General features: G+C 67.7%; 44 protein-coding genes and 1 tRNA gene (2 of these 45 running past the window's edge). 22 read left to right on the top strand and 23 right to left on the bottom strand.

Features of this window, described 5'->3' with window-relative positions:
* Nucleotides 1–457 carry the start of a FecR domain-containing protein gene (locus tag DB354_RS14405; protein WP_107836331.1) on the bottom strand. The gene continues 578 nt to the left of window position 1, outside the view, so the window shows 457 of its 1035 coding nt (coding positions 1–457); the start codon lies at nucleotides 455–457; its stop codon lies beyond the left edge, outside the window.
* A gap of 3 nt (nucleotides 458–460) precedes the next feature.
* The gene (locus DB354_RS14400) at nucleotides 461–988 is read right to left on the bottom strand and encodes a sigma-70 family RNA polymerase sigma factor (protein WP_158277542.1); all 528 of its coding nucleotides are present in this window, start codon (nucleotides 986–988) and stop codon (nucleotides 461–463) included.
* 238 nt (nucleotides 989–1226) lie between these two features.
* Here DB354_RS14400 and DB354_RS14395 point away from each other — a divergent pair.
* Nucleotides 1227–1300: transfer RNA gene (locus DB354_RS14395), tRNA-Gln, on the top strand.
* A 329-nt stretch (nucleotides 1301–1629) separates the two neighbouring features.
* Here DB354_RS14395 and DB354_RS14390 read toward each other — a convergent pair.
* Nucleotides 1630–2745, bottom strand: a complete 1116-nt coding sequence (locus tag DB354_RS14390) for a two-component regulator propeller domain-containing protein (RefSeq protein WP_158277541.1) — start codon at nucleotides 2743–2745, stop codon at nucleotides 1630–1632.
* Nucleotides 2746–3340: 595 nt separating this feature from the next.
* Between DB354_RS14390 and DB354_RS14380 the strand changes: the two genes are divergently transcribed.
* Entirely contained in the window at nucleotides 3341–4294 is a 954-nt protein-coding gene (locus DB354_RS14380) for a serine hydrolase (protein WP_107836327.1), read from the top strand.
* Nucleotides 4295–4482: 188 nt separating this feature from the next.
* On the opposite strand, the gene DB354_RS14375 is transcribed toward DB354_RS14380, so the two are convergent.
* Nucleotides 4483–5670, bottom strand: a complete 1188-nt coding sequence (locus DB354_RS14375; protein WP_107836326.1) for a glycerate kinase — start codon at nucleotides 5668–5670, stop codon at nucleotides 4483–4485.
* 470 nt (nucleotides 5671–6140) lie between these two features.
* Nucleotides 6141–7361, bottom strand: coding sequence for a sulfatase-like hydrolase/transferase (locus DB354_RS14370; RefSeq protein WP_107836325.1), 1221 nt, complete (start codon nucleotides 7359–7361; stop codon nucleotides 6141–6143).
* Nucleotides 7362–7660: 299 nt separating this feature from the next.
* Between DB354_RS14370 and DB354_RS14360 the strand changes: the two genes are divergently transcribed.
* Nucleotides 7661–9352 carry a glycosyl hydrolase family 65 protein gene (locus tag DB354_RS14360; RefSeq protein ID WP_107836324.1) on the top strand — a complete coding sequence of 564 codons (1692 nt, stop codon included), beginning with the start codon at nucleotides 7661–7663 and terminating at the stop codon, nucleotides 9350–9352.
* A gap of 62 nt (nucleotides 9353–9414) precedes the next feature.
* Complete coding sequence (locus tag DB354_RS14355) at nucleotides 9415–13323, top strand: LamG-like jellyroll fold domain-containing protein (RefSeq protein ID WP_107836323.1); 3909 nt, start codon at nucleotides 9415–9417, stop codon at nucleotides 13321–13323.
* A 39-nt stretch (nucleotides 13324–13362) separates the two neighbouring features.
* On the opposite strand, the gene DB354_RS14350 is transcribed toward DB354_RS14355, so the two are convergent.
* On the bottom strand, nucleotides 13363–14079 hold the full coding sequence (locus DB354_RS14350) for a LamG-like jellyroll fold domain-containing protein (protein WP_107836322.1): 717 nt from the start codon (nucleotides 14077–14079) through the stop codon (nucleotides 13363–13365).
* A gap of 26 nt (nucleotides 14080–14105) precedes the next feature.
* Here DB354_RS14350 and DB354_RS14345 point away from each other — a divergent pair, with 26 nt between their 5' ends.
* Entirely contained in the window at nucleotides 14106–14999 is an 894-nt protein-coding gene (locus DB354_RS14345; RefSeq protein ID WP_146180262.1) for a hypothetical protein, read from the top strand.
* A gap of 29 nt (nucleotides 15000–15028) precedes the next feature.
* Entirely contained in the window at nucleotides 15029–15670 is a 642-nt protein-coding gene (locus DB354_RS14340; RefSeq protein ID WP_107836320.1) for a class I SAM-dependent methyltransferase, read from the top strand.
* Nucleotides 15671–15721: 51 nt separating this feature from the next.
* Here the strand turns inward: DB354_RS14340 and DB354_RS14335 are convergent, their stop codons facing one another.
* Both DB354_RS14335 and DB354_RS14330 read right to left on the bottom strand, forming a co-directional pair.
* Nucleotides 15722–17134: a hypothetical protein gene (locus tag DB354_RS14335; protein ID WP_107836319.1), complete on the bottom strand. Its 1413-nt coding sequence runs from the start codon at nucleotides 17132–17134 to the stop codon at nucleotides 15722–15724.
* Nucleotides 17131–18840, bottom strand: coding sequence for a hypothetical protein (locus DB354_RS14330; RefSeq protein ID WP_107836318.1), 1710 nt, complete (start codon nucleotides 18838–18840; stop codon nucleotides 17131–17133). Before DB354_RS14330 ends, DB354_RS14335 begins: the two co-directional genes overlap by 4 nt.
* Before the next feature lie 66 nt (nucleotides 18841–18906).
* Between DB354_RS14330 and def the strand changes: the two genes are divergently transcribed.
* The 3 genes from def (at nucleotide 18907) to DB354_RS14315 (ending at nucleotide 21183) form a co-directional block, all read left to right on the top strand.
* Entirely contained in the window at nucleotides 18907–19482 is a 576-nt protein-coding gene (gene def, locus DB354_RS14325; protein ID WP_107836317.1) for a peptide deformylase, read from the top strand.
* A 70-nt stretch (nucleotides 19483–19552) separates the two neighbouring features.
* A complete protein-coding gene (locus tag DB354_RS14320) occupies nucleotides 19553–20650 on the top strand; it encodes a Gfo/Idh/MocA family oxidoreductase (RefSeq protein WP_107836316.1) in 1098 nt (365 codons plus the stop codon).
* A complete protein-coding gene (locus tag DB354_RS14315) occupies nucleotides 20647–21183 on the top strand; it encodes a cob(I)yrinic acid a,c-diamide adenosyltransferase (protein ID WP_107836315.1) in 537 nt (178 codons plus the stop codon). The genes DB354_RS14320 and DB354_RS14315 overlap by 4 nt, the downstream gene beginning before the upstream one ends.
* Nucleotides 21184–21310: 127 nt before the next feature.
* On the opposite strand, the gene DB354_RS14310 is transcribed toward DB354_RS14315, so the two are convergent.
* Complete coding sequence (locus tag DB354_RS14310) at nucleotides 21311–22867, bottom strand: PhoH family protein (protein ID WP_107836314.1); 1557 nt, start codon at nucleotides 22865–22867, stop codon at nucleotides 21311–21313.
* A gap of 212 nt (nucleotides 22868–23079) precedes the next feature.
* Here DB354_RS14310 and DB354_RS14305 point away from each other — a divergent pair, with 212 nt between their 5' ends.
* Entirely contained in the window at nucleotides 23080–24015 is a 936-nt protein-coding gene (locus DB354_RS14305; protein WP_107836313.1) for a serine O-acetyltransferase, read from the top strand.
* Between the two features lie 16 nt (nucleotides 24016–24031).
* On the opposite strand, the gene DB354_RS14300 is transcribed toward DB354_RS14305, so the two are convergent.
* A complete protein-coding gene (locus DB354_RS14300) occupies nucleotides 24032–24988 on the bottom strand; it encodes a LysR family transcriptional regulator (protein WP_233256646.1) in 957 nt (318 codons plus the stop codon).
* Between the two features lie 92 nt (nucleotides 24989–25080).
* Here DB354_RS14300 and DB354_RS14295 point away from each other — a divergent pair, with 92 nt between their 5' ends.
* The 4 genes from DB354_RS14295 to DB354_RS14280 all read left to right on the top strand — a co-directional run bounded on the left by DB354_RS14295 (nucleotide 25081) and on the right by DB354_RS14280 (nucleotide 30828).
* Complete coding sequence (locus DB354_RS14295; protein WP_107836312.1) at nucleotides 25081–26160, top strand: CmpA/NrtA family ABC transporter substrate-binding protein; 1080 nt, start codon at nucleotides 25081–25083, stop codon at nucleotides 26158–26160.
* Nucleotides 26161–26292: 132 nt separating this feature from the next.
* Nucleotides 26293–27153, top strand: a complete 861-nt coding sequence (locus DB354_RS14290; RefSeq protein WP_107836311.1) for a formate/nitrite transporter family protein — start codon at nucleotides 26293–26295, stop codon at nucleotides 27151–27153.
* A 12-nt stretch (nucleotides 27154–27165) separates the two neighbouring features.
* On the top strand, nucleotides 27166–28965 hold the full coding sequence (locus DB354_RS14285) for a NirA family protein (protein ID WP_107836310.1): 1800 nt from the start codon (nucleotides 27166–27168) through the stop codon (nucleotides 28963–28965).
* Nucleotides 28966–29043: 78 nt separating this feature from the next.
* Nucleotides 29044–30828 (top strand): sulfite reductase subunit alpha, encoded by a 1785-nt coding sequence (locus DB354_RS14280; protein WP_107836309.1) that lies wholly within the window; start codon nucleotides 29044–29046, stop codon nucleotides 30826–30828.
* A 47-nt stretch (nucleotides 30829–30875) separates the two neighbouring features.
* On the opposite strand, the gene DB354_RS14275 is transcribed toward DB354_RS14280, so the two are convergent.
* The 4 genes from DB354_RS14275 to DB354_RS14260 form a co-directional block, all read right to left on the bottom strand.
* Nucleotides 30876–31289 carry an Rrf2 family transcriptional regulator gene (locus tag DB354_RS14275; protein ID WP_107836308.1) on the bottom strand — a complete coding sequence of 138 codons (414 nt, stop codon included), beginning with the start codon at nucleotides 31287–31289 and terminating at the stop codon, nucleotides 30876–30878.
* Nucleotides 31290–31355: 66 nt separating this feature from the next.
* On the bottom strand, nucleotides 31356–32690 hold the full coding sequence (locus DB354_RS14270) for a GTP-binding protein (protein WP_107836307.1): 1335 nt from the start codon (nucleotides 32688–32690) through the stop codon (nucleotides 31356–31358).
* Between the two features lie 104 nt (nucleotides 32691–32794).
* A complete protein-coding gene (cysD, locus tag DB354_RS14265; protein WP_107836306.1) occupies nucleotides 32795–33697 on the bottom strand; it encodes a sulfate adenylyltransferase subunit CysD in 903 nt (300 codons plus the stop codon).
* Between the two features lie 24 nt (nucleotides 33698–33721).
* Nucleotides 33722–34378, bottom strand: coding sequence for a phosphoadenosine phosphosulfate reductase family protein (locus DB354_RS14260; RefSeq protein ID WP_107836305.1), 657 nt, complete (start codon nucleotides 34376–34378; stop codon nucleotides 33722–33724).
* Nucleotides 34379–34692: 314 nt separating this feature from the next.
* Between DB354_RS14260 and cobA the strand changes: the two genes are divergently transcribed.
* Genes cobA through DB354_RS14245 form a run of 3 tightly spaced genes read left to right on the top strand, consistent with a single transcriptional unit; the run spans nucleotide 34693 to nucleotide 38074 of the window.
* Nucleotides 34693–35508, top strand: coding sequence for a uroporphyrinogen-III C-methyltransferase (cobA, locus tag DB354_RS14255; protein WP_107836304.1), 816 nt, complete (start codon nucleotides 34693–34695; stop codon nucleotides 35506–35508).
* A complete protein-coding gene (locus tag DB354_RS14250; protein ID WP_107836303.1) occupies nucleotides 35505–36323 on the top strand; it encodes a CbiX/SirB N-terminal domain-containing protein in 819 nt (272 codons plus the stop codon). Before cobA ends, DB354_RS14250 begins: the two co-directional genes overlap by 4 nt.
* Nucleotides 36320–38074 carry an NADPH-dependent assimilatory sulfite reductase hemoprotein subunit gene (locus tag DB354_RS14245; protein ID WP_107836302.1) on the top strand — a complete coding sequence of 585 codons (1755 nt, stop codon included), beginning with the start codon at nucleotides 36320–36322 and terminating at the stop codon, nucleotides 38072–38074. The genes DB354_RS14250 and DB354_RS14245 overlap by 4 nt, the downstream gene beginning before the upstream one ends.
* Nucleotides 38075–38533: 459 nt before the next feature.
* Here the strand turns inward: DB354_RS14245 and DB354_RS14240 are convergent, their stop codons facing one another.
* Entirely contained in the window at nucleotides 38534–38845 is a 312-nt protein-coding gene (locus DB354_RS14240; RefSeq protein WP_107836301.1) for a hypothetical protein, read from the bottom strand.
* Between the two features lie 114 nt (nucleotides 38846–38959).
* Between DB354_RS14240 and DB354_RS14235 the strand changes: the two genes are divergently transcribed.
* The gene (locus DB354_RS14235; RefSeq protein WP_107836300.1) at nucleotides 38960–39874 is read left to right on the top strand and encodes a hypothetical protein; all 915 of its coding nucleotides are present in this window, start codon (nucleotides 38960–38962) and stop codon (nucleotides 39872–39874) included.
* A 73-nt stretch (nucleotides 39875–39947) separates the two neighbouring features.
* Here DB354_RS14235 and DB354_RS14230 read toward each other — a convergent pair whose 3' ends face one another.
* The 3 genes from DB354_RS14230 to DB354_RS14220 are packed head-to-tail and all read right to left on the bottom strand — an operon-like array spanning nucleotide 39948 to nucleotide 41877.
* Nucleotides 39948–40145, bottom strand: a complete 198-nt coding sequence (locus tag DB354_RS14230; RefSeq protein ID WP_107836299.1) for a hypothetical protein — start codon at nucleotides 40143–40145, stop codon at nucleotides 39948–39950.
* Nucleotides 40142–41044: a prohibitin family protein gene (locus DB354_RS14225; protein WP_107836298.1), complete on the bottom strand. Its 903-nt coding sequence runs from the start codon at nucleotides 41042–41044 to the stop codon at nucleotides 40142–40144. The genes DB354_RS14230 and DB354_RS14225 overlap by 4 nt, the downstream gene beginning before the upstream one ends.
* On the bottom strand, nucleotides 41041–41877 hold the full coding sequence (locus DB354_RS14220; protein ID WP_158277540.1) for a prohibitin family protein: 837 nt from the start codon (nucleotides 41875–41877) through the stop codon (nucleotides 41041–41043). Before DB354_RS14220 ends, DB354_RS14225 begins: the two co-directional genes overlap by 4 nt.
* Nucleotides 41878–42040: 163 nt before the next feature.
* On the opposite strand from DB354_RS14220, the gene DB354_RS14215 reads away from it, so the two are divergent.
* Together DB354_RS14215 and DB354_RS14210 are read left to right on the top strand one after the other, a co-directional pair.
* The gene (locus DB354_RS14215; protein WP_158277539.1) at nucleotides 42041–45097 is read left to right on the top strand and encodes a DUF2339 domain-containing protein; all 3057 of its coding nucleotides are present in this window, start codon (nucleotides 42041–42043) and stop codon (nucleotides 45095–45097) included.
* Nucleotides 45069–47069 (top strand): DUF3999 family protein, encoded by a 2001-nt coding sequence (locus tag DB354_RS14210; RefSeq protein ID WP_146180261.1) that lies wholly within the window; start codon nucleotides 45069–45071, stop codon nucleotides 47067–47069. Before DB354_RS14215 ends, DB354_RS14210 begins: the two co-directional genes overlap by 29 nt.
* 21 nt (nucleotides 47070–47090) lie before the next feature.
* Here DB354_RS14210 and DB354_RS14205 read toward each other — a convergent pair whose 3' ends face one another.
* From DB354_RS14205 to DB354_RS14185, 4 genes are all read right to left on the bottom strand, one after another.
* Nucleotides 47091–49418: a DNA gyrase/topoisomerase IV subunit A gene (locus DB354_RS14205; protein WP_233256645.1), complete on the bottom strand. Its 2328-nt coding sequence runs from the start codon at nucleotides 49416–49418 to the stop codon at nucleotides 47091–47093.
* 637 nt (nucleotides 49419–50055) lie between these two features.
* Nucleotides 50056–51261: a metallophosphoesterase gene (locus tag DB354_RS14195; RefSeq protein ID WP_107836295.1), complete on the bottom strand. Its 1206-nt coding sequence runs from the start codon at nucleotides 51259–51261 to the stop codon at nucleotides 50056–50058.
* A 332-nt stretch (nucleotides 51262–51593) separates the two neighbouring features.
* Entirely contained in the window at nucleotides 51594–52820 is a 1227-nt protein-coding gene (locus DB354_RS14190) for a S41 family peptidase (RefSeq protein WP_107836294.1), read from the bottom strand.
* 180 nt (nucleotides 52821–53000) lie between these two features.
* Nucleotides 53001–54842 carry a DNA topoisomerase IV subunit B gene (locus tag DB354_RS14185; RefSeq protein WP_107836293.1) on the bottom strand — a complete coding sequence of 614 codons (1842 nt, stop codon included), beginning with the start codon at nucleotides 54840–54842 and terminating at the stop codon, nucleotides 53001–53003.
* A 229-nt stretch (nucleotides 54843–55071) separates the two neighbouring features.
* On the opposite strand from DB354_RS14185, the gene DB354_RS14180 reads away from it, so the two are divergent.
* Both DB354_RS14180 and DB354_RS14175 read left to right on the top strand, forming a co-directional pair.
* Entirely contained in the window at nucleotides 55072–55818 is a 747-nt protein-coding gene (locus DB354_RS14180) for a hypothetical protein (RefSeq protein WP_107836292.1), read from the top strand.
* Nucleotides 55819–56007: 189 nt separating this feature from the next.
* Nucleotides 56008–56661, top strand: a complete 654-nt coding sequence (locus tag DB354_RS14175; protein ID WP_107836291.1) for a disulfide bond formation protein DsbA — start codon at nucleotides 56008–56010, stop codon at nucleotides 56659–56661.
* Nucleotides 56662–56709: 48 nt separating this feature from the next.
* On the opposite strand, the gene DB354_RS14170 is transcribed toward DB354_RS14175, so the two are convergent.
* Nucleotides 56710–57671, bottom strand: the 3' portion of a protein-coding gene (locus tag DB354_RS14170; RefSeq protein WP_107836290.1) for a glycoside hydrolase. The gene runs 673 nt beyond the window's last position; the window shows 962 of its 1635 coding nt (coding positions 674–1635); its start codon lies off the right edge, out of view; it ends in the stop codon at nucleotides 56710–56712.

Raw genomic sequence — 57671 nt, 5'->3', positions numbered from 1 at the left:
GGCGCTCAGTCGCCGTGTACTCCACCTTGACCTGCGCCCCGGCGTTAAGCTTCACCGTCGACCCATCCTCGAGCACCAGGCACTCCGCCGCCGGATGCAGGATCGCCTGCTGCGGGGGGGACGCGGGGGTGGACGGTGCCGCGACGTAAAGATGAATGCCGAGCAGGATCGCGGCGGCCGCCGCCAGCGGTGAAAGCCAATACGGCCACCGGGCGCGCCGAGGCGCGAGCAGGTCGGGGTTCGGGTGGTGGCTGTCCGAAGGCCGCCACTCCTTCAGCCGGTCGAGCGCCGTCCAGCCGTTCTCAAGCTCGGCCACCGCCTCGCGGTGGCGCGGATCGCGCTGCAGCCACTCGAGGTAGCGGTCCTGCTCGGCGGCGGACAAACCGCGATCGCGGCGGGCCAGCCAGCGCGAGGCCTCGGCCGAGATCGGATCGGCGTTGTCAGGCTCGAAGTCCACGGCTCAGGCGACTCCCCGCTCGCGAAAGAAGGCGGCGCAACGCCGCATGCCGTTGGCGACCTGAGCCTCCACGGTGTGCTCGCTGATGCCGAGTTCGCGCGCGATCTCCTTCTGCGAAAGGCCGTAGATTTTCCGCAGCGTGAGCACCTGCCGGCAACGGTCAGGGAGGGACTGGATGGCTTGCGTCAAGAGGTCGAGTTCCTGGCTGCGCGCTGCTGCCTCCGCAGGCGTCGGCCGCTCTTCATAGACGTTCAGGCCGGACATTTCCGCTACGGGGTCGATCTGGGCGACGCGGTAGCGACGGGCCTGGTCGATCGCGAGATTCTGCGCCGTGGCGAAGAGGAAGGCCTTGGGTGACTTGACCTCGCCGTGGTTGCGGGCCCGCCACACGCGGGCGAACGCCTCGTGGATGATGTTCTCGACGTCGACGACGGCGGGAAACCGGCCCCGCAACCACGCGCGCAGGGCGCCGTGGTGGATCTGCACCTCGCTGGCAAACCATTGACCGTTCTCGGAGTGATCGGGCGGCACGACTTTCAGGGGCTGGGGTCGGCGGTCGAACGAACCGCCCGCGCCGGCGTAGTCGAGCCCAATCCCGGTGCACCGCAGATAATTACCGAACAGTCACTTTGCCCTTAGCGGAACCGCGTACGTTGTCCGTCTACTCCCGCCCATTCGCCGTGGGCTTGCAGCCCGCCCGCGAATCCGAGGGGAGTTTCCGGCCTTGACGGGGAAGTGGGGCGCCGCAGGGTTCTCCCCTCACCTTCATTGCCTGGTGGTGTAATGGCAGCACAGGCGACTTTGACTCGCCTAGTCCTGGTTCGAATCCAGGCCGGGCAGCCATTCGACGCGCGGTGCGAGGCACCGCTTGCTCATGGCCTGCGGCCAAGATTCGCGAATCACCTTTCCGGCCAAGCGGGTCGTACAACGCACTTGGATCCACCGGTTTCGTTCCTGAGGCTCGATGTCTACCCGACATTTTCTGACGCTCGGTCTCGCGAAGCTCATTGAAGCGCTGGTCGCGCGCAAAAGAGGAAGCGTTGATTCAAGGTGACCTGAAGCATCTTCATGCGCTCAGCCAATCCCGCGAGGCTGCGAATCGGCCTTCTTGGTCAGGATTCGACCGGCGAGAAACAATAGGAATGAAGACCAAATACTCGCGCCGCGGGTGATTAATAGACCTTGTCGAAGGACGTGCCGTTGAACCGGAAGACACTGCCGTCGCCCAGGCCGAACCAGAGCCGGTCTCGTCGGTCGCGATAGATGGTCCACACCATGGAGCCGGTCAGTCCGTCGCGTGGGGTGAAGTGAGTCAGCCGCTCACCGTCGTAGCGCCACACCCCGCTGTCGCGGGTGCCGAACCACAGGTGGCCGGCCGCGTCTTCGGCGATGGAGAACACCCGACTCAAGGACTCCGACGCACCCTTGTGCTTGAGATCGAGGCCCTGCTGTTGGGTGAAGTTGGACAGGGATCGACCATCATACCGCAGCACGCCGAGGCCGTTGTTGCCGATCCACAGCACTCCGCGGCTGTCTTCGAAAACACTGCGGACGTGAAACGGCTCCTCTTCCGCCGCGAGGCCCAAGGTTCGGCCGTCTAGGATCGTGAAGTTTCGGCCGTCATATCCAAACACCGCCGGATACGTCCCGAACCAGATCATCCCGTTGCGCCCGCGGCTGATGGCGGTGACGCGGTAGTCGCCACGGGTGGCGACCTCAGCCGACACTGGGAAGGGCAGAAACTCCAGCCTCCGGCCATCAAAGCGATACACCCCCTGGCCATCGAACTGGGCAGCTGGTTTTCCGCTGTCGCCGATAAACCAGAGATCACCGGCGTCCTGGCGCCAGGTATGTCCCAGGGCGGCGTTCCCCTCGTCCTGATTTCGTCCGACTTGGGTCGTGAACGATTTGCCATCGAAACGGCTGATCCCGTGTTCGGTCCCGAACCACAGGTTTCCGGCCGCATCCTCCTGGATCGTTCGAACCTGATTTCCGCTCAAGCCGTCGGCCACCGTGTAGTAGGCAAACGCGTGCCCATCCCAACGACTCACGCCCTCATTGTGGCTTCCGAACCAGAAGCGCCCCTGGCTATCCTCAAAAATCGAGCGAATCCCGGAGGTGAACCGGAGGGATACCCGCGAAGGTTTCGCCTCCACGACCGTTTCGGGCGATCGGTCAATTCGGGCCTCCCGCCCCTTTGCATCGGATGCGGCCTGACGCGGTTGCGAGCCTATCGTCAGCGCGAAGCTGCAGATAACAGAAATCTGCCGAGGGATGGACGTCTTCATCATCTTCCGTCGAACACTATACTTGGGCCGTCTCAGCCGCGAGTGCGGCGAGCTTTTCCTGCAACTCTTCCAAGCGCTGCTGACGTGACGGCGGCGCGGAGTCCATCAGTCTCGGGTGGCCCGGCGCTTCGTGGCGGGCGGTTCCGGCACGAGGCGTGCGGGCGCTTCGAGCAGGATGCTTATTTCCATCAAGTCTGAAAAATGGAAATATGGCCCGCCGGCCGGCACAGACCACAACGATCACGCCATGTATCTTTTCGAAACCCAGCGGCTCCGTGCCCGCCAGATGTCCGAGCGGCTACGCACTGTTGCCGAGCGCGCGACGCCAAGGGTACGCGCTTGAGGCCGCGCAGGGAATGGTCGGATATGCACGGGGCAAACTCGGCATCAAAGCCCTGAACGGTCTGGTCGAACCCTCAAACCTGGCTTCGGTGAGGATCCTCGAAGCACTCGGCATGCGACACCAAAGGACGTTCACCATGGCGGGCTACCCCGGACTGACAGCGATTTACTCCACCACATTCTAGTGGCTCGGTCTGCTCTGCGGCCGCCGCGAGCATTGCCGCCGGGCCGGTCGCGCGTTTGCCTTCCGGCCATGACTCACGTGCGTCTTCGGCTGGTGGCGGTGATCATTACCTCGGTTCTGCTCGCAATTCGGTCGTCAGCCGGGACGGCGCCAACGCCAGTCTCGCCCCCCGCCCCCGCCACCCAGGCGCTGGTTGATCGCGCGGCGGCGGACGCGCTCGCACAGTTCAAGGGCATCCAGCTCACGGCTGACCAACTCGCGATCACGCTGATCGATCTGCGCAATCCGGCGCATCCGGCGCGCGGGAGCTTTCACGGCGACGCGCCGATCTACCCGGCGAGCGTCGTCAAGTTGTTCTACCTCGCCGCCACCCACCGCTGGCTCGAGGACGGCAAACTCGAGGACACCCCTGAGCTGAGACGTGCCCTGCGCGACATGATCGTAGACTCCTCCAACGACGCCACCGGCTACATCGTCGACCTCCTCACCGGCACCACCAGCGGCCCCGAACTACCCGAGCCCGAACTCCGCGCCTGGTTCGACCGCCGCAACGCCGTCAACCGCCACTTCGCCGCCCTCGGATACACCGGCATCAACGTGAACAAGAAGCCGTGGGGCGACGGACCCTACGGCCGCGAGACGCAGGCCACGCGGCTCTTCGAGCCCAAGCGCAACGCGCTTACGACCGACGCCACCGCGCGCCTCCTCACCGAGATCGCCACCGGCGCGTGCGTCTCGCCCGCCCGCAGCGAACAGATGCGCCAGCTCCTCGCCCGCGACCTCAAGACGCCGGACGAACAAGCGCGCTTCAGCGCCGCCGCGCTCCCCGCCGGCTCGCAGCTTTGGTCGAAGGCCGGCTGGACGAGCCAGACGCGCCACGACGCCACCCTCGTCGAGTTGCCCAACGGCCACCGGTACGTCCTCGTGATCTTCACCGTCGGCCACGCCTCCGCCACCGAGATCATCCCCGCAATCACGCGCGTGATCGTTGCCGGGCTGCTGGCTCCCACGCCTGCCTCCTGAGCGACCGGCCCGCGCGGCACGGCGCCGCTCGCGCCAGGCGTCGGTTTCGTCGCCGCCGCCTCGGCTCGCGTCGGATCAGCCAGCGTGCATCGCATGCGTCCGCGCCGACCACGCGCACCCCGTCACCCGCGCCGCCGCGCCGCACGCGGCACCCGTCATCCGGCCGCGCGCGAGGCTTCAGCGGCCGGTCACCCGCGCCCACAGCCACTCACGAGCGCCGGCGCGAACGCCGCCTGCACCGCCGCGCCCAGGTTTTCCCGGCACGCCGCCAACGCTTCCGGCATGCGCTGCCCCGTTGGCGTGATCACGTGCAGCGTCACGCCCACGGGCGCCGCGATCGCCACCGCCCCCGCAAAGAAATGCACCGCCTTCCCGCGCGCCCGCGCCTGCGCCACCAGCGCGCCCGGCCCCTTGCCCTCGAGCGAACTCGCGTCAAAGCGCCCCTCGCCCGTCAGCACGATGTCCGCGGCGTCGATCCGCGCGTCCAGCGCCAGCCACGCCGAAACGAGTTCCGCCCCCGGCACCAGCAACGCCCCGGTCGCCGCAGCCAGCCCGTATGCCATGCCGCCCGCTGCGCCCATGCCGGGTCGCAACCAGAGATCGGTCGGCGCCTGCGCCGCCTCCGCCAGCATCTCCGCCATGCGCAGCGTCCCGGCCTCGAGCGCCGCGACGTCCTCCGCGCGACAGCCCTTCTGCGGCGCGTACACGCGCGCCGCCCCGCGCTCGCCGACGAGCGGGTTCTGGACGTCGCACGCGATCCGGATCGGCGGCAGCCGACCCCCGGTCGGCGGCACGATCGCCACGATCTGCGGCCACGTCGCCGGACTCGGCGCCGCCACCGTGTCGACCGCGTTGCGATAAAACTGCCACCCGAGCGCCGCCAGCGCGCCGAACCCGAGATCGTGCGTCGCACTGCCTCCCACCCCGAGCACGATCGCCTTCACCCCGGCGTCCGCCGCGCGGCGCAACAGTTCGCCCGTGCCGACCGACGCCGTCTGCCACGGATCGCGCAGGCCCGCTGGCAACAACGCGAGCCCGCTCGCCTCCGCCATGCCCACCACGCCGAGCAGGTCGTTTTCGCGCAGCGTCCCGAGCGCCAGCAACCGCCGCGCCGCGATCGGCACCTGCCGCCACGCCACGAAGCCCAGTTTCGCCTCAACGCGATGGCCCCGCGCATCCGCGACCGCCCGCACTTCGCAACGCCCGCCCGCCGCCGCCGTGAGAATCTCGGCAAAGCCTTCCCCACCGTCCGTCAGCGGACACACGTCGCGCGCGCCTCCCGGCTGCGCCGCGCCGAGCGCCTCGTCCACCACCGCACACGCCTCCCGCGCCGACAGCGCGTCCTTGAACTTGTCGAGGGCGATAAGCGCGCGCATGGGGTGGAGGTCTCGCACGAACGTTCGTGGCTGAAGCGGGTGCCACGAGCCTAGGCGGCGCCCGTGCCGAAACGAAAGGCTGAACACGCGCCCGTTGCGTCATCGTAACACAGGTCGCGATCGCGGCCCGCCCGCCACCGTTCGCCCCACCGCGCTGGCGGGCAGGGCGTCCGTTCCCACCGCGACGCCGCCCATACGGGGATGCCGTCCGGCCATCGGCCTCGGCCGAGATAACCCGCCAGATTTGGCGTGTTAACCGAGATAACACGCCAAATCTGGCGGGTTATCTCGGCTCCCGACCCTGAGTCTCCGACGCCTAACGCCTCCTGCCTGTGAGGCCCACTATCCGGACATTATCGCCGGAGTATCTGGACATTATCCCGTTTCCCGTTGCGGGTAGGGCTTTTATAATTGCAGCCCTCCTTCCCTCCTCGTCCTTGGCTCGCCGCGAGCCACCGACGAAGACCGGGTCAGGCGTTCGCGCCCGCCGCGGCAGCGTGGTTGTGCAGCTCCAGCGGGTCCCGCTCGAGGTCAAAGTCCAGCCACGGCCGCCCGGCGCTTCCCTGCCCCTCCGCCGCCGTCGTCATCCACACGCGCTTCCTTGAACCGGTTCGCACCGCCCGCCACGCGCGGTCGCACTGGTGCGGCAACGCGACGATGCTCGGCATCGAGATTTCCTGCGCGGCCGCGTGGTTCTCCGGCACCACTCCGTCGGCCCAGCTCTCCGCCCACCGCGGCAGATCGAGCAGCGAAACGAGTGCGTCGCTCGCGCCGCGCCAGCCTGCGCCCGCCAGCGCCGGCGGCACGCTCACCAGCAGCGGCACGCGCACGCTCTCCTCGTACGGCCAGCCTTTCCGGAAAAGCCCGTGCGCCCCGTGCATGTCGCCATGCACGCTGGTCACCACCACCACCGTCGTGCGCCGGTCGACTGACTCCAGCAACCGGCCGATCGCCGCGTCGGTCGCCTCGATGTGCGCGTAATAGCCGGCGAGTTCCCGCCGCGCCCTCCGCTCCACCTCGCCGTCGCGCGGCACATTTGGCGCCAGCACGATCTGCGCGGGATCGCGCGGCGCCACCGCGCCGGCCGGCGCCCCATACGGCGGATGCGGGGGCTCCACGCTGACGACGCAAAACCAGGGACGCTCCGCCGCCTCGTCCGCCCTGGCGATCCACGCCGCCGCGCGCGCCCCGACGACGTCGCTCTGGTAACCGGGCACGCGTCGCGGCTCCGGCAGCCCCGAGCCATGCAGCCAAGGGTCGTTCAGCAGGAACCCGCCTTCAAAGCCTTCCCACCACCCAAAGCCGCCGCGCCGCTCCGACGGCACCACCATCCGCGCGTGCGCCTCCCCGACCAGCGGCGCCTCACGATCGCGTTCCGCCAGGTGCCACTTGCCAAAATAGGCGGTCGCGTACCCGCGCGCCGCGAGCCGATGCGCGATCGTTTCCGCCCCGGCCGGCAGCGGATCGTAGTAATCTACGACGCCGTTCTCCGGCGAGCGTCGGCCCGTCAGCAGCGCCGCGCGCGCGAACGGCCCGAACGGATGCGGCGTCACCGCGTGCCGAAAATCAGCCCCTGCGCGCGCCAACGCGTCGAGCGTCGGCGTCCGCGCATTCAGATCGCCCGCGTAACCGCACGCCTGGGCACGCCATTGCGTGGTCACAACCCAGAGGATGTTCGGCGGCTTTGGCATTGCGCGCCACCATGGCCGCCCTCCCGCCCGGCCTCACGCCGAAAAACGGCCGAACGTTCGCCCACTTGTTTCTGGCCTCCGGCTTCTGACATCTGGCTTCCGGCCTCCAGCCTCCGCCTTCTGACATCTGACATCCGACCTCTGACATCTGGTGCCGGCCTCCGGCCTCCGGCTTCTGGCCTCCGGCTTCTGGCCTCCGTCCTCCGGCTTCTGGCTTCCGTTTTGGGGTCGCTGCTCCCGAGCCGCCCGGCCAGTTTCTGCGTCACCTTTTCCGCGCTCCGCCGTGGAGCATTCTGCTCATGCGTCCCCTCCGCTTCGCCCTCCCGTTCCTGGCCCTCTGTTCCTCCCTGCTGGCCGCCGCGCCGACACTGGCCCCGGACCCGGCCGCCCCGGCTCGCTCGCCGTTCCAGGTCCTGCGTCCCGCCGACTTCGCACCGCATATCCAGCGGCTCAACGCCATGACGGCCGAGACGGTCGTAAACGCCGTCCCCGATGCGCAGGCATGGGACTGGCTCGCCGCCAACATTCCACTGTTCTCGTGCCCCGACCAGAGCGTGGAGGAGATTTACTACTTCCGCTGGTGGTCGATGCGGAAGCACCTCATCCGCACGCCGTCAGGCTTCGCGTTCACCGAGTTTCTCCAGCGCAACGACCCGATCAGCAGCGCCGTCGGCCACCACGTGCGCGAGGGCCGGTGGCTGCGCGATCCGCAGTTCATCGACGACTACGCCCGCTACTGGCTGCGCGGCGGCCCCGACGGCGCCATCCACCCGCGGCTGCACAACTACAGCGAGTGGCTGGCCTACGCCCTCTACGAACGGTATCTGGTTAATGGCGACACGGCCTACCTCACGGGCTCGCTCGACGACCTGATCCGCGACTTCGAGCTCTGGGAAAAGGAGAAGGCCCTGCCGAGCGGCCTCTTCTGGCAGTACGACGTGCGCGACGCGATGGAGGAGTCCATCAGCGGCTCGCGTTGGCTGAAGCACGTCCGCCCGCCGCTCAACAGCTACATGTACGGCAACGCGCGCGCGATCGCCGCCATCGCCCGGCTCGCCGGCCGCGCCGACGTGGCCCGCGCCTACGACGCCAAGGCGACCCGGCTCCGCGAGCTGGTGCAGACCTCGCTGTGGGATCCGGAGGCGAAGTTCTTCAAGGTCCGCCTCGAGGTCCTGCCGGAGCACGCCGCGGCCGCGGAGCAGGCGGCTTCCACCCACGCCCGCGCCGCCAAGGCCGCCGCCGCCAAGGGCACCCCGGCGCCCGCCGCGCCGCCGCCTCCGCCCGGCCCGTACTACACCACGCTCGCCGACGTGCGCGAAGCGATCGGCTTCATCCCGTGGTATTTCAACCTGCCCGAGCCCGGCCGCGGCTTCGAAGCCGCCTGGCGCCAGTTCACCGATGACCAGGGCTTCCACGCTCCCTTCGGCCTCACCACCGCCGAGCGGCGTCACCCGCGGTTTCGCTCCCACGGCACCGGCACCTGCGAATGGGACGGCGCGATCTGGCCCTACGCCTCCGCCCAGACGCTCACCGCCGCACTCAACGTCCTGCGCGACTATCCCGACGCCCCGTTCACCGCCCGCGACTGGGCCGACGCGTTCTTCACTTATACGCGCGCCCACCGCGACGCCGAGGGCAAGCCGTACATCGGCGAGTACCAGGACGAAAAGACCGGCGCGTGGATCAAGGTGAAGCGCCCCGAGCGCAGCCGCTACTACCACCACTCCACCTACGCCGACCTCCTCATCAACGGCCTCGTCGGCCTGCGTCCCCGCGCCGATGATACGGTGGAGGTCGCGCCCACGCTGCCGGCCGACACCTGGGACTGGTTCTGCCTCGACGGCGTCGGCTATCACGGCCGCATCCTGACGATCGTCTGGGATCGCACCGGCCAGCGCTTCGGCCGCGGCGCCGGCCTCACGATCCTGGCGAACAACCTCGTCATCGCCCGTTCGCCCACGCTCCAACGCGTCACCGGCAAGCTGCCGTAGCCGCCCGCTTTTCCCGGCGGACGTGCCGGCTTCGCGTCCGCCGCCGTCCGCCCCTCCGCCCCATGAACCCCTTCCCCACCTTCCTGCTCGCGGCCGCCTGCGCGACGGTCGCCGCCGCCGCTCCGGTCGCCGAGGCCGACCTGCTCTTCCACGTTTCCGGTGACCAGGGGCCGAAGGCCGATTACTCCGCGGCCGGCCGGCCCGACCCGACGTACGTCGCGGACGTCACGACCATCCCCGACGGCGCGCAGAACGGCGCGCTGCAATGTGGCAACGAGCAGCTCCTCGCCTGGCGCGCCCCGGGCAACATCTTTGCCCAGCGCGGCACGCTCTCCTTCTACTGGCGTTCGCGCTACCCCGTCGGGCCGACCGCCTTCCCCATCTTCCGCGTCGGCTACTCCGACCACTCGAGCTGGGACATGGTGTTCCTGCGCGTCGACTACAACGGCGGCGGCTTCGATGCATTCGTCACCGACGCGAGCCTGAGCCGCACGCGCGTTTCGGTGCCGCTCTCCCCGTTCCCCGCGCCGCACGTGTGGACGCACCTGGCCGTGGCCTGGGACGAAAACGTCGGCCTGCGCCTTTACGTGAACGGCAAACTCGCCGGGAGCCTCGACCGCCGCGCGCGCTACGATGCCGGCCTCGATCAGTTCGGGCCGCACTCGCGCGTGATCAGCCCGTATCAGGTCCAGAGCGACTACAACTTCGTGCGCGGCGGCGACCTGGATGAACTGCGCATCTACGACCACATGCTCGACGCCGAGGACATCGCCGGGTTGAGCCGCGGCGCGCGCCGATCGCCGGCGCGCCTGCACGTCCCCGCGCGACCCGGTCCCGGCGACGATCCCTACGGCCGCACCCTGGCGCTGACCGCGCCGCCGCACGACGCCTGGACCGCCCGATACGGCTGGAACCACGAGGCGGTGCGCGCGGAATGGTATTTCCGCTACGGGTGGAACCGGGAGCCGCCGCCCGAGTTGCCACCCGGCCACGTCATCACCGTGCGCAAGGTCGAGATCCACAACGCCTACGACCTGCGGCGCTGGTGGTGGAAAGCCAACGACGGCATTCGCGAGACCACGTGGCCCGGTGTGTACAACCGCTCCCGCCTGCCTGGCCGCAACGACTATTTTCAGCTCCCGGACTGGGACTGCTATGTCGAGTCCGGCCGGGTCATCTCCTTTGCCCTGCCCGATGAACCGTGCAACCACGTCGAGATCTCCGGTGCCGCCCCGGGGCGCATGGACCTGCTGGCGCCCGGCGCCGACCTGCGCCGAGCCCGCAACGCGACCACGGCGGCTCAGCTCTTTGAGCGGCCAGCGGGCCAGGAACGCACCGTCCATCACCTTGCGACCCCGCTGCGACACGGACTGATCCGGTTCACCAGCTTCGAGGCGGAGCAGCCGATCGGCGAGCTGGGCGCGTACTACGTCGCCGCCGGCGCCGAGCCCCGGGGACGCACCACGCTCGCCTACTGGGTCGGACCGCAACCCGGAGTGCCCGGCGGTGCCGACCTGCCGCCGCTCGTCTCGTACATCATCGGCCGGCACCCGGCGGATGAGGCCGAGATGCTCACCGCCATGCCGTACCGGCGCGGTGATAAGCCCGCCCCGTGGTCGGTCCCGGCCAGCCCCCGGCTGCCCATCAAGCATATCGTGATCCCGGATACCTGGGACGACCTTGACCAGGCCCTCGACGGCATCGCCCTCGATATCCCCGCGATCCCCGGCGCACCGACGCACGGCACTCTCATCCCGCTCAACGTGCAGGTGCATGACCCGCTCTGGCCCGCACGCGTGATGCTCGACTTCTCGTTCAGCGTGAGGCCCGACAGTCCACGCACGCTCTGGCTCGACCTGCGCGACCGGCTCCTGCCCCGGGGGCGGCCGCTCTGGATCACGATCGCCTGCGCCAGCCCGGCCTTCCCGGCGCGTTTTCCACCTGGCCCGGCCGTGCGGCTGGTCTTCAAGCCCCGCGCGGAGGGTCAGGCCGAGCACGTGGCGGATCGCTTCACCCAGATGCGCGACGCCTACGCCATGCTGGTCGAGGAGCACCCGCACGATCCGCGCCTCGACCTGTGGAACCGCTTCAAGGGCGACCTCGAGGACTTGCTCCGCGTCGACCCCCACCATGCGCTCGGCCGGCAGTATGCCGCCGTCGCGCTGCCCGGCGCCCCACGCCCAAAATTCACCCTGCCGACCCCGCCGCCAGGCGTGCCGCTCTGGGCGTTTCGCCAGGTGAAGCTCCTCGAACGCGTGCAGGCGTTCGTCGATTGGTACATCGATCGCCGCCAGTCCACCTACGGCGATTTCGGCGGCGGCATCTCCGACGACACCGATCTGCTGAACACCTGGCCCGGGGTTGCCCTGATGGGCTGCCGGCCCGAAGCGGTGAAACAGTCCGTGCTCGCGCTCCTCGACGCCGCGTACCGCAACGGCATGTTCGCCCGCGGGCTCCCCGCGATCCAGACCGACGAACTGCACTGTTACGAGGAAGGCATCAACACGCTCGGCCAGGCTCTCATTCTCGCCCCCGGCAGCCCGCGCCTGCTTGAGCGCGCGATGGAGACCGCCCGGGGCATCGAGTTGATCACCGGCATCAATGCCGCCGGCCACCGGCACATCCGCTCGTCGTATTTCAGCGGCACGAAGGTCGCGACCGAGGACCCTTGGGGCTACGCGAAGCCCTACTCCTACCTGCTGCTGCAGGTGCCGCAGCTGCTCGTCGACTACAACGGCCAGCCGCATACGCGCCAGTACCTGCTCGAGCTCGCCGACGGCCTCCTCGCCCACCGCGACCCGGCCGCGAAGACCATCGGCGTGCCGTCGATCCACTTCACCTCGGACCGCACGGCCGAGGCCGGCCGAGGCTACTTCCCGGCGCACGTGTTCTGGGCCGCCTACCGCTTCACCCACGACGAACGTTACCTCGCCCCGTTCCGCGCCGATCCCGTCACCGCGCTGTCGTTCACGAATGCCAACCTCCTCGACCAGATCGGTCTGCGGGCCGAGTTCGAGCGCCGCTGGCGCGAGGGCGAACGCGCCGCCTCCATCGAGACCAAGCGCGACGCCACCCGCCGCAGTTCGCGCACCGGCCAGCTCAACTTCCGCATCTCGCAAGGCGGCCATTTCGCCTGGCAGGTCACCGGCGACAAAACCCTCCTGGAGGAGCTCTATGCGCAGCAGTGGGAACAGTGCACCCTGCTCGAATACATCAACACGGAGGGCAGTCTCTGGATCGACCGCGTGAACGTTCCCACCGTCGAGCTGCAGCGCGCCCGCCTCGGCGGCGTGGCGCTCGTGCGCAATGGCGTCTTCCCCGGCCATGCCGTGAGCTGGACGTTCGCCGCTCCCGCTACCGCGCAGAGCGTCGGCATCCTGATCCCGCGCGCCACCCCGACCGCCCTGCAGATCGTCGCGTACAATTTGGAGACGAGCGCGGTGCGCGCGACGCTCACCGGCTGGGACGTCGCCCCCGGCACGTGGGAGATCACCCAAGGGGTCGACACCAACAACGATGACCGCGCCGACGGCGAGGTCGCCGCTCGGTCCGTCCACTTTGGTCGCAGCGAAGCCATCGAGCTCACGCTGCCCCCGCGCGCCACCACGGTCCTCACCCTCGCCCTGCGGACGCCGGGCACGCCGTACTGGGAACGCCCCGACCTCGGCCTGGATCCGGAGGACGTGAGCATCCGCGACCGCACGCTCCAGGTGAGGGTTCACGGGCTCGGTTCGGTCCCCTCGCCCGCCACGACCCTCGCGCTGCGCGATGCGCGCGGCGCCGTTCTCGCCTCGGCCGCAGTCCCCGCGATTCCCGCGCCGCTGGATCTGCAGCCCAGGACCGTGACGGTGAGCCTGCCGCTCCCCACCAACGCGGCGCTCGCGGGCGCACAGGTCGAGATCGATCCCGATCAGCAGCTCGACGAAATCACCGAGTTGAACAACCGCGCGCCCTTGCCGGGCGACAACTGATGCGTCCCGCGGCGGGACCGTCGCCCCAGGGCGCCCGACTCAGCGGGCGCGTTGGAGCGCGCTGTCCGGGATCGCTTCGCGGTGGAAGCGCACCTCGCGGATCGAACCCTTGAACCACGAGACGAGCGTCTGGCGCACGCCGAGCGAGACCTTGCCCTGCCCGATCGGCCCGAAGACGTAGGCACCTTCGAGCTGCTTAACGCCGTCCACGAAACTGGTGAGCCGTTTCCCGTCGTAGCGCATCGCCACCCAGTACCAGCGGCCGAGCGGATGGGGCTGCTTCGGGTCGATCAATACGAGTCCGCGATCCGCCGCGTCGAGGGAGTGTCGCAGATAGGCATCGAGCCACCAGCCGCGCTCGTCGCTCCGCAGCTCCAGCAAGCCACGACGACCTTGCTCATCCTGCATGTGGAAGAAGCGTTGCTCGGGCTTTCCGTCTGCCGCGGGCAGGAACAGCATCTCCACCGTGAAGGCCGACGCCCCGGCGATCGGGATGCGGTCGAGAAAGATCCCGTCGTCGACGCCGTCGAAGACCAGCACCGTCGTGCCGCCATCGCCCGCCACCACCGGCGCGCCCACCACCTTGACCGGCTCGCCGCCCACCCGCTGCAGGTTATCGGTCCGCCAGATCTCCGCGGCGCCGGCGGCGCCACCCAGGAAGGCGGAGCCCAGTAACGCCGCCGCGGCCAGCCGCCAAAGCGCGGTCCAGTTGCGGAGGAGCCAAGAGGGGGTATTACTGCGGCGCTTCGTCACCATGAGGGATGTCTGCTAACCGCTCGCCATTGCGTCCGCGACACGATTCTCGCCCGCCCGCTGGATCGCCCGGCGCCGCCCTGCATCCCCGCTGGTGGCAATGGCCCACGGTGCTCTCGCTGGACGCGCCCGCCGTCGTGATGGCGTGGCAGGCCCTCCTGGGCGCATCGGCCGGCGTGGCGATCGGCTGGGCCGAGACTCTGGTGGTCGGCGCGTCGGTCTGGCTCGCCTACGCGGCCGACCGCTGGCTCGAGGCGGCGCGTCTGCCGCTCGCGCGACTGCGGACGCCACGGCACCGGTTTTACGCCGACCATCGCCGAGCCGTCGTCGTGGCGTGGGTGTTGGTGCTCGTCGCCGACGTCGCCCTCGCGCTGCGCGAGCTGGACCGGCGCGAACTCACGACCGGCCTCGTCCTGCTCGCCCCCGTCCTGCTGTACGTGCTGTCCCACCAGTTCCTGCATCGCGAGGCCCGCGGCCGCGTGCCCAAGGAGATCATCGTGGCCCTGTTGATCACGGGCGGCGCCGCGGTGTTCGTGCTCGCCGCACCCGGGATCGATTCGGCCGTGATTGGTCCCGCGCTCGGGCTCCTGGCCGCCGTGTGTTTCACCAACGTCGCGCTGATTTGCGTGTGGGAGGTGCCGGTCGACACCGCGCACGGGCAACTCTCGCTGGCGCGCCAGTTTCCCCGGTGCCGCCCGGCGCTGCGCGCGCTGCCGTGGTTGCTGGCCGCGCTCGCCTGGCTGATCGCGTCGCGCACACCGGGACCGCGTCCCGGCCCGGCTGACTGCGTGGCGCTCAGCAGCCTGCTGCTGGCACTGCTCGACCGCGCGGCTCCACGCCTTGGTTGGGAACGAGTGCGGGTGTGGGCGGATGTTGCCCTGCTGACGCCGCTGTGGCCGCTGCTCCTGCGCGCCGCGCGGTAAGGTCGGCCGCTCCGCATGCACCGCCGCCGATGAAACCCGATTTCGACCCGCTGGCCCGCAGCTACCGCACCCTCGAGTTCCTCGCCTTCGGCGCCGACCTGGAGCGAGTGCGTTTCTGCCAACTCCACCGGCTGGCGGGGGCGCGTCGCATCCTCGTGCTCGGTGAAGGCGACGGTCGCTGCCTCGCGCGGCTGCTGGAGATCGCGCCGGACGCGACGATCGACTGCGTCGACCTCAGCGCCGCGATGCTGCGCCGCGCGGAGGCACGCCTCTCGGCCGAGGCCCGGCGCCGGGTAACGTTCTCGTGCGCGGACGCGCGCACGGTCGCCCTGCGCCGGAGCGGCTACGACGGCGTGGTCACGTTCTTCTTCCTGGACTGCCTGCTCCCGGAGGAGATGTCGGCGCTCGTTAGCCGGCTCGCCCAACACCTCGCGCCCGGTGGTCTGTGGCTCTGGGGTGACTTCAACCTACCGGCGAGCGGCTGGAGACGCTGGCGCGCAACGGCGTGGCTCACACTGCTCTACGCCTTCTTTCGCTGGCAAACCGGGTTGCGCGTGCGGCAGTTGCCCGACGCCGAAGCCGCACTCACCGCAGCCGGGCTGCATGTCGAGGCCTCACGCTCCTTTCAGCACGGCCTGCTGCGCAGCGCCGTGTACCGCGCGCCGCGCTGAGCGATGGGCCGCGATCGGCGAACGTCTGCCGACGCGGCGTCTGGCGCACGCTCACTGCAGATTGAGCGGCAGGCCGCGCACGCGATTGCCGATCGCGTCGAGCGTGGCGCCGGTCGCCTGCGCCTTGATGTCGTCGCCCGGTGTGATCGTCCGGAACGGCGTGAAGTCCTTCACGAGGGCGCAGTAGTCGTTGTTGACCATGACGCCCAGGAACTCGCCCGTCTTGCTGAAGACGAGATCGCCGCGCTTCGGGGCGAAGTCGCCAAAGAGGCGCTTGAAGAAGCGATTGTCGACGCGGACGAAGCCGGCGTGGGTGGGATCGAGCTTGAACCCAACCTCGCCGTAGCCGCGTCCGCCGCCGTCGATGAGCACCGCTTCGGGAAATTTGAAGGGATCCGCCGCGAGCGGATAGACCTTCGCGCCCAGCGCCGCCGCCTCGGGCGCCGAAATCGGCAGCACGACGACCCGCGGGTCTTGCGCGAGGAAGATCATCGATGCGGCCCGGGCGCGGTTGCCGCCCTGATGGGACAGTTGAATGCCCAGCTTCTCCCAGTCGGCCCCGTTCTCGACCAGGGAGAACGGCGTGTCGGCCAGATGCATCAGCGCGTAAATTTGCTGCCCGTTGGTCACCAGGACCGTGTTCGCCTCCTTCTGCCGGTTCACCTGCCCAAGCAGGCCGCGCCGGCTGGCGGTCAGCGTCGTCGTGACGCGGTTCGATTGGAACTCGTTGAAGAGGACGTTGGCGTTGATGGGGCGGTTCTCGCGGATCTCCTTCGAAAGCTCGCCGGATTTCTCCGCCAACTGTCCCACGCCTTGGGCGAGCTGCGTCGTGGCCTCCTGCACCTTGATGCGTTCGGTGCGCTCCGCCTGGACCTGCGTCTTCAGGGCGTCCGCCGTCTCGCGCAGGTTCTTCTTCTCCTGCTCCGCGACGACGACCGCCATCGTGAGCCCCTCGATCTGTTTGCGCGCATCAGCGTGGGATTTGCTGAGCGCCTCGAGTTCGCGTCGCTGCCGCTCGGCCTCCGCCTGCTTTAGCGCCAGATCGCGCTGCAGCTCCGCCAACTGCTCCCGGGTGAGTGTCGCCTCCTGGCTCGCGGCCGCCACCTTTTGCTGGAGTTCCTCCGCCGTCTTCTGCGTGGCGGTGAGCGCGGTCGCGGCCGCCTCGCGTTCCTGCGCCAGGCGGGCGCGCTCGGTCTGAAGCTGCGTCAGGCTCTGTTCCCGCGCGGCGAGCGCCGCGTCGGCGGCGGACAGTTTCTGGGCGAGTTCGTCCCGCGCGGCCTGCTGGTCGGCGAGCGACAGCCGCATGGTTTCCACGAGGTCCTGGTCCTTCGTCACGGCGTTGGCCGCGAGCTCCGGCACCGGCGGCTGACGCGGCCGCGGCGGCTCCGCCTTCTCCCAGCGCGTGAGCGCGAGGAGATTCAGGAGCAGGAAGTCGCAGAGGATCAGCAGCAGCGTCTTGTTCATAGCGCGGCCGAGCTTCGACCCGAGGACAGCGAGGGCTCATTCGGCTCGCGCACCGGCGCGGCGCCGATCTGGCCTTCGAGGATCAGCTGCTGCTTGTAGGGGCGCACGTGCCGGATCTTCACGAGCGCCACGCACGTGATGCCGAAGAGGTTGGAGGAATAGGCGGCGAGGAGGTTGGGCTCGATCACGCCGAGCACCTGCAACACGAGGGCCGTGGCGGTGCCGCCGATGCCGACGTAGAGGCCGCCGTCGAAGAGGTTCTCCTCGTTCTCCATCAGCCGTAGTTTGACCAGCGGTGACAGCGGTTGGCGGGCCACCTCGCGAATCTTCAGGAGGCAGATGAAGTACATCGCAACCTGAAGGGCGGCGAAGAACCCGATCGAGAGCAGGGTGGAAGTATCCATGGTGGGTGGCGGTTGAGACGGTGGGGCGACGGGCGAGTTCGAGATGGCAACCAGGACCGGGAGCCGGAGCTGGAATTCCGAGGGCGGCGCGGCCTTCAAGAGAAAGGGCTCGGTGACCACGACCAGAAGCATGGCGAACAGCACCGCGAGCATGCCGGCCTTCATGTGGCCCATGGCCGCGGGCATGCCCGGCGCGCCGCCCGGCGCAACGAGCCACCGGTCGAGACCGCGCAGCACCAGCCAGACGCCGAGAAAGTAGCCGATGTACTTCAGCGCGAGCATCAGCTGCGGGTATTTCAGCGCGAGTTCCGCGGCGGAACCAAAGCTGCCGCCGGCGGTGCGATTGATCGGCACCTGATGAAGGAGCAACTGCTTCACGGCGCCCTGGCCGTAGCCGAGCGCCGCCTTCAGGTCATCGAGGCCGGCCTTGCCGAACGTGATCAGGTACAACGCGACGCGGTCCGAGGAATCGGAGAACAGCGCGGCCGCGTAGATGAGCGGGAGCTGGTTGGGCGCCACCCGCGCGAGGTGCGCGTACTCGCCCACTGTCTTCACGCTGTCGGTGCGCCGCAGCAGTTCGGAGAGCTGCGTCCAGTCAAGCCGCCGCCCGAGCGACAGCAGGTTGATGCAGAAGGGTTCGAGCTCGCCCAACTGCTTCTCCCGCAGCGCGACGTCGGTGAGCGCCCGCAGCTCCCGCTGCAGCGGCGCGGAGAGCCGCTCGCCCTGATAGAGGAGTCCCGTCAGCAGGATGAGCGCATCGAGCGGCTGCCCGCCGGGCTGCGCCGCCGGCACGAAGCGGCCGGTCTTGGTGAGCGGGTGCAGCTTGAGCAACGCCTGCACGCCCTGGGAGCCGGAGCCGCTGAGGTAGCCGCGGAGCGCGGTGCGCGCCTTCTCGGTGATGAAGAACGTGAGGACGGGCGTGCTGCCCTTGTAGCCGGAGTTGCTCCGCAGGTTGAAAAGCGGATCGAGAAACGGATCCCAGCCGCCCCACGGGACAAGCGTGGCCTGGTCCTGCAGCGCCTGTTGAACGGCAGACGCGAGCATCGGGGCACGGGGATCGTCGGTCGCGCGCGCCGCGGCGAGCACCAGTTGCGCCGGCCCGATCTTCTCCATGTCAACGAGGTCGCGGCCGTAGCCGCCAAGCGTCGCCGTGCCGCTGCCCGCCGCGCGCAGCAACGCCGGGCTCACCGAGGTGAGATTCACCGGAAGCATCCAGGCGCCAACGGCCAGCACGAGCCCAACGATCACCCAGAGCGGCGCGGTCGCGGTGGCGTTACTACGATGGGAAGCCGGAGCGCTCATCAGCGGGTGAACTATTGGTTTGCCCGCGGGATTTTCGAAACCCACGCTGGCGGGCCTCACCGACCGATGTCCCTCCGAATTGTTCACTACAACGAGCCGGTTTTGCACCGAAAGGGTGTAAAAATTGAAAAGTTCGATTCCGCGCTGGAGAAGCTCGCGGAGGACATGGTCGTGGCGATGCACGAAGCCGGTGGCATCGGGCTCGCGGCGCAGCAAGTCGGTCAGGCGCTGCAACTTTGCGTCGTCGATCTGCGCGAAGCCGACGCGGATTTCCAGTGGGAGTTCGATGGCGCGCGTCCTCCGATCGAGCTGTTCATGCCGATGGCCCTGGTGAACCCGGAGGTGTCGGTGGCCCGGGGCACGCCCGAGGTGGACTACGAGGAAGGCTGCCTTTCGTTTCCGAAGATTCGCGGCGACATCAAGCGCCCGGAGCGGATCACGGTGAAGTTCCAGGACCAGCATGGCGTGCCGCACGTCCTCACCTGCGATGGCCTGCTCGCGCGCTGCATCCAGCACGAGGTCGATCACCTCAACGGCGTCCTCTTCATCGATCGGATGGCCAAGAAGGTCTACGCGTCCGTGGAAGACGCCGTGAAAGCGCTCGCCAAGGAAACGAAGGCCGCCACCGGCCGGCGCAAGTAGCGGGCGGCAGAGCCGGGCGAACCGGTTCCCGGTTGCGGCGCAGCACGTTCCGACCACGCTTCCGGTCACCATGGCCGCCGATTCCACCCTCCAGCCGTTCCTGCCCGCGTCCAAACCCGGCCCGGTCGTGGGCCCCGGCGAGTTCGTCTTCGCCGCCGCCTTTCTGGAGCACGGTCACATCTACGGCCAGTGCAACGGCTTGATCGAGGCCGGCGCGACGCTGCGCTGGGTGTACGACCCGGATCCGCAGAAGGTGGCCGCGTTCCGCGCCAAGTACCCGGACGTGCGCGTGGCGCGCTCGTTCGACGAAATCCTTGCCGACGCCGACGTGAAGCTCGTGGCGGCCGCCGCGATCCCGGCCGAGCGCGGCCAGATCGGCATGCGCGTCATGGAAGCCGGCAAGGACTACTTCACCGACAAGACGCCGTTCACGGCGCTCAGCCAGCTCGACGCCGCGAAGGCGGCCGTGGCCCGCACCGGCCGCAAGTACGCGGTCTATTACTCGGAACGGCTGCACGTGGAGTCCGCGATGTTCGCCACCGACTTTGTCGCCGCCGGTGGCATCGGTCGCGTGATCCAGGTGCTGGGCCTCGGGCCGCACCGCCTGAGCAAGAACGTCCGGCCCGCGTGGTTCTGGGAGAAGGAGCAATACGGCGGCATCCTGTGCGACATCGGGAGCCACCAGTTCGAGCAGTTTCTCACCTACAGCGGCGCGACGGATGCCTCGGTCACCCAGGCCGCCGTCGCCAACTTCGGCAACCCCGAGTACCCGGAGTTCGAGGACTTCGGCGAGGCGTCGCTCCTCGGCGACAACGGCACGTCGAACTACGTCCGCATCGACTGGTTCAACCCCGACGGCCTCGGCACCTGGGGCGATGGCCGCACGTTCATCCTCGGCACCGACGGCTACCTCGAGCTCCGCAAGTACATCGACGTCGGCCGAGACAAGGCCGGCGACAACGTGTACGTCGTCGATGCCAAGGGGGAGCACCGGCTCAACGTCACCGGCCAGGTTGGCTTCCGCTTCTTCGGCCAACTGATCCTCGACTGCCTCAACCGCACGGAGCACGCGATGACGCAGGCGCACGCGTTCAAGGCGGCCGAGCTCTGCCTGCGCGCGCAACTGGCCGCCCGGCGCATCGCCGTGCCCCCCGTCCCTTTCGCATGAGCATTGTCACCCGCACCGGCGACGACGGCACCAGCGGCCTGCTTTACGGGCAGCGCGTGCCGAAGGACCATCCGCAAATTGAAACGGTCGGCGCGTTCGACGAGCTGAACGCCGCGATCGGCATGATCAAGCCGCTGCTCGGCGAGTCGGCCCGCGATCAGGAAATCCGCACCCAGCTCATCCAGGTGCAGAAGAACCTCATCGCCCTCATGGGCGAGGTGGTGTGCGCCGAGGCCGACGCCGCGCGCTACGCCGCCTCCAAGTTCGAGAAGATCGCCGCGACCGATGTACAGCGGCTCGACACCGCCGCGGCGGCCCTCGAAGCCCGCGGGCTCAAGTTCGACGGCTGGGCCACGCCCGGCGCGAACGCCCGGGCCGCGTCCTTCGACCTCGCCCGCTCCGTGGCGCGCCGCGCCGAGCGCCGCCTCACCAGCCTCCCCGCCCACGGCCGGAGCGTCCGCCCCGAACTCCAGCGATTCGTCAACCGCCTCTCCGACCTCCTCTGGCTCCTTGCCCGCGAAGCGGAGCAGTAAAGGCAAATGGAGAATGCAGAATGGAGAATGTAGAATTCTCTGAACCCGGACGCCCGCTCGCTGATTGCTGACCGCAACGCGATTGGCAGGCCTCCTACATTCTTAATTCTTCATTCTGCATTTGCCTTCACAGGAGGTCGGCGGCGAGTTCGGCAAGCTTTGAGCGTTCGCCTTTCGTGAGCTTCACGTGCGCGGAGATCGGCTGCCCGCGCATCCGGTTGAAACAATACACGAGGCCATTGCTGCGGGAGTCGACATACGGGTTGTCGATCTGCGCCGGATCGCCGATCAGCACGATCTTCGAGCCTTCGGAGATACGCGTGATCACGGTCTTCACCTCGTGCGGTGTCAGTTGCTGCGCCTCGTCCAGGATGAAGAACCGGCGCGCGATCGAGCGTCCGCGGATGAACGCCAGCGCCTCGATCTCGACCAGTCCGCTCTTGAGCAGCCGCTCGTAAGGCTTCACCAGGCCGGGACCGCCACCGCCAGCATGGCCGTTGCCGTTGCTGTGACCGTACGAGCCGTTCTGCGGGAGCGTCATCGACGCCAGCATCTGCTCCTCGCGCCGCTTGAACTTCTTCTTCGAAACCTTCTTCGCCGCGAATTGCGGCTCCTTCGGCGGCTTCGACGGGATCAGGACTTCGAGCGCGTCGTGGTACGGCTGCAGCCACGGCCGCATCTTCTCCTCGAGCGAGCCCGGCAGGAAACCCATGTCCTTGCCCAGTGAGATCACCGGCCGCGAGATCGAAACCCCGTCGTAGCGGGAGGTCTCGTCGTACGTCTGATGCAGCGCGCACGCGGTCGACAGCAGCGTCTTGCCCGTGCCGGCCTTGCCGAAACACGTGAGCAGGCTGATCGAATCGTCGAGCAGCGCGTCCATGAAAAACTGCTGTTCCAGGTTGCGCGCCCGGATCGGAATGCCGCCCGGCGCCTTCACGTAGTCCGGCACCTTGAGCCGCCGCACGAGGCCTTCGCCGTAGTAGCGCGCGGGCATCGTCTTTCCCTCGTCCGACCGGAGCAGCACGTACTCGTTCACATACAGCGTCCGCGCGAGCGTGTCGCGGATCTCAAACCCGCCCTCCGAGCAGAAGCGCTGCAGCTCGTACACGTTGACCGGGAGTTCGCGGTAGCTCGCCTCGTCGATGTCGGCCGGGACCTTGTCGTTCAGGTAGTCCTCCGACTCGAGGCCCACCGCGCGCGCCTTGAGCTGCACGTTGACGTCCTTCGTCACGAGGATCGTGGGCGGCGGGTATTGCTCCTGCACATACAACGCCGCGGCGATGATGCGGTTGTCCTTCTTGCTCAGGTCGGGCAGGATGGCCCGCAGCCGATCCATCGCGGGCGAGTGCCGGCCGGGCTCCGCCAGGTAGGGGTTGATGATGATCGAGAGCGTGCCGCCGTGGGACAGCACCACGCCTTCGTGCATCGAACGGGCATCGGGCAGCAGCTCCTGGAGAATCCGGTGCACGCGCCGCGCATTGCGGCCGCGCTCGGTGGATTGCTCTGCCTTGATCGCGTCGAGTTCCTCGAGGACCTCGACGGGGATGGCCAGGTTGTTCTCCTCAAACTTGAAGATCGAATGAGGGTCGTGCAGCAGGACGTTCGTATCCAGTACGAAGGTCTTCACCTTGGCCGAAACCTTGATCCGCGAGATTGGGGCGTGGGCCCCGCGCAGGTTTTCCATCGGTTTGGGATTGTGGATAACTTGTGAGCAACACTGAGAGCACCGACCTTGGGTTTTGTCGATGCCGGACTCCTCGTAGAACGCATTTTCACCGTGTGGTGCCCGACGCGTCCCAGGTAAAATTCATGTTACAGGGCGCGCGACCTCCGGCGCTTCAGGCTCGCGCCGTCCCGGGTCATGCGTTTCACCACTCCTGTCCCACGCCCGCGCCCATGCATCTCGAAGACACGCTCCAGGCCCTCCTCCGATCGTACCGGAGCGACGGCGGCATCAATCACCTCGACGGCCGCAATCTGCCGTCGCAGGAGTCCGTCAACCAACTCGCCGCCGACTGCATGCACCTGCTGTTTCCCGGCTACTTCGAGGAGGCGGGGCTGACGCAGGACCAGCTGGCCGGCCACATCCGCGGGCTGCTTGACCGCGTCGATCGCCGACTCGCGACCGAGGTGACAAAGTGCCTGCGTTTCACGGGTATTCCCTCGGCCGATGCGAAGGCGCGGGAGTTTGCGGATACATTTCTCCAGCAGTTTCCCTCGCTGCGGCAGCTCATCCGCACCGATGTCGAGGCCGCGTATCAGGGCGACCCGGCGGCGCGAAGCATCGAGGAGATCATCCTCGCCTACCCGTGCGTGCTGGTGATCTCCATCCAGCGCCTCGCCCACGTGCTTTACCACCTCGGCGTGCCGCTGCTGCCGCGCATGCTGACGGAGTACGCCCACGAGCGCACCGGCTGCGACATCCATCCCGGCGCCCGGCTCGGCAGCTACTTCTTCATCGACCATTGCACCGGCGTCGTGATCGGCGAAACCGCCACCGTCGGCTCGCACGTCAAGCTGTATCAGGGCGTCACTCTCGGCGCGAAGTCCTTCGAGCTCGATGCCGAGGGCCGGCCGATCAAGGGCGTGAAACGCCATCCCGACATCGGCGACCACGTCACGATCTACGCCCACGCCACCATCCTCGGCGGCGACACGCACATTGGCGCGAACTCGATCATCGGCTCCAGCGTGTGGCTCATGAAATCCGTGCCGGACGAGTCCGCGGTGTACTTCAAGGGCGACAACCTGGTGATTCGCTCGCGCCGCAAGAAGGAGTCGCTCGTCGAGCGCGGCGCCGCGCCGACGCACGAGCACGACTGGGAGATCTAGCGGGGTGGCCGGCGCTTCATCCCGCTGATCGCGCCGATACCGCGGGCGGCTCCGAGAGCGTCAGCCCGAGGTTCTCGCAGGCCGCGGCGCACAGCCCAACAAAGGTTTCCTCGCCGAGCGCGAGACGTCGCCCGCGCAGGTGCGCCACACCCCAGCGGCGGCGCAGCTTCCGCGGACCAAGCGGCAGCGAAACCAGCGAACCCTGCGCAAGTTCGGTGCGCGCGATCCACGGCGCCAATACGCCCGCGCCCAGGCCCGTCTTCACCAGCTCCTTGATCGCCTCCATGCTCCCGAGCTCGATCACGTTCGTCAGCGTGATCTTTTCCTCGCGGAAGTAGTCGTTCACGAGCCGGAACGTGTGACTCGCCTTGTTATAGAGCACGAGCGTCTCGCTCTGGATCGACTCGCGCGGCGCACGACCCACGCGCGCCCAAGGGTGCAACGGCGCGACCAGGAAACGCATCTCGTCCTGGAACAAGGGCATGAAGACGAACTCCGCCATCGCCGTGACCGGCGGCTCGATGATCAGCGCGAGATCGATGTGCCCGCCCCGCAGCAACTCAAGCTGCTGGCCGTGATCGCCCGGCTCGATGCGAATCACGCACTTGGGATAGCTCTGCCGAAACTCCCGCAACACCGCCGGCAGGATATGCTGGCACGCCGTCGTGCTCGCCCCCACCCGCAGCCGCCCGTGGCCCCAGCGCGTCAGCGTGTCGAGCCCGGCCCGGGCCAGCTCCATCTCGCGCAGGATCTTCTCCACGTGACGCAGGAACTGCTCGCCGGCCTGCGTGAGAATCACCCGCCGGCCCACGCGATCAAACAGCCGGCAGCCGACATCGTCCTCGAGCGCCTTGATGGCATGGCTCACCGCGGACTGCGTCAGGAACAGGTCCTTCGCGGCGAGCGTAAAGCTGCCGCGCCGCGCAAGCGCCGCAAAGGCATGCAGCTGTCGGCTGTCGAGAGTGGGTTTCACGATGTGGTCGCCTCCTGGCGGCGTTGCATCCCCTCCTAGCAGCATCCGGGCCACGTTCTCCGGTGTGGCACGCCTTTGGCTGACGCTCACCAATCAAACCACGTCTCCCCGCTCCGACTCAGGCTGCCGATCCGTCGCGCCCGCTGCGCGTCGGCTTCGTCGCGCTCACCGACGCCGCCCCGCTCATTGCGGCGGAGGCCCGCGGCGGCTTTGCCCGGCATGGACTCAACGTCGTCCTCCAACGCGAGATCGGCTGGGCCACCATTCGCGACAAGATCATCTACGGCGAACTCGACGCCGCCCACGCCCCCGCTCCGATGCTCTGGGCGATCCACCTCGGGCTGTCGTGTCCCGCCGCCGAGGTCCTCACGGGCGTCGTGCTCAATCTGCACGGCAACGCGCTGACCCTCTCCCGTCCGTTGGCCGAGGCGATCGCTGACCCCGCCGACCTCCGCCGCATCGCCCGCGAACGACGGCGGCACCGTCCCCTCACCTTCGGCGTGGTGTTTCCCTACTCGTCCCACCATCTGCTCATGCGTTCCTGGCTCACGGCCGCCGGGCTGCAGCCCGAGCGCGACGTCCGCGTCGTCGTCGTCCCGCCCGCGCAGATGAGCCGTAACCTCAGCGCGGGTACGATCGATGGCTTCTGCGCCGGCGAACCATGGAACTCCGTGGCAATCCAATCCGGCGTCGGCAGCTGCCGTCTCATCAGCGCGCGCGCCCAGCCCGGCCTCGCGGAGAAGGTCCTGCTCGTGCGCCAGGAGTTCGCCACCCGCCACGCGGCCGAGCACGCCGCGCTCATCGCGGCCGTCACGGAGGCGGCCGCGTGGTGTGACCGCCCGGACAACCGCCCCGCCCTCGCCGAGCTCCTGAGCCAACCGCGCTATCTCAACCAGTCGCGCGCCGTCATCGCGCCGGCGCTTCTCGGCGCCTTCGACCCCGGCACCGGAACCACCGAGCTTGTGCCCGACTTCCTCGTGTTCCACGCCGACGACGCCAACCTGCCCTCGCTCGCCAAAGCAAACGCAGTGCAGGCGGCGCTCGTCGATGCCGGCCTGCTCGCGCCCGGCGCGGCCACACCGGAGCTCCCGGGGAAACTCTTCCGCGCCGATCTGCATGCGGCGGCCCGCGCCGATTCATCCGGGGCCACGACTCCGCTCCAGCTCGGATGAAAAGTATTCATCTTTCCGATTAGCAGATTGAGCCGGATTTGTGCGTGAACGTGCGCGGCGTGGCACAACCGCCGCTGAGGCTGCGGTGAACGTGGGCAGTCCGCCCGCCGAACCACCACCTCCGTTCCCACCATGGACTTCATCAAACCTGCCGACGCCGTGAAATCGATGCTCGCGGCCAGCGAAACCAAGGCCGCCCTCTCCGTCCGCGATCTCCTCCTGCGCGGTTTTCTCTCCGGCGCACTGCTGGGCTTCGCCACCAGTCTCGCGCTCACCGCCACTGGCCAGACGCAGACACCTCTCGTAGGCGCCCTGGTTTTCCCCGTCGGCTTCGTGATGATCGTGCTGCTCGGCCTGGAACTCGTGACCGGCAGCTTCGCCGTGACGACCCTCGCCGCCGTTTCCGGCCGGCGCGCGTGGGCCACCGTGTTCACAAACCTCGGGTGGGTGTTTCTCGCCAACCTCGCGGGCAGCCTCGCGTACGGCGCGCTGCTCTACGCCGTCCTCACCAACGCCGGCGCGAGCGCCCCCGCAGGCATCGCCGCGAGTATCGTCAAGATCGCCGAGGCCAAAACCACCGCCTACGCGGCCCTCGGCACTGCAGGCATGGCGACCGTCGTGACGAAGGCCATCCTGTGCAACTGGATGGTCTGCATGGGCGTCGTCATGGCCCTCACCTCCCATTCCACCGTGGGCAAGATCGTGGCAATGTGGCTGCCGGTCCTCACGTTCTTCGCGCAGGGCTTCGAGCACTCGGTGGTGAACATGTTTGTCATCCCGACCGGCATGCTGCTCGGCGCGAACGTCTCCCTGAGCGACTGGTGGCTCTGGAACCAGATACCTGTGACGCTCGGCAACTTCGTCGGCGGCTTCCTGTTCGTCGGACTCAGCCTGTACTGGACCTACCGTCCGGCTGCCACGCCCGGCGTCGTTGCCGCCGCGGCTCCCACCGCCCCATCCAGCCCCGCCGCCGCCGAACCGGCGCGCGCCTGACCCCGCCGCGTCATGGCCAACGTCGCCCCTCCGCCCGCCACTGGCGAATTCACGCCGGAGCAGAAGCAGTACCTCGAGGGCTTCCTCGCCGCCGTCGCCGCCGCCGCGCCTTTCGTCGGCACCACCGCCTCGGGCCAGCTCACCGCCACGCCCGCCGCCGCGCAGTCGCCCAATCTCGCCGAACCTCCCCCCGAGGATACTGTCTTCGGCACACCGCTGAGCGAGCTCTGCAAACCCGAGCGCTGGAAGCACGAGGAGAACCCGCTCGACATCTGGGAGAAACTCGTCGCCCACGCCGACGGCAACCGCTTCCCCGACGAACCCGACACGTTTCGCTTCAAGTTTCACGGGCTTTTCTACGTCGCGCCCGCGCAGGACAGCTTCATGGTCCGGCTCCGCATCCCCGCCGGCGAGCTCACGGCCACGCAGCTCCACGGCATCGCCGATCTCGCCGCGGACTGGGGCGGCGGCTACGCCCAGATCACCACCCGCGCGAACCTCCAGGTGCGCGAGATCGCGCCGGCGCACATCGTCAAGGTCCTCGTCCGCCTCCAGGAACTCGGGCTCACGTCGCGCGGCGCCGGTGCCGACAACATCCGCAACATCACTGCCTCGCCCAACAGTGGCTTCGATCCCGACGAGCTCCTCGACGTGCGTCCCCACGCGAAGGCGTTGCATCACTACATCCTGAACCACCGCGACCTCTTCGGCCTGCCGCGCAAGTTCAACATCGCGTTCGACAGTGGCGGCGCACTCTCCACCGCCGCGGACACCAACGACCTCGGTTTCATCGCCGTGCGCGTCACGCCCCAGAGTCTCGCGCGCGCCACGCTGGCCGGACCGGTGCCCGCCCCCGGGATCTATTTTCGCGTGCAGCTCGGCGGGATCACCGGACACAAGGACTTCGCCCGCGACGCCGGCCTGCTCGTCGCGCCGGGCGAGGTGGTGGCCGTCGCCGCCGCGATGGTCCGCGTCTTCAACGAACACGGCTGCCGCACCGACCGGAAGAAGGCGCGACTCAAATACCTGCTCGAGCAGTGGGGCGTGGAGCGCTTTGTCGACGAGGCGGCGCGCAAGCTCGCTTTCCCGCTCGCTCGATTACCGGTCGAAGCCTGCGAACCGCGTCGACCGTTCCTAAAGCACGGCTGGGCGGGCGTGTACCGCCAGGCCCAGCGGGGCTTCAATGCGATCGGCATCGGCGTACCCGTCGGCCGCCTGTCCGCGAAGCAGATGCACGCGCTCGCCGACCTCGCGACCCACTACGGTCAGGGGGAACTGCGGCTCACGGTCTGGGAGAACCTCATCCTGCCGTATGTGCGCGACGCCCACGTCGAGACCGCTTGCCGGAGCATCCAGCGGCTCGGGCTCTCCACGGACGCAAACAATCTCACCAGCGGCATCGTGTCCTGCACGGGCAACAAGGGCTGCAAGTACGCCGCGACCGACACGAAGGGCCACGCGCTGGCCCTCGCCAAACGACTCGGCGGTCGGCTGAGCCCAAGTTCGCCCGTCAACCTCCACTTCACCGGCTGTCCCCACTCCTGCGCTCAGCATTACTGCGGCGACATCGGTTTCCTCGGCGCCAAGCTGCCCGACGGCCGCGAGGGCTACCACGTGGTCCTCGGCGGGGGCATGGGCGACGAACAGGGCATCGCCCGCGAGGTGTTCCGCGGCGTCTCCGCCGAGGAGATACCGGGCCTGGTCGAGCACATCCTCGGCACCTACGAGGCGCGGCGGCAGTCGGGCGAGACGTTCGTCGCCTGGGTGCGACGCCACCCGCTCGGCGCGTTGCAGGAGCAACTCGAGCGCTGAGCCCCGCACCCGCCAACCACGTCGTTCGTTTCCCGACGGCGTCCAACCCACCCGACGGCGTCCAACCCACCCGCCCAGATGACGACCCTCGTCCCCACCCTCCCAGAAACCGCTCCATTTACCGCCGAACAACGTGCGTGGCTCAACGGCTACCTCGCCGGGCTCTTCTCCCGCGGGCCGGTCGACTCCGCGGCCGGCGTCAACGCAAGTGCCCCCGCCCCGGCCTCCACCGTACCTCCGCTCGCGCCGCTCACGATCCTCTTCGGGTCCCAGACCGGTACCGCCGAAGCCCGCGCCAAGCGCGCCGCGAAGGAAGCCGGCAAACGCGGGTTTGCCGCGGTTGTGCTCGACCTCGCTCAGGTGGACCTCGCCCGCCTCGCCCATGAGCGCGCCGTTCTCCTAATCACGAGCACCTACGGCGACGGCGAACCTCCGGACAACGCCAAGGCCCTCCATGCGGCACTCGGCGCGGCCACCGGACAACTGCTCGGCGGCCTGCGCTTCGCCGTGTGCGCCCTGGGCGACTCGAACTACGTGCAATTCTGCCAATGCGGGAAGGACTTCGACGCGCACCTGGAGCGGCTCGGCGGCACGCGCGTCACCGCCCGGATCGACGTCGATCTCGACCAGGACGCCGCGCTCGACGCCTGGGTGCAGCAGGCGCTCGCCGCCTTCACCTCGACGATGCCCGCCCTCGCCGCGGCCGCGGCGGCATCGGCAGTCGGCGCGCCATCAGTGTCGGTGGTCGCAGCCCCACGCACGGAACCAGCGTCCGCCCCGGTCGCCCATGGGCGAAACCACCCGTACTCCGCGCTAGTGCTGGCGACGCATCGCCTCAGTGGCGACGGCTCGGCCAAGCAGGTACACCACGTCGCCTTCGCGCTAGGCGACTCGGCGCTACGCTACGAGGCCGGCGACGCGCTCGGCGTGTTCCCGCACAACTGCCCGGAACTCGTTGCCGAGATCCTGACGCTCCTGCGCTGCGACGGCGAAGAGGCCGTGCCGGCGCCCGATGGCAGCACGACCTCGCTCCGCCATGCCCTCACCGAGCTCTACGATCTCGGCAAACCTTCGCCCGACCTGCTGGCACTCTTCGGCGGACCGACGGCCGCTCCGGCCGCGTCGACGGCCCACGTGATCGATGTGCTGCTCGCCCGCGCCGATGTGCGCCCCAAGCCGGCGGTCCTCGTCCGGGTGCTGAAGCGACTGCAGCCGCGACTGTACTCGATCTCATCGTCGCCGCGCGCACACCCCGGAGAGGTGCACCTGACGGTTGGCGCGGTGCGCTACGAGGCCGGCGCGCGCCTGCGCAAGGGCGTGTGCTCAACCTTCCTGGCGGACCGCGTCGTACCCGGGACCTCCCGCACCGGCATCTACGTTCACGCCAACGCCGCGTTCCGCCTGCCGGCCGACGCGAGTCGCCCCGTCATCATGATCGGCCCGGGGACGGGCATCGCCCCGTTCCGCGCGTTCCTGCACGAGCGCCGGGGCAGCGGGGCGAACGGCCGCAACTGGCTTTTCTTCGGCGACCAGCGCTCGGCCACGGATTTTCTTTATCGCGAGGAACTGCTCACGCTGCAGGCCGAGGGCGCCCTGAACCGACTCTCGCTGGCGTGGTCCCGCGACCAGTCGGACAAGGTCTACGTCCAGACCCGGATGCTCGAACACGCGGCGGAGTTGTACGCCTGGCTCGAAGACGGCGCCCACCTGTATGTTTGCGGCGACGCCAGCCGGATGGCGCGCGATGTCGACGCGGCGCTGCACGCCGCCATCGCGCAGGCCGGCGGCAAGACCACCGAGCAGGCCGCCGAATACGTGCAGACGCTGCGGGCGGCCAAGCGCTATTGCCGGGACGTGTACTGATGGCGCGCCGTCCGCCCAATCCGCAGGGCGAGCCCCCGACGCCCCCCTCAGATGTAGTACATCTCGACCGGAGTCTTGGACGCGATGCGATCGAGGGTGCAGCTCTTCAGCTTCTCCTCGAAGGCGGCGCTGATCTCTTCCCAGATTTTCTTCAGCCGCTTGCCACTCTGTCCCTCGAAGTTGCCGCTGAGCTGGAGGCACCGGCCCTCGACCGCCGTCATGATGTCGAACAGCGAGATCTCATCGGGCGGACGCGCGAGCGAGTAGCCGCCGTGGTTGCCGCGCCGGCTGGTGATCAGCTTGTGGTCACGGAGCTTGAGCAGGATCTGCGCAAGGAAGTTCGCGGGCACAGCCTCGACGCGCGCGAGGCGCTCGATCTGGGCCAGCTCGCCGGTGCCGTGCAGGCGGGCCATCTCGGCCATGACGCGGCAGGCGTAATCAACTTTGACGGATACTTTCACGAGGAAGGAGCGGGCATTATCCGGAACTTCCGGGCGGGGTCCACAGGATCTTTGCGCCGCACGACGCTAGATGACGTAGTCGCCGTTCTCGACCTTCAGCAGTTCGCGTGGCGGCAGGAGCATGCCCGCCGCGACCGTCGCGTGGCTCGCCGGGTCGATGAGGATGAAGGAGCCGGTCAGCCGATTCACGCCATAGGCATCGAACACGACGGCCCGCGCGGCGCGCAGCCGGATCTGGCCGATGTCGTTCATGACGAGTTCCGCCGGAGTAGGCTCAGAATCGAGCGTGGCCATCGTCAGCCGGTTCACCAATTCGGAGACGATGACCTGGACGGTATGCGTGGTGTGCTTGAGCAGGTACTTCCGGCCCGGTTGCAGCGGCCGGGAGTGCATCCAGCACACGTCCGCCTGGAGGTCCGCGGAGTTTCCAGGCAGCGGCGTTTCGAGTCCGATGATCGTGCTGCCCCGGCTCACGTCGATGTCGTGCTCAAGCACGAGCGTGACGGATTGCGGGCTGAACGCTTCCTCGACCGGGCCGTCGTAGGTCCAGATCTGCTTCACCGTGGAGGTGAGCCCGGCGGGGAGCGCGAGGACCTTCTGGCCCACGCGCACGATGCCGCCGGCGATCTGCCCGCTGAAGCCGCGGAAATCATGCAGCGCGGGATCGGTCGGGTGATGCGGCCGGTTGACCCATTGCACCGGGAAACGAAGTCCCTGCAGGTTCCAGTCGCTCGCGATGTGCACGCTCTCAAGATGGCCGAGCAGCGTCGGCCCCGTGTACCACGGCGTATGCGGCGACGGGTCGACGACGTTGTCGCCGTTGAGCGCGCTCAGCGGGATGAACTTCACGTCCTTGATGTCGAGCCGGGGCAGGAACTCCTCGAACTGTGCGCGAATCTCGAGGAAGCGCTGCTCGCTCCAGCCCACGAGGTCCATCTTGTTGACCGCGACCACCAGGTGCGGGATGCGCAGGAGCGAAGCGATGGCCGTGTGGCGGCGGCTCTGCTCGATCACGCCGGCGCGAGCATCGACGAGCACGATGGAGAGGTTGGCCGTCGAGGCGCCCGTCACCATGTTGCGCGTGTACTGCACGTGCCCGGGCGTGTCCGCGATGATGAACTTGCGGCGCGGCGTGGCGAAGTAGCGGTACGCAACATCAATGGTGATCCCCTGCTCGCGTTCGGCGCGCAGGCCGTCGGTGAGATTCGCCAGGTTGATCTGTCCGCCGCCCGTGATGTCGGCCGAACGTTCGAGCGCTTCGAGCTGGTCCTCCATGAGCGACTTCGAGTCGTAGAGCAGGCGGCCGATGAGCGTAGATTTCCCGTCATCCACGCTGCCGCAGGTGTTGAAGCGCAGGATGTCGACGGGAACGGGAGGAGTGCTGGCGGTGAGGGAGGTCACGGAAGCGACGAAAGGAGCGGAACGTGAAAGGTTGGGAGCGTGGAAAGAGGTTCGCCGCGGCGAAGGCGCGGCGACGGGCGCCGGCGCCACGCGCGCACGGCGGGTCAGAAGTAACCGGCCTTTTTGCGGTCCTCCATGGCGGCCTCGGAGGACTTATCGTCGGCGCGCGAGCCGCGCTCGGTCACGCGGGCGGCGGCGATCTCGGCGATGATGTCGGCGACGGTGGTGGCCGGCGACTCGACGCAACCCGTGCTGATGATGTCGCCGATGGTGCGCACGCGGACGACGAGTTCGCGCACCTCCTCGCTGGGCTTCGGGGGCACGAGGGTATTGACCGGCAGCCATTGGCCGGCCCGGCGCACGCAGTCGCGCCGATGGCTGAAGTAGATGCCCGGGACTTCGAGCCGCTCGCGCTGGATGTACTCCCAGACGTCCATCTCGGTCCAGTTGCTCAACGGAAACACGCGCATGTTTTCACCGGGATGGAGCCGGCCGTTGTAGAGGTTCCAGATCTCAGGCCGCTGGTTCTTGGGATCCCACTGACCGAAGCTGTCGCGGTAGCTGAAGAAGCGCTCCTTGGCGCGGGCCTTCTCCTCATCGCGGCGCGCGCCGCCGATGCAGCAGTCGAAGCGAAACTCCTCGATCGCCGCCAGCAGCGTCGGGATCTGCAGCCGGTTGCGGCTGATCTCGCCGGGCGCGGGCTGGGCGATCCCCTGCGCGATCGCGTCCTCGACACGACGCACGATGAGCTTGGCGCCAAGTTCCTTGGCACGGCGGTCGCGAAACTCGTTCAACTCCGGGAAGTGATGACCGGTGTCGACGTTGAGCAGCGGCATCGGAATCTCGGAGGGACGAAACGCCTTCTCCGCGAGACGGAGAAGGCAGATGGAGTCCTTGCCACCGGAGAACAGCAGGGCCGGGCGCTCAAACTCGCCGGCGACCTCCCGCATTACATGGATGGCTTCAGTCTCGAGATGCTGGAGGTGGTCGAGATGGTAATTCGTCATGTTGGAACGCGACGGGGTTCGGGTTCAGGCGTTGACCGCCTGCTTGCCCCAGGACGCGTGCAGCCCGCACTCGCGTTTCTCGTCGGCCTTGGCCGGATCGAAGTAGTCCCACTCGTTGGGCAGCTGGTGCTCGGCGAGGTAGGCTTCGACATCGTCATCGGCGAAGTAGAAGAGCGGGTTGACCTTCAGGGCGCCGAAGTTTTCGTCGCGCGACACGATGTCGAGGCCGGCGCGGTTCGGGTTCTGCACCCGGCGGAGCGCGGTGATCCAGACGGTCGGCGCCAGTTCGCGCATCCCGCGCTGAAACGGCTCCAGTTTCATCACCGCGCTGAACCGCTTCAGGCCCGCCTCATCGTCGGTCGTGGGAATCGGCCCGTGGATCGCGTCGCGATGCGCTGCAGTGATGCGTGGCACGTAGCTCTTGAGGTTGAGTTTCAGACGTTCCCGCAGGAGCTCGGCGTGCCGGTAGGTGGCAGGCCGGTTGTACCCGTGGTCAACCCAGAGCACCGGAATGTCCGGCTGCACCTGGACGGCGAGGTGAAGGATCGCCGCCTCGTAGGGCCTGAAGTTCGTGGAAACGAGGGCGCGCCCGCCGGCGTAGTCGATAGCCCAGCGGACGATTTCGAGCGGCGTTTGGGAGCGAAGTTCGGTGTTCCAGCGGGCGAGATCAGCAGTGGTCATGAGTGTGGGACAAAAGAATATGTGGATTTCTACGGCTATCTTAGGTCGGCAAAGCTGAGTTTTAAAGTGTTGTGTATTATGGCACTAACAGAACATGCAGGCCTTTTATTGGCGCATGACACCGAGAACGCTTGCCCAAGTTAGCGAGTTGGTAAAGTTTAAACGCCGTCATATTGACTCAAGATGTCATGTTAAACAAACCAACCACGCTTTTCACCTGATCCCGAACCCGTTTCCGCCGCCCTTCCGCTAACCACACCCACCCACACCACGGCAGCCCGGCCTGCCGCCCGAGATCGCTTGTTCCCACACCCATGTTCCACGCACCCACCCACCTGTCGTCCCCCACCGGCACCGTCCACCTGGTCGGTGCCGGTCCGGGAGACGCTGAGCTCCTGACGCTCAAGGCCAGGCGGCTCATCTCCGAGGCCGACGCGATCGTGTACGATTACCTCGTGTCGCCCGAGGTGCTGGCATTTGCCCGGCCTGAGGCCGAGCGGGTGTTTGTCGGGAAAAAGGGAGGCGGCTTCTGCTGCCCGCAGCGAGAGATCGAAGACATCCTCCTCCGGCTCGCCCGCGAAGGTAACCACGTCGTGCGCCTCAAGGGCGGCGATCCATTTGTCTTCGGCCGGGGCGGAGAGGAAGCCGAGGCGTTGGCTGAGGCCGGGATCTCCTTCGAAGTTGTTCCCGGCATCACCTCCGCTCTCGGTGCGGCGGCCTATGCGGGCGTCCCCCTCACCCACCGGGCACATGCCTCGGCCGTCGTCTTCCTTACCGGCCATGAGGATCCGGCCAAGCCTGACACGTCGATCCATTGGGAGGATTACGGGCGGCTGCGCGCCACCCTGTGCATCTACATGGGGATGAAAAACCTCGAGACGATCACGCGGCGCCTGCAGGCCGGCGGCCTGCCCGCCAGCACGCCGGCGCTGGTCGTGCAATCGGCCACGACCGGCGAGCACCGCCAGTTGCTTTCCACGGTGGCCAACGTGGCACTGGACAGCGAACACGAGGGCATGGGTGCGCCCGCGATGGTGGTCATTGGCGAGGTCGCGGCGCTCGCGGACAAACTCGCCTGGTTCGGGCCGGCGCGGCAGTCGCTCGAGGCCGGCATAGCCCTTGCGTCATGATCGCCGCGCTCATCGACAACGGCTCCCTGGAGCCCGCGGCGCATCGCAACCTGCGCGCCGTCGCCACCGCTGTCGCACGGCGCACCGGCGTTCCGGTGCAGGCGGTGTCCTGGAAACACAGCGACCGTATCCCTGCCGCCTCGCTCAGTCATGAACCGGCAGCGGTCCTCGACTCATGGCTCCGCGCCCAACTGGCCCGAGGCGAACGCGACTTCGTCTTCCTGCCGTTCTTCGTCAGTCCTCAGGGCGCGATCGGCTCCCGCCTGCAGCGCGACCTCGAGCGTCTGCAACGCGAACATCCCTTTCGCTTTCAACTGGCGGCCAGCCTTGCCGACCAAGGCGTGCTCGCCCCCGTCATCGCCGACCGCATTCGCACCACGGTCCGCGCGACTCACCTGGAGCGCCCGCCCGTAATCGTCGTCGACCACGGAGGCCCGTCGCGCGCGTCGGCCGCCCTGCGCAATGCACTCGCGGGGCAGATTCAGGATCTGCTCGGGGCCGAGATCGGCCCACTCGCCGCCGCCTCGATGGAAGGCGCCGAGCACCCGCACAACCGTCCCCTCTTCGCCGACGTGCTCGCCGCGCCGGAATTCGACCACGGCGACGTCGTGATCGCCCCACTCTTTCTCGCGCCCGGCCGGCACGCCGGCCCGCGTGGCGATCTCGTCGAGATCGCCACCGCGGCGGAGGATCGCCTCACCGCGGCGCCGCTGCGCTGCCATTTCACCGAACTCATCGGCTCGCACTCCCTCATCACCGAGGCGCTGGCCGACGCCCTCCAACAATCCCTCTTCCACGCTTCCGCCGCCGCATGAGCCTGCCCACCGATCTCTCACCCATTCCCGAAAAACCGCTGCACAAGAACGAGCAGCTCAAAGCCGAGAGCAATTGGCTCCGCGGCCAGATCCGCCATGACCTCGCCGACGCATCCACCGGCGCCATCTCCGAGGAGAGTAACCAGCTCTGCAAATTCCACGGCGTGTACCAGCAGGACGATCGCGACCTGCGAAACCAGCGCCGCAAGGAGGGACGCGAGAAGGCGTTCATCTTCATGGCACGCGTCCGCGTCCCCGGCGGCGTCTGCACCCCGCAGCAGTGGCTCGAGCTCGACCGCCTCGCCGACTCGCACGGCAACGGCACGCTGAAACTCACCACGCGGCAGGCGTTCCAGTTTCACGGCGTCGTGAAGGGCAACCTCCGCCCGCTCGTCCAGCAGATCAATCTCGCGGCCGGGCTCAGCACCGTGGCCGCCTGCGGCGACATCAACCGCAACGTCATGTGCAATCCCAACCCGGACCAATCCACGCTGCACGCGCAGGTCTGGGCCACGGCCAAGGCCATCAGCGATCACCTCCTGCCGCGCACCCGCGCCTACCACGAGCTTTGGGTGAACGACGAACTGGTCTCCGGCGGCGAGCCGGAGGACGAGCCGATCTACGGTCGCACGTACCTGCCCCGAAAGTTCAAGGTCGCGATCGCGGTGCCGCCGAGCAACGACGTCGATGTTTACGGCAACGACCTGGGCTTCGTCGCGATCACCGACGAGTCCGGCGCGCTGGCCGGCTACAACGTGCTCGTGGGCGGCGGCATGGGCATGTCCCACAACCAGCTCGAGACGTTTCCCCGGATCGCCGACGTCATGGGCTTCTGCCGCCCCGACCAGGTCGTCGACGTGGCGGAGAAGGTCGTGCTCGTGCAGCGTGATTACGGCGACCGCACCGACCGCAAGCACGCGCGGCTCAAGTACACCATCGAGGACCGCGGCCTCGGCTGGTTCCGCGGCGAGGTCGAGCGGCGGCTCGGCTACGCGCTCGCGCCCGCGCGGCGCTTCGAGTTCACCCACTCGGGCGACCGCTACGGCTGGACCGAACTCGCCGGCGGCCACGGCCACTACACGCTGTTCATCCAGAGCGGGCGCGTGAAGGACACCGCGGACTACCCGCTGCGGACGGGACTGCGCGAGATCGCCCGCGTGCACCGCGGCGACCTCCGCCTGACGCCCAATCAGAATCTCATCATCGGCAATGTTGCCCCCACCGACCGGCCGCAGATCGAGGCCCTCCTGCGTCACTACAAGCTGGATACCGGCAACCGCGCCACCGGGCTCAAGCGCAGCGCCATGTCGTGCGTGGCCCTGCCGACCTGCGGTCTCGCGCTGGCGGAGAGCGAGCGCGTGCTGCCGGAGCTCGTGACGAACTTTGAGCAGGAGCTCGAGGCCGTCGGACTGCGCGACGACGAGATCACGTTGCGCATCACCGGCTGCCCGAACGGCTGCGGCCGCCCCTTCCTGGCGGAGATCGGCCTGATCGGCCGCGCCCCCGGCAAGTACAACATTCACCTCGGCGCCGCGTTCAACGGCACCCGCATGAACGTCCTCTACAAGGCCTCCGTTCCGCTTGCCGAGGTCCGTCCGCTGCTCAGCCCGATCCTGCGCGACTACGCCACGCGGCGCATGCCCGGCGAACGCTTCGGTGATTTCGTCTTGCGCACCGGGTACGTCCATCAGACCGGCACCCCGCACGACTTCCACGAGCAGCGCCACGCGTCGCTCGGCGAAGCGATCTGAGGATTATCCCTCACGCGAACGTCACCGGCGTCAGGCGCCGGTGACGTTCGCGCAGTCGAACCTGTCGCGGGTTCCATTGCGCGTGGTTTGATGGCCTCGGCCAGAAAAAGGCCGGCCGCCACACCCACGCCGGCAATGAGTTGGATCCAGAAATGGCGGCATTGACCGCGTCGCGTCCGCGCTGCCCCGCGATTCGCATTCTTTTCTCCCGCGGGAACTTAGCCCACGAGCGTCGGACCATGGGCAAAAAAGAGGGCGGGCCGCCTACCCCTAAGCGGCCCGCCCATTGCTTTCTTACTTACCCCAATTCTCCACCGCTATGCGGAGGAGAAATTCCAAAAGTGATGCGCCCTAAGTAACCCAGATATCGGCACAGTTCCAATGAACCGCCGGAGATTTTTTCGGGAAAATATTGAACGCTTTCCGCCCGTTCGCGTAACGCCGGCCGGGGCTGCAAGCTCATGGCATCTGCGGTGGTATGGGCTTCTTCTTGGGCCGCGGTTCGACCCACAAACGCACCAGTAGTTCGGCGAGGTTCTTCATGCTGGTTCGCTGCGGGCCCTCGTGCCGCGCCGCCTCGCGGAACACCGGCACGACCACGCTACGCTCCTGATAGTAAGCCCACAGCTCAGGCTCGATGCGCAGCACCGCCGCAGCGTCCTCCCGCTCACCGCGGCAGATAGATTGAACTTTGGAGACCCAGAATTGTCGCTCCTCAGCGTGACCCTGCAGGTAATCGAAGACCCTTTGCTCGCTCCGGTTGAGACTCATGCCGGCAACGTGGGCGACGAGTCCCCGAAAACAACTGCAAACTCCCCACGGACGCCGTCGTTGCATTCAAATGGTATCCGTGGTTAACAAGACACCGTAACCCCTCCTCACCCTATGTGGCAGAAATTCAAGGAACAGATCCCAGCCGTCATTCTCACCGCGCTGCTGGTCATCGGCGGGGCGTTCTGGCTCCGTCAGCAGGCCGTCAACGAAATGATCGCCAAGCAGCAGGCCGAACTCGCCCCGCTGCGTGAACAAAATGACCGCCAGGGCGCCGCGCTCGACGAAGCCCAGCGGCAACTCGCGGACATGCGCAAAACCCTCAACGAGGCCATCGCCAAGCGCGAGGCCGACGTCTTCCGCACCGACGAGGAGGTGCAGAAGATGAACACCGAGCGCATGGACCTCCTGGCCGAGGCCATCGCCAAGAAGATCCAGCCGTACAATCCGCTCCCGAAGACGCCCGAGGAAGCCGAGCGCATGCAGAACGAGCAGGTCGACAAGGTCTCGAGCCGCATGGCCGAGCGCATCCAGCCGATCCTCTCGGAAATGGCCAAGGACCAGAATCTCACCCGCGACTCGATTGCGCAGTACAGCAACCGCATCTCCGAACAGGTCGGCCACGTGCTGGCGTCGGAGATGAACCGGAATCAGCAACTGAACAACAACCTGCAGCAGACGCAGGCCGCCGCCCAGGACGCGCTGAAGCTCTCGCATGAAATCACCGCCCTCTACCTGAGCACGTTCAAGGACCAGGGCCTCATCACCCGCCTGCTCACCCTGCCCGCCAACGTCGTCAAGGACGCCGCCAGCCTCTCCATCGTCTCGAGCAGCGATCGTAAAAAGGTCGAGGAAAGCCTCGTCACCCGGATGTCGCAGATCGAGAAGCAGCTCGCCACCCTCCAGGCGCAGAACCCCGACACCGGGACTCCCGCCGCCACCGAGGGCACGCCGGCCGCGGCACCTGCCCCGACGCCGGCACCGACGCCGACGGCTCATCCGCAGCGTCCGGGTCAGCAGAAGACCTGAGTCACTTTCGTCCGCGCCAATTCAGAAGCCACGCGTGAGGCGCGTGGCTTCTTTTTTTGCCCACAGGCCGCCGTCACTCCGGCGGCTTGCGGTTCCCGGCCCAGATCAGCCAGAGCGCCAGCGCCACCAGCAGCACGAGCCACCAGAGGTAGCGCAGCTCCCGCGCCGCCATCTCGGCGAACCGCAGCGCGGCCGGGAACAGGAGAAAGAGCACGGCGACCGCAAGCAGCAGCACGCCGAACTGGAGAAACGCCTTCAGCCTAGGATTCATCGGGTCGGGCGCACGGCAGCCGGCGCCGGAGAACCGGCCCGGGTCTTCACCGGCGCAACATGCTTGGTCAATTCATCGAGGGACAGGATGACGCTGGATTCGCCGCCGCCCACCACGAGTGGGGAACGTCCGTTCCAATTCTGCAGGATCTGCAGCTTGATGAAGTCAGGGTTCGCTTTCAGCGCGGTGCCACGGACCTGGATGGCTTCGGCTTCACCGCGGGCCCGGATGATCGCGGTGTCCGCCTCGATCTGCGCCTTGAGCTGGGTGAACTTCGCCTTCTCGGCCTCCTGCTCCTGCACCATCTTCATTTCAATGGCCGTCTCGAGCTCGGAGGACAGCGCCAGGTTGTAGATCACGAGGTCGCTCACGACGAGGAAGTCGGAGCCGATCTTCTTGCGCGCGAGTTCGAGCGCCCGCGTCTTGATCTCCTCACGCTTCTTCACGATCTGCTCCGCGCTCTGCGTCGCGGCGACTTCCTTCAGCGCTTCCTGCACCCGCGGCGCGATCAGCGTGTCGAAGGGCTCGCCCGCGTACTCGCGGAAGATCTTCACCACCGACTGTTCCGGCACGCGGTAGAGGACGTGCACCTCCATCTTCACCTGCTGCAGGTCCGACGAGTAGCACTCCGCCGGCATCGGCCGCGTCTGCTGCCGCACCGAGATCTGATGGATGCGCGTCACAAAGGGCTGCTTCAGGCCAAAGCCCTCCGTCTTGAATTCGGGCGACACGGTGCCGAGCGTCACCTCCACGCCACGATAGCCCGGCTGCACCACGTAGGCGGTGGCCGAGGCCAGGATAACGACGGCGAACACGAGGATGGCGCCGCCGATCAGCCGCTTCAGGCTGCGGCCGTCGAACTCACCATCGTTTGCCCCACCAAATTGCGCGCGGTTCATGGTTTTTCCTCCTTCTGTACCGGCTTCGCGCCGGTCGTGAAATCACCCAGCGGCAGCATCATGTTGGCCCCGGTTGCCCCGGGTCCCACCACCAGCGGCGTGATGCCGTCCCAATGTTCGATCACCTGCAGTTCGAGGACGCTCGGGTTTTCCCGCAGCGCCTTGCCGCGCAGCACGATCGATTCCGCCTCGCCGCGCGCCTTGATGACGGCGGTGTTGGCCTCGATCTGCGCCTGCTGCTGGGCGAAGCGCGAACGGGCCGCCTCCTGCTCCTGCACCATCTTGGCCTCAATCGCCGCCTCCAGCGCGTTCGTCAGGTCGATATTCTCCAGCACCACGTCCTCAATCACGAGGAGGTCGCCCACCTTCCGGCGGGCACTCTGCAGGGCCATCGACTTCACCTCCTCGCGCTTCTTCACGATGAGTTCCGCCGTCCGCGAGGCCGTGACTTCATTCAGCGCCTCCGCCACGCGGGGCCGAATCAGCGTGTCAAACGGATCGCCTGCGTAGTCGCGGTAGATCGTGACGACGGAGGCCTGCGGCACGCGATAGAGCAGCCGCACGTCGATCTTCACCTGCTGCAGGTCCGACGAATAGCAGTCCGCGCGCATCTTCGCCGTCTGCTGCCGGATCGCCTGCGGCACGACCGTCGTGATGAAGGGCATCTTGAAGCCAAACCCCTCGGGTTTGAATTCCGACGACACCTTGCCGAGCGTCACCTGGACGCCGCGGTTGCCGGGTTCGACAACGTAGCTGGCCGAGGTCGCCGCGAGGATCAGGATGAAGATCAACACCGCGCCGCCAATCAGGCCGACGATGGTTCTGGGTTTCATAGTGGTAGACAAACTGATGGGCATGCTGCCGTGGGCGCGCGGTCACTCAAGGGTTTTGCGGTCGCGGGGGAAACGGGCTGCGAATTTCCAACGCGTCGGCCGCACCGACCGCCGGGCGCTTGCGTTTGGTCTGGTCCGCACCAGAAAGACATCGCCCCTCCCCATGGAACCCCTCGTCGCGCTTGTGGTGTTGGTCCTGGCCCTGGCCTTTGTCGCGTTCCCCGTCTGGGCCATCATCCGAATTCTCGCCCTGGGCCGCGAAAACGACGCGCTCGCCCGCCGACTCCTCGCACTGGAGTCCGACCTCGACACGCTGCGCCGCAGTTCTCGCCCCGTCATCTCGTCGGCCCCGACGGCAACTCCCAGCGCCGTGGCCCCTGCGCCTGCGCCCGCACGCGTGGTGTCGCCGCCCTCGATTGCGGTCACGCCTTCGCCGCTTCCACCCGCCACGGCGTCGACTCCCTCCGCCGCCGCTCCGCTGCCCCCACCGCTTCTTCCCGCCGCCGCCTCCCGCGCCCCGGTCGGTTCCGCGTCGCCGAGCCGCCCGGTTGAATCGTTGGCCGAAACACCGGAGCCCGCTGGCGCCGTCCCGGCCGCGCGGCGCAACTGGGAACAGTTCATGGGCGCGAAGTTCTTCGCCTGGCTCGGCGGTCTCGCTGCCCTCCTGGCCCTCGCGTTCTTCGTCAAGTACTCGTTCGAGCATGAGCTGATCCCGCCTGAGGTGCGGGTCGCGATCGGTTTCGTCTTCGCTGTCGGACTCGTGGTCGGCGGCCTGCGCGTGCCGCGCGACCGCTACGCCGTCACCGCGCAGACCTTCATCGCCACGGGCATCGTCTCGCTCTACGCGGTCACCTACGCGTGCAATGGCTTCTACCACTTCGCGTTCTTCGGTCCGGTCGCGACGTTCCTGCTGATGGCCTTGATCACCACCGCGGCGTTTCTCCTCGCGGTTCGACTCGAGGCGCGGGTGGTCGCCGTCCTCGGCATCCTCGGCGGTTTCCTCACGCCTGTCCTGCTCTCGACCGGACAGGACAACCCCGTCGGCCTGTTCGGCTACCTGGCCGTGCTCGACGCCGGGCTCATCGCGGTGGCGCTCCACCGGCGCTGGCACTTCCTCGTCGTCCTGGGGGCGGCCGGCACCATCGCAATGGAAGTCGGCTGGGCGATCCACTTCCTCACGCCGGAGAAAGCGCCGGTGGCGATGGTCGTCACGCTGGGATTCTCCGCGCTATTCTTCGCCGGGTACGCGTGGGCGCGTCACCGCGGGCAGACCAGTGTTGCGCTGAGCGGCTCTGCCATTGCCCTGCCATTCGTCGCCCTCGGATTCGCGTTTGCGTTTCTCGATTACGCCAGCGTCTCCGCGCGGCCCGGGCTCCTGCTCCCCTTCATCCTCGGCGCCGACCTCGTGCTTCTCGCCGTCGCGTGGCGCGACGAGCGCCTGCCACGCGTGCACCTGGTCGCCGGGCTCGTGGTCTTCGCGCTCCTCGGCACCTGGACCACCCGGCGGCTGACCGCTGACCTCCTGCCGTGGGCGCTCGCATTCTCCCTCATCTACGCCGCCCTGCATTCCGCCTTTCCGCTCGTGCTCGCCCGCCGGCGGCCGGACGCGGCGCCCGCGTGGTGGAGCCAGCTTTTCGCCCCGCTCACGCTGCTGCTGCTCGTCATTCCGCTCTTCCGCCTCGAGCCGGTATCCATCGGGCTGTGGTTCGCCGTGCTGCTCGTCGATCTCCTCGCGCTCGGCATCGCGGTCCTGTCCGCTTCGGTCGCCGTGGTCGCCGCCGTGCTCCTGCTTACCCTGGGCGCCGCCGCCGTGTGGCTGTTTCATCTATCGCCCGTCGTCCCCGTCGCGGGTGAATTTCTGCTCGTGGTCGGCGGCTTTGCCGTCGCCTTTTTCGCCGCCAGCGTGTGGCTCGCGCGGCGCCTTGGCCTCGGCGCAGCAGACTCCAGCCGGCTCGGCGCGTGGCTGGGCGGACCGCGCGCACAACTGCCAGCGTTCTCCGCCCTGCTCCCGTTCGTGCTGCTGATCCTGGTGACGTTCCGCCTGCCGCTTCCCAATCCCTCCGGCGTGTACGGACTCGCGCTGTTGCTGGTGGGGTTGACGCTCGGGCTCGCCGTGCTGCTGGCCATCGACTGGCTGCCGCTCTGCGCGCTCGTCGGCGCGGCCGCCGTTCAGTTTGCGTGGCAGACCACGCAGTTCACTCCGTTGTCCGCTCTTCTGACCTCGACGTGGGCCTTGGCTTTCACCGCGGTGTTCGCCGCCTACCCATTCGTGTTCCGGCGGCGGCTCGCGGAAACCACTGGTCCATGGGCGGTCGCCGCGCTCGGCGCCATGATTCACTTTCCCCTGGTGTATCGCAGCGTGCAGGCGGGCTGGCCCAACGACGTGATGGGCCTGCTACCGGCCGCGTTCGCCCTCCTGCCGCTCGGCAGTTTGGTCGCGGTGCTCCGGCGCCCGCCAACCACCCCCGCCGCGCGGCTCAACCAACTGGCGTGGTTCGGCGGCGCGACGCTGCTGTTCGTCACGCTGATTTTCCCGATCCAGTTCGAACGCCAATGGCTCACCGTCGCCTGGGCGCTCGAGGGCGCCGCGCTTCTCTGGCTGTTCCACCGCGTGCCTCACCCCGGCCTGCGCGCCACCGGGGTCGTGCTGCTGACGATCGCGTTCGTGCGGCTGGCGCTGAATCCCGCGGTGCTCTCGTACCACGCCCGCAGCACCACCCCGCTGTTCAATTGGTATCTTTACAGCTACGGGCTGGTCCTGGCGGCGCTGTTCACCGGCGCGCGCCTGCTCGCCCCACCGCGTGAGCGCGTGCTCGGCGTCAACGCGCCCGCCGTCCTCAGCGTCCTTGGCACGGTCCTTGCCTTCCTGCTCCTCAACATCCAGATCGCCGACTTCTTCACCGCGCCGGGCAGCCACGTCCTCACTTTCCAATTTTCCGGCAACTTCGCCCGCGACATGAGCTACACCATTGGCTGGGCGCTCTTCGCGCTGTCGCTGCTGCTCGTGGGCATCGCGCGGCGGCTCCGTCCCGCCCGGCTCGCCGCGCTCGCGCTGCTGGGCGTCACCGCCCTCAAGCTCTTCCTCCACGACCTCGCCCGCCTCGATTCGCTCTATCGCGTCGGCGCCCTGTTCGCCGTTGCGCTCGTGGCGATCGGCGCCTCCTTTGCCTACCAACGCTTTCTCCCCGGCAATGAAAAGACCCCGCCGCGTGCTCCTTAACCTCGGCCGCGCCGGCCTCCTGCTCCTCACCCTCAGCGCCGCCCGCGCGCTGGAGCCCACCAACTGGGCCAACCGCCAGCCGTTCCTGCTCGGCCAGCCCGGGCTCACGCGCGTGGCCCTGCCCCCGGCCACGCTCGACGCCGCCCGCCCCGACCGCGGCGACCTGCGGCTGCTCGACCCGACCGGGCGCGAGACGGCGTTTCTCCTGTGGTCCGCCCCGCCACCCCTCCCCTCGCCTGCGCGTGCCCCGCACTCATTCCAGGCCACGCTGCGCGACAACCACACCCAGCTCCTGATTGAAACCGGCACCTCCGCCCCCCTCACCGGCCTCACCCTGCGCACGCCCGCGGACGGCTTCATCAAGGGCGCGCTCCTCGAGCGGTCCGACGATGGCGTCCAGTGGTCCCCGCTTCGCTCCGGCGCGCCGCTCTTCCGCCAGCACGGCGCCGAACTGCTGACGCTGCCGCTCGCCGGGGTGAGCACCGCCTGGCTGCGCGTGACGCTGGACGACACCCGCAATACGCCCGTGCCCTTTCTCGGTGCCACGCTCTGCGTCGCCGTGCCCCAAGCCCCGGACTCCACCCGCGAGCTGCCCGACGTCGGTCTCACGCAACGCGAGGAATTCGCCGGCGTCACCGTGCTGACGCTCGATCTCGGCGCCCGCCACCTCCCGCTCGCGGAGCTGCAGTTCGACATCGGCGACGCGCTGTTCACGCGGCGCGTGAAGGTCGCCGTCCGCGAACTCCGCAATGAGGTGGCCACCGAACGGGTGCTCGCCCAGGGGGTGATCTTCCGCCTCGGCGTCGGCGGCGCAGCCACCGCGGCCGAACTCAGCGTGCCCCTCGACCTGGATGCCCCGGCCCGCGAGCTCCTGGTGTATGTGGAGAATGGTGACAGCCCACCGCTGGAAATCCGCGGCGTGCGGGTACGCCACCGGCCCGTATGGCTCGTCTTCGCCGCCCCGCTCGCCGGCACCTACAACCTGCTCACCGGCAACCCGAACGTGCCGGCGCCGCACTACGATCTCGCCCGCCTCCCGCGCGACTTGCCCGAGATTCCCGACACCGCGGCCGAACCCGGTACGCTGCGCCCGATGCCCGGCCATACGCCGCGCGATCCGCTGGCCGCCGCGCCGCTGCGGGGCGGGGTGATCGACGTCTCCGCGTGGCAGTTTCGCAAACCGGTGCAGTTCGCGGGCGACGCCGTGCAGCAGCTCGAGATCGACCTCGACGTCCTCGCGGGCACGCGCAACCAGCTCGCCGACGTCCGCCTCGTCCGGGACGGCGAGCAGGTGCCGTATCTCGTCGAACGTCCCGCCCTCGCCCGGGCGCTTCCACTGCCCTTTCAGCCGGTCGAGCGGCGCGGTGAGCCCACGTTCTCCCGCTGGCGCGTCCCGTTGCCGCGCGCCCGTCTGCCGCTCTCGACCCTGACGCTCACGTCCACTTCGCCGCTCTTCACCCGCTACCTGCGCGTTTATGAGACCGCCTCGGACGATCGCGGCGGCTGGCGCGACCGCGTGCTGGCGGATGGCACCTGGAACCGCACCCCCGATGGCGGCGCAAACCTGGTTCTCACCTTCGTCTCCCACCCGAGCCAGGACGAGCTGTGGATCGAGACCAATAACGGCGACAATCCGCCAATCGTTCTGAGCGCGGTCCAGGCGGAGTATCCGGTCACGCGCCTGCTGTTCCGGGCCGAGCCCGGCCCGCTCATGCTGTACTACGGCAATCCCGGAGCAGCCACTCCCCGCTACGACCTCGCGCTCCTCGCCGAACCGCTCCTGCGCGCCGACCGCCAGCGCGCCCAACCCGGCCCCGAGGAGGTCCTGAATCCCGACGGCTGGGCCACGCGCGCGGTGGGCCGATCCGGCCTGGTCTTCTGGTCGGTGCTCGCCGGCGTCGTGGTCGTGCTCCTCATCGTGGTGGCCCGGCTGCTGCCGAAGCCGCCGCCCACCGTCGCGCCGCCCAGCTAAGCCAGGCGGCCCCGGCCGCGTTCAGCGCAGTGCCAGGTCCACGCGCCGCACGTCCTTCACCGGCCATTTCGAGACGGTAAGGCCCTTGGCGTTGCGCGAGCTGATCGGCACGTGCGCGACCTCGAACTCGAACTCGCGCACCCGCGCGCCGCTGCGGCCGTCGATGTAGATCATCAGCTTCTGCGGCATCTCCTTCTCGGTCTTGCTCACGTCGAGATAGACGATCTTCGAACCCTCGGACTTGGTCAGCGGATAGAGCTTGTCGCGCGAGAGGCCGCCAATCTGGAAGCGCTTGGCGAACGCCTTCCCGGTGTCCTTGTCCTGGTACACCATGGTGTAAAAGTTCGGGTCGCCGTCCTTCGGGAAAACCGCGCAGTGGATGATATCGCGGCCCATGAAGACCTTGTCGGCCACCTTGCTCACCTTCAGCGAGCCGTCGCGCATGATGCACAGCACGCTGTCGAGGATGGTGCACTCGGTGACGAACTCGTGCTGGCGCCAGTTGAGGCCGATGAAGCCATCCTCGCGATTCACATACAGGCGCTGGTTGGCCGAGACGACCTCTGCGGCATTGATCTGCTCGATCTCGTCGTACTCGGTGCGACGCTTGTGCCCCTTGCCGTACTTTTCCTGCAGCATCTCGTACCAGGCGACCGTGTAGCCGGTGAGGTTCTTCAGGTTGGCCTTCGTCTCCTTGATGCCCGCCTCGATCTTGGTGATCGCCTCGTCGGCCTGGAACCGGTTGTAGGCCGAGATGCGTTTGATGCGGATTTCGGTGAGGCGGACGATGTCATCCTCCGTCACCGGGCGGCGGAGCTGCTTGAGGAAGGGCTTCAATCCCTCGCGTATCTCCTCGAGCACGTTTTCCCAGGTCTTCGACTTTTCGATGCGGCGATAGATGCGCTCCTCGATGAAAATCCGCTCGAGCGAGTCCCAGTGCCACTGCTGCTCGAGTTCCTCGAGCTTGATCTCGAGTTCGCGCTTCAGCAGCTCGCGCGTCTGCTCGACCGCCCGCTTGAGGATGTCGCGCACGCCCAGGAACTGCGGACGGTCGTTGCCGCGCTCGTCGCGCACGATGACGCACGCCGCGGGCGAGATGTTCAGCTGGCAGCTCGTGAAGACGTAGAGCTGTTGGATGAGCTGCTCGGCGTCGGCGCCCTGCGGGAGATGGACGAGGATCTCGACCTTGTCGGCGGTGTTGTCGTCGACGTGCTTGATCTTGATCTTCCCCTTCGCGTTGGCGGCGAGGATGGACTCGATGAGCGCCTCGGTGGAGAGGCCGAACGGCAGCTCGGTGATCGCGAGCAGGTACTTCGAGCGCTGCTCGATCCGGGCGCGGATCTTCACTTTGCCGCCGCGCTCGCCGTCGTTGTACTCCGAGAAATCGGCGATGCCGCCCGTCGGAAAATCGGGGAAGATCCGGAAGGTTTTCCCCTGCAGGTGATTGATGGCGGCGCGGCAGAGGTCGTTGAAATTGTGCGGCAGGATCTTCGTCGAGAGGCCGACGGCGATGCCCTCGGCGCCCTCGAGCAGCACGATGGGGAACTTGGCCGGCAGCGTGACCGGCTCCTTCGCGCGGCCGTCGTAGCTGAGCTGCCAGGTCGTGGTCTTCGGATTGAACAGGACCTCCTTCGCGAAGCCGGTCAGCCGCGCCTCGATGTAACGCGGCGCGGCCGCGTCGTCGCCGGTGAGGGTGTTGCCGAAATTGCCCTGCGGCTCGATCAGCCAGCCGCGTTGCGCGATGCCCACGAGCGCGGCGCCGATCGAGGCGTCGCCGTGCGGGTGAAAACGCATCGTGGCGCCCACGATGTTGGCGACCTTGTGAAAACGACCGTCGTCCATCTCCCACATGGTGTGGAGAACGCGGCGCTGCACCGGCTTGAGGCCATCATCGATGTGCGGCACCGCGCGGTCGAGAATCACGTAGCTGGCATAGTCGAGGAACCAGTTGCGGTAGTGTTCCGCGAGCGGGGCCTGCTCATCCTGCACCTTGCCCACGCGGGCCGGCGCCAACGCCGCCGCCGGCAACGCGTCGCCATTGCCGTTGCCCTCTTCGTGCCCGGCCGGCTGCGCTTCTTCTTTCGCGGCCGTTTCCAGCGTTCCGCCTTCGGGGCCTTCCTTCCGGCCTCCGTCCTCGGGCTTCCGGCTTCCTGCCTCTGGCTTCTGCTTTCCGGCCTCCGGCTTCCGGCCTCCGTCCTCGGGCTTCCGGCTTCCTGCCTCTGGCTTCTGCTTTCCGGCCTCCGGCTTCTGGCCTCCGGCTTCTGGCTTCCGGCTTCCGGCCTCCGGCTTCTGCACGTCATTGCCCAGCGGCAGCTCAGGTTGATCGGAGGACGGTTTCTTCTTCGGCATCGCTTATCGGGACGGTTGAAAACGGGCACGGTGTCACGCGGCGGCGGCGCACGTCAAGCGACCGCTCAGCCCACATACCTGCGAGGATCCGAGCGCGAGCGGCCTCGAAAACGCGCAGAAGTCGCAAAAGGAAAACCGTGCTTGAGAGGCAGCGAGATGCGTGTCGTCCGCCAAAATCCGGCGCTTACCGCCGCGGGCTGGAGCGCGACAACGGATGGACACCTGACGCCAGAAACACCGATTCCAGAAACGGATCGATTGGAGAACCGCGAACGATCGCGAAGAGCCGCGAAAATCAGTGGTACACCGGGACGCGAATGCCGTGATTGTTTTCGCGCCGGTTCGCGTCAATTCGCGGTCGATTCTCCTCAGATCTCTTCGCCGTCCTCCTTCAGTTACTCACGCCGAGGCGCGCGGAGTATCCGGAAATTATCGCGCCAGTATCTGGACATTATTCCCGAGTATCTGGACATTATTCCGGTACCACCTGCTATTCGGGTCTTTATAATTGCTGCCCTCGTTCCCTCCGTATCGTCGGTTGTCGTCCACTTGAGAGCCGAATGTGACCAGCTTTCAAACGACGATGTCCTGAATCCGGCGGGTCCAGTTTCAGCCTTCCGCCTTCAGCTTTCAGCCTTCATCTGGCGCGCAGCGTCAGATGAACGATCTCCGCCGGTGCCGCGGTCCGAAGGGGAAACCAGTTGCCGACGCCGTTGCTCACGACGAGCCGCGCCGCGCCTTGCCGGTACAAACCGGACCAGTAGCGGAAGAGCATCGGGCCCGCCCCGAACTCCGGCGTCAGCATGAGTTGCCCGCCATGGGTGTGGCCGGCGAGCGTAAGCGGCAGCCCCGCCTGCGCGGCGACGTCGAACGCATGCGGATGGTGGGCGAGCACGATTGGGAACGCGTCCGGATCGCGGCCTGCCACCACGCGCCCAAAGTTCCGCGGATCCGGGTGCGCCGCATCATAACTCCAGCGCAGCCCGATCACCTCCACCGGGTGACCGCGCACGCGCAGCGTCGCCTTTTCATCCAGCAGCAGCGGGAGCCCCGCGCCGCGGACCGCCCGCTCAAATGGCTCACGTCCGCCGAACAGGTCGTGGTTGCCCTCGATCGCAAGAAAGCGCCCAGGACGGTGAATCCGCTGCAGGAACGCCACGGCCTCGGGCAACTCCTCAAGCCGGCTGTCGATGAGGTCGCCCGTGAACAGCGTGAGGTCGGCGTCGAGTTCGAGTGTTGCCCGGGCAATCCGATCGACAATCGGCCCGTAGGTGAACTTGCCAACATGCGAGTCGCTCACGTGCGCAATCGTCATTCCATCGAGCACCGAGGGCAGTTGCGGAAGATCGACTTCGATCCGCCGAATGCGAAATCGCCGGTTCTGGATCAGGCCCACCCCGACCGTCCCCAACGTCAGCACCATGGGCGCGAGCGCCATGCCCGCTGCCAGCGCCTCGCGGCGTGTCAGCGCCGGCTCGCCCGCGACCGGAATCGCGGCAGGCATGTGGGCCGACTTGCGCCGGCGGCGGCGCCACCAGCCGACGAGCCACGCGATACCCGCGATGTCCATGAGCGGCAGCGCCATCAGGGGCAGCCCGATCAATGCCCACAGCATCACCACCGCCACCCACCAATCCGGCGGCGACCATTTCCATCCCATCCGCCGCATGAGGATGTAGTACGTGACGCCCGACAGGAAGATGGTGGCGAACAATCCCACCGCGACCCGCAGCCAGCCGGCGCGCCGCAACGTCCGCAGTCGCGTATCCGCCCACCACCACCACAGGAGCGTCAGCGCCAGGCTCGAGAAGACGATGAGGAAGATGATCAGGGGGATTCGCACGGCAGGGAGAAAAGTCCCTCACGATGCCCTCCGCCCCTCTCAACGCAACCCGGAGGGGGCTACCCTCTTTCTCTTACTCTTACTCTTTCTCTTTCTCTCAAGCCGCCCCTTCAGGGCGGCCTAATTTGCACGCAAAAATGCCGGGCGCAGCACTCTCACTTTCACTCTCACTCCGAAGGCGTTCTCGTTCTCGGATTCGGATTCGAGATCGAGGTCGTTCTCCAAATCGTAATGTCGCGCCGCCCGCGCAGGCACGGCGGCGCCGGGTTTGAGAGAAAGAGAAAGAGAAAGAGAACGAGAAAGATAGGAGCGGCGCCTGTGGGCGCGCGCGATCAACGCCCCCGCAAGACCGCCATCGCGGCCTCGAGGTCCGGATCCCGGCCAACCCGGACGTCGGCGAGGGTTCGCTTCACGACGATGTCGGGCTCGACGCCGTGGCCTTCGATTCGCCGCCCGTGGGGGGCGCGATAATCCTCGCGGCTCAACTGCAGCTCTCCGCCGTCGGGCAGCGTATAGAACCAGCTCGCGAGCACCGCACCCGCGGTCTTGCGTCCGACGATTGTCGCGCGGCCGTGATCCTGCAGCACCGCAGCGAAGATCTCCGCGGCGCTGGCGCTCGTCGCGTCGACGAGCACCACGACCTTGCCGCGGTAGCGCGCCGACCCGAGTTGCCACGAGTTCTTCACCTTCTTCGCGCCCTCGCGCGTCACAAAGGTCCCGCAGTCCACGCGCCGGTCGAAGAACTCGCCGATGGAGATACCGAGCGAGAACGTCTCGCCGCCCGGGTTGCGGCGCAGGTCGATCACGACGCCGGGCGCGCGCGCGTGCTCCTGCAGTTGCCGGCTGAGCCAGCGGCGGTCCTTCGCATCAAAGGCGTCGAAACGCAGGTAAACGAAGCCGTCAGGCAACGGACGCACCACCTGCAACGCCGCGATGGAGAGCCGCTTTGCCACGAGCCTTACCGGCACGTCGCGGTCACGCGTGTCGCGGAAAACCCACACCGCCTCCTCGCCTTCCCCCGCATTGAAGTTCGGCTGGTCGCCCACCGGCACGCCGTTGCGGCTCACGACAATCCAACCGGGACTGACGCCGGCGCCGCCGGCCGGCGAGTCGGGCGCGACGTCGGTGACGACCCACTGCTGCTCCACGCGCACCATCGAAAAACCGGTGCGAGCCTTCTCGTGCGTGTGCCGTTCAAGCGCGCGGCGGGGCGACAGCGCGTGCGTGTGGCTGTCGTTGAGGCCGTCGAGCATCTCGTTGAGCACGACGTAGAGCGCAGGCTCGTCCGCGGCGGCCGCGGCCCGCGGGCCGTACTTGGCCGCGGCTTCTTCCCAACGCGCGCCGTGGGTCTGCGGCTGATAATGCTTCCGGTTAACGAGGTCCCACACCGAGTGAAACACTGCCAGATTCCGCTCGGCCCGCGCCCGCTGCTCCGGCGGCAGGCTGGTCACGGTGATCGGCGTGCGCGGCCGCGTGGCGCAGCCCGGCTGCAGCGCCACGCCCGCAAGCGCCAGGAGGAGCAATCCGAGAGAAACGAGACGACGTGGGGCGTGTTTCACGGGGGCGTGGGGGAAAGGCGTTCGGGGTCGTAGCAGGGTTCTCGTTCTCGTTCTCGTTCTCGTTCTCGTTCTCGTTCTCGAGGGCGCACCGCCCGGGCCGGTGCACGGCGGCGCCGGGGGAGAGAAAGAGGAAGAGTAGGAGTAAGAGAAAGACTCTGGCGCGCTAGTGCGCGCTGGGGCTCAGGCCTCCACCAAGTCCTTTTCGACCCGGAGGTTGTCGATGATGAAGTCCTGCCGTTCCGGCGTGTTCTTGCCCATGAAGAAGCCGAGCAGGTCGGCGCTGTCGTAGAGGTGCGCCAGCGTCACGGTTTCCAAGCGGATATTCTCGCCGATGAAGTCCTTGAATTCACCTGCGGAGATCTCACCGAGACCTTTGAACCGCGTAATCTCGTGCGAGGCGCCAAGCTCGACCATCGCCGCCTGCTTCTCCTCCTCGGAGTAGCAATAGATCGTCTTCTTCTTGTTCCGAACCCGGAAGAGCGGGGTCTCGAGGATGTACAGGTGACCGTTGCGAATGAGGTCCGGGAAGAACTGCAGGAAGAACGAGATCAGGAGCAGTCGGATGTGCATGCCGTCGACGTCGGCATCGGTGGCGATGACGATCTTGTTGTAGCGCAGGCCGTCGAGCCCCTCCTCCACGTTGAGCGCGGACTGCAGGAGATGAAACTCCTCGTTCTCGTAGATGACCTTCTTGGACAGCCCGTAGGTGTTGAGCGGCTTGCCCTTCAACGCGAAGACGGCCTGGGTCTGCACATCCCGCGTGGCGGTGAGGGAGCCGGCGGCGCTGTCGCCCTCGACGATGAAGATCGTGCTCTCCTCGGCGCGTTCGTTGCGGTCGCCGAGATGCAGACGGCAGTCGCGCAGCTTGCGGTTGTGCAGCGAGGCCTTCTTCGCGCGCTCGCGGGCCAGGCTGCGAATGCCGGCGAGCTCCTTCCGCTCGCGCTCGCTGTCCTCGATCTTCGCCTTCAGCGCGTCGGCGACCTCCTTGTTCTTGTGGAGGAAGACGTCGAGGGACTGCTGGATGAACTTGCCGACGAACTCGCGCAGTGTGGGGCCATCGGGGCCGACGGAAGTCGAGCCCAGCTTGGTCTTGGTCTGCGACTCGAAGACGGGCTCCATCACGCGCACCGCGATCGCGGCGTCGATCGCCTGGCGCACATCGCCGGCGTCGTAGTCCTTCTTGTAGAAGTTGCGGAGCGTCTCGACGAGGGCCTCGCGGAAGGCGGCGAGGTGCGTGCCGCCCATCGTGGTGTGCTGGCCGTTGACGAACGAGTAGTACTCCTCGCCGTAGTGGCCGCCGTGGGTGAACGCTACCTCGATGTCGTCGCCCTCGAGGTGGATGATCGGATACAGCGGTTCGCCCGAGAGATTCTTCTGCAGGAGGTCGCGCAGGCCGTTCTCGGAGCGGAATGCCTTGCCGTTGAACGTGAGCGTGAGCCCGCGGTTCAGGAAGGCGTAGTTCCACAGCATGTCCTCGATGAACTCGGTGCGGAACCGGAAGTCCTTGCCGAAGAGCGCTTCGTCCGGGGTGAACTCGATCAGCGTGCCGTTGCGCTCGTCGGACTTCGCGAGGCGGTTGTCCTTCTTCAGCTTGCCGCGCTCGAATTCGACGAGCTTGGTCTGCCCATCGCGGAACGCCTGCGCGCGGTACATGGCGGAGAGGGCATTGACGGCTTTCTGGCCGACGCCGTTGAGGCCGACGGCCTTCTGGAAGGTCTCACTGTCGTACTTGGCGCCCGTGTTGATGATCGAGACGCAGTCGACGAGTTTGCCGAGCGGGATGCCGCGGCCGTAGTCGCGCACGCGCAGGGTGCGTTCGTGGAGTTCGACCTCGATCTTGCGGCCGTAGCCCATCGTGAACTCGTCGATCGAGTTATCGATGGTCTCCTTGAGCAGCACGTAGATGCCGTCCTCCGCGTGTCCGCCGGCACCCAAACGTCCGATGTACATACCCGGCCGCAGCCGGATGTGCTCGAGGGAGGAGAGGGTCTTGATGCTGGCTTCGGTGTACGCTTGCGCCATGAGGAGGAAGGAAAGCTGCCAAGCGTTTGACCTCGGACGCACCTGACAAGCGGAATCCTTGGCGCGCGTGGCGCAGATGAGTGGAGGCAAACCGGGCCGGACGCGCGGCCCGCCGGGGCCACGGAAACATGGGGACGGCCCCGCGGTCTGGGCGCATGCCCGGCGCTTGCGGACGCCGCCCGGTGCTGCAACCTTCCCCGGCCCGGCCACTTGGGCCGCTCACCTATCCATGAAGAAGATCCTCCTCATCGCCCTCGGTACCGTCGCCCTGCTCGCGCTCGTCGCCTACGTCACGCTCCAGTTCTTCCTGGGCTCGATCGTGAAGGCCGGCGTGAACAAATTCGGCCCGACGATCACGCAGACCGCGGTGAACCTCGAGGGTGCGAGCATCTCGCCGCTCTCCGGCGCGGGAACGCTGACCGGGCTCACGGTCGCGAACCCGGCGGGCTGGAGCCCGCGCAACGCGTTTGCCCTCGGCCGCGTGCACGTCGACATGGAGCCGTTCTCCGTCTTCGGCGATCACATCGTGATCAATGAGATCGTGATCGAGGCACCGGAGTTCAGCTACGAGACCAAGATCGTCTCGAGCAACATCAACGACCTGCTGAAGAACATTGAAAAATCGATGGGCGCGCAGTCCGGCAGCCAGCAGCCAAAGGCCAAGAACGGCCAGCCGCTGAAGCTCGAGATCAAGAAATTCGTGCTCCGCGACGGGAAGGTAACGCTCGGCGTCGCCGGCACCGCGGTAACGATGCCAATGCCGCCGATCGAGCTCACCAATCTCGGGACGGCCGAGGGTGGCATCACGCCCGCCGCCGTGACGTTTGCCGTGATGCGCAGTGTGACGGCCAGCGTCGTCACCGCGTCCACCGAGGCGTTGTCCAAGGTCGGCGGCACGTCCGGCGCGGCGGCGGCGGAAGCCGCCAAGCAGGCTGGCGAGGCGATCAAAGGCTGGTTCGGCGGGAAGAAGAAGTAGGCGGTCGCCGGGCGACACGACCGTAACGAAGCGACGCGGCGGCGGCGGAGGATGGCGCGAGCCGGAGTTTGCCCACGCCTGTCAGGGGCTGCGGCGCCCGCCGTGTATCGGCTGCCGTCGTCGCGCGCTGTGCAGGCTGAAGCCGGCGCGCTCGTTGACGAACGAAGGCGCGTGCGTTGCGTAGGTGCCATGAAGGTCACCTACTTCGTCGAAATCTTCTCCTCGTGGTGCTACTGGGCCGAGCCGACCTGGACGGAGTTGAAGACGCGGTACGCGGGCCGGGCGGAGTTCGAGTGGAAGATCGCGCTGATGCGGCCCCAGGATTTTCCGGTGTCACCCGCGCAATGCGATTGGTTCTACCGGCGAAGTGGCGGCACCTGCATGCGTTCGCCGTTCATGCTGAACTCCGGGTGGGTCGACCCGAAGGCCGACTACACCGCGCCCGACCTGGTCGCCGAGGCGGCGAAGGATTTCAGTTACACCGGTGATGAGATCCGGCTCGCGCTGGCGGAGGCGGCGATGCGACGCGGCGAGAAGATCGGCAGCGTGGAGGCGGCGGTCGCAGTCGCGGCGAAGGCCGGACAACTGGACCCGCGGAAGCTGCGCGCGGCGGCCGAGTCGCCGGCCGTGCGGGCGCGGGTCGAGGCCAGCACGAAGGAGTTTTTCGCGCACCAGATCGACCAGCGTCCGGCGTTCGTGCTCACGGATCGCATCGGCGACAAGGCCGTGTTCTCCGGGCTGGTCCGGCTCGAGCCGCTCGTCGCCACGATCGATGCGATGCTGGCCGACAGCGCGGCCTACGCCGCGCATGCGGCGCACTACGGCGAGCCGCCGCAAGCATAAGCGTGGGTCGCCGGTGAAGCCCCCAGTGCCGACGCCCCGCGGGGTGCGTTACGGCGACGCGGTGGCGCGGGTGGACTTCGCGGGCGCGGGGCTGAGTTCCACGAGCCAGACGTCATTCTCGCGCATGGCGAAGGGGCGCGAGAAATGGCCGTCCGCCGCGACCGTCACGGACTCCTGCACGAACGGCTCTCCGGAACTCGCAGCGCGGAGCTGCCGCACCTGGGCGCGGGTAAGCTGCGCCGGTGAGCCGAGATCGCGCCAGGCGGACTGCACGTCGTTGGCGCGGTAGCCGACCTTGCGGGCGGTGAGCTGATACCGACCGGGCGCGAGGCCGCGGAGGTTGAGTTCGACCGTGCCTTTGGCCTTCGCCGGCTGGTCGGCAAGATAGAACTCCTGGTTGATCACCGACGCACCGGGATGCGTGATCGTGAAATCCCAGAACAGCGCCTGGACCGCGCCCGCGTCGTTGCGGCAGATGAAGGCGTCGGAGTCCGAAGCGGCGATCTCGTGGTCGCCGAGACGGTTCAGCCACGCGTACGCAAAGTACGAGGGTTTCATGAGATCCTGGTAGTTCAGCAGGCCGAAGCCGCCGTGAAACGGCGTCATCCGCGGACCCGCCTCCTCAAAGATGTCGGTGAAAGTCCAATACGACATGGAGTCTGCAGCGGCGCCAATGTGCCGGACCTTATCCAGGATGAAGGCGGCGCTGTGGTAGCTGTCGTGGAGCGGGTCTGCCGGCGTGTAGGAACTGCTCCACTCAGTGTAGTGCAGCTCGGCGCCGGGGAAGGCGGAGCGGGCGATCTTTTGGCGGACGCCCTTCACCTCGTCGGTCACGGCGTTGCGATCCGGGGAGAAGACGGTGCCGGCGTTGCCGTGTTCGTCGAGGTAACCGCTGGAGGTCGCGTAGGTGTGCGTGCTGACGAAATCGAGCGGCAGCTGCCGCTCCGCGCACGCGGCAAGCGTCTCGTCGATCCAGCCGCTGCCGGCGGTAGCGGGTCCGCCAACGCGGT

Origin of the sequence: Opitutus sp. ER46 (assembly GCF_003054705.1) — a bacterium.
Taxonomy (GTDB): domain Bacteria; phylum Verrucomicrobiota; class Verrucomicrobiia; order Opitutales; family Opitutaceae; genus ER46.
The sequence above is the reverse complement of the archived record's forward strand: the minus strand, read 5'-3'. Positions and strand labels throughout refer to the sequence as shown.

Coding starts and splice junctions, on each gene's coding strand:
- DB354_RS14335 (WP_107836319.1), bottom strand. CDS start 17,134: ATGAACAAGACGCTGCTGCTGATCCTCTGCGACTTCCTGCTCCTGAAT.
- DB354_RS14225 (WP_107836298.1), bottom strand. CDS start 41,044: ATGAACCGCGCGCAATTTGGTGGGGCAAACGATGGTGAGTTCGACGGC.
- DB354_RS14380 (WP_107836327.1), top strand. CDS start 3,341: ATGACTCACGTGCGTCTTCGGCTGGTGGCGGTGATCATTACCTCGGTT.
- DB354_RS14245 (WP_107836302.1), top strand. CDS start 36,320: ATGAGCCTGCCCACCGATCTCTCACCCATTCCCGAAAAACCGCTGCAC.
- DB354_RS14215 (WP_158277539.1), top strand. CDS start 42,041: ATGGAACCCCTCGTCGCGCTTGTGGTGTTGGTCCTGGCCCTGGCCTTT.
- DB354_RS14240 (WP_107836301.1), bottom strand. CDS start 38,845: ATGAGTCTCAACCGGAGCGAGCAAAGGGTCTTCGATTACCTGCAGGGT.
- DB354_RS14205 (WP_233256645.1), bottom strand. CDS start 49,418: ATGCCGAAGAAGAAACCGTCCTCCGATCAACCTGAGCTGCCGCTGGGC.
- DB354_RS14290 (WP_107836311.1), top strand. CDS start 26,293: ATGGACTTCATCAAACCTGCCGACGCCGTGAAATCGATGCTCGCGGCC.
- DB354_RS14230 (WP_107836299.1), bottom strand. CDS start 40,145: ATGAATCCTAGGCTGAAGGCGTTTCTCCAGTTCGGCGTGCTGCTGCTT.
- DB354_RS14280 (WP_107836309.1), top strand. CDS start 29,044: ATGACGACCCTCGTCCCCACCCTCCCAGAAACCGCTCCATTTACCGCC.
- DB354_RS14260 (WP_107836305.1), bottom strand. CDS start 34,378: ATGACCACTGCTGATCTCGCCCGCTGGAACACCGAACTTCGCTCCCAA.
- DB354_RS14285 (WP_107836310.1), top strand. CDS start 27,166: ATGGCCAACGTCGCCCCTCCGCCCGCCACTGGCGAATTCACGCCGGAG.
- DB354_RS14310 (WP_107836314.1), bottom strand. CDS start 22,867: ATGGAAAACCTGCGCGGGGCCCACGCCCCAATCTCGCGGATCAAGGTT.
- DB354_RS14350 (WP_107836322.1), bottom strand. CDS start 14,079: ATGGTGACGAAGCGCCGCAGTAATACCCCCTCTTGGCTCCTCCGCAAC.
- DB354_RS14315 (WP_107836315.1), top strand. CDS start 20,647: ATGAGCATTGTCACCCGCACCGGCGACGACGGCACCAGCGGCCTGCTT.
- DB354_RS14355 (WP_107836323.1), top strand. CDS start 9,415: ATGAACCCCTTCCCCACCTTCCTGCTCGCGGCCGCCTGCGCGACGGTC.
- def (WP_107836317.1), top strand. CDS start 18,907: ATGTCCCTCCGAATTGTTCACTACAACGAGCCGGTTTTGCACCGAAAG.
- DB354_RS14250 (WP_107836303.1), top strand. CDS start 35,505: ATGATCGCCGCGCTCATCGACAACGGCTCCCTGGAGCCCGCGGCGCAT.
- DB354_RS14220 (WP_158277540.1), bottom strand. CDS start 41,877: ATGAAACCCAGAACCATCGTCGGCCTGATTGGCGGCGCGGTGTTGATC.
- DB354_RS14340 (WP_107836320.1), top strand. CDS start 15,029: ATGAAACCCGATTTCGACCCGCTGGCCCGCAGCTACCGCACCCTCGAG.
- DB354_RS14330 (WP_107836318.1), bottom strand. CDS start 18,840: ATGAGCGCTCCGGCTTCCCATCGTAGTAACGCCACCGCGACCGCGCCG.
- DB354_RS14180 (WP_107836292.1), top strand. CDS start 55,072: ATGAAGAAGATCCTCCTCATCGCCCTCGGTACCGTCGCCCTGCTCGCG.
- DB354_RS14320 (WP_107836316.1), top strand. CDS start 19,553: ATGGCCGCCGATTCCACCCTCCAGCCGTTCCTGCCCGCGTCCAAACCC.
- DB354_RS14305 (WP_107836313.1), top strand. CDS start 23,080: ATGCATCTCGAAGACACGCTCCAGGCCCTCCTCCGATCGTACCGGAGC.
- DB354_RS14370 (WP_107836325.1), bottom strand. CDS start 7,361: ATGCCAAAGCCGCCGAACATCCTCTGGGTTGTGACCACGCAATGGCGT.
- DB354_RS14235 (WP_107836300.1), top strand. CDS start 38,960: ATGTGGCAGAAATTCAAGGAACAGATCCCAGCCGTCATTCTCACCGCG.
- DB354_RS14175 (WP_107836291.1), top strand. CDS start 56,008: ATGAAGGTCACCTACTTCGTCGAAATCTTCTCCTCGTGGTGCTACTGG.
- DB354_RS14375 (WP_107836326.1), bottom strand. CDS start 5,670: ATGCGCGCGCTTATCGCCCTCGACAAGTTCAAGGACGCGCTGTCGGCG.
- cysD (WP_107836306.1), bottom strand. CDS start 33,697: ATGACGAATTACCATCTCGACCACCTCCAGCATCTCGAGACTGAAGCC.
- DB354_RS14360 (WP_107836324.1), top strand. CDS start 7,661: ATGCGTCCCCTCCGCTTCGCCCTCCCGTTCCTGGCCCTCTGTTCCTCC.
- DB354_RS14210 (WP_146180261.1), top strand. CDS start 45,069: ATGAAAAGACCCCGCCGCGTGCTCCTTAACCTCGGCCGCGCCGGCCTC.
- DB354_RS14390 (WP_158277541.1), bottom strand. CDS start 2,745: ATGAAGACGTCCATCCCTCGGCAGATTTCTGTTATCTGCAGCTTCGCG.
- cobA (WP_107836304.1), top strand. CDS start 34,693: ATGTTCCACGCACCCACCCACCTGTCGTCCCCCACCGGCACCGTCCAC.
- DB354_RS14185 (WP_107836293.1), bottom strand. CDS start 54,842: ATGGCGCAAGCGTACACCGAAGCCAGCATCAAGACCCTCTCCTCCCTC.